The sequence below is a fragment of the Stenotrophomonas sp. MH181796 genome (assembly GCF_009659995.1).
Lineage (GTDB): Bacteria > Pseudomonadota > Gammaproteobacteria > Xanthomonadales > Xanthomonadaceae > Stenotrophomonas > Stenotrophomonas riyadhensis.
The window spans coordinates 514866-568074 of the sequence record NZ_RAHU01000004.1; the positions used below are offsets into that span (position 1 = coordinate 514866).

Here is a 53209-nt window from a genome sequence, read left to right on the forward strand (position 1 = left end):
TCGTCACCATCCTGCCGGGCAAGGACGGTCTGGTCCACGTGTCGCAGATCTCCAGCGATCGCGTCGAGAAGGTCGGCGACGTGCTGAAGGAAGGCGATGTGGTCAAGGTCAAGGTGCTGGAAGTCGACAAGCAGGGCCGTATCCGCCTGTCGATGAAGGCCGTGGAAGAAGGCGACGCCGTCAGCGCCGAGTAATCGACCTCCGGTCGATTACGGTAGGTGTCAACCTTGGTTGACACGCTTCTGGAATCGCTGAAATGAAAAAGCGGGCTTCGGCCCGCTTTTTCTTTGCCTGTAATCCTGTGGATGAGGACCGTTGGTCCTTGCACTTACGCGTCTTCTTCGTCCTCACCCAGCCACCAGACCTGGCCTGGCTCCGGGTCGCTCAGCGGGTGCTCGCGCTGTTCGATGGCCTCCAGCACCCGGCCGGGGGCTGCAGCGACCCACACCGCCATGAGCTTTTCCACCGCAGCCCGGCCCTGTGCGGCCACGCCGAGGTCACGTTCGCGTCTCCATTGGTCTTCATCTGGCGCCTCATCACCATGCTGGTGCGGCGTGCCGTAGCTGCAGCGACGGCACAGCCGGCGCACGGTGGCTGTCCAATCCTCGACCATGCCGATGCCGGGCAGGGTGATGGCCTCCAGGGCAGCGATGTCATCGGCCGAATCGCACTGCACGAACACGGTGAAGGTCGCCATGTCCGATGCCTGCAGGCGCTGCATCGCGTTGAACACCGGCACCTGGCGCTCGCCGTAGGCACGCTGGCCGGTCGAGGCGCCGTCGTGCAGCACGATGTCGCCGAAGCGGAAGCCGCTTTCGGGCAGCGGTACGTTGTCGATGCGTGCACGCACCGGATCAATGCGGCTCATGTACACCACTTCAGCATCCGACCACGGTGCCAGGCGCACGCAGGCCACGCCGAAGTGGCCCTCGATCGGGCCTTCGCCCTCGGGCAGGGTGATGCCGCAGCGGGCCCATTGGCGGCGTGCTTCGGCCCAGTCATCGGCGCCGGTGGCGGCGATGCCGGCATTCCAGGCAGTGGCGACATCGAACTCGCCGCGCAGCTGCTCCGATTGCAGGTTGTCCTGCAGTGAGGCAGCCCAGTCGCGCAGGTACTTGTGCGCCAGCCCGCGCATGTAATGCAGGTACGGCACTTCGGGGGCGAGTGCGATCAGCTCGCCGAACAGCGCCACCGCCTGCTGCAGGTCGCCTTCGTGGAACGCGTCGTAGGCGCGTGCCTCCAGGGCCTGGCCTTCGTCGAGGGTTTCGTCGTCCAGCAGGTCGCTGTCGTCGAGGTTGTCGTGGTCGGTGCTCATGTCCATGCGCGGTTGAAGGTCCGCGGCTACCTTAGCCGATGCGCGAGCCCGCGAACGCGGCGTCGGCGCGTGTCCTGCTGCAGTGCATGAGGGTCGTTGCATGACTGGCGCGTTGTCGTCATTCGGCGGGATGCACCTGTCCACTGGACGACATGCCACGACAACCGTCCCACAGCCCCATCCGTTTGCTAACGTGGCTGCGCCTTCGAACCGGGAGATCCCATGTTCCGCCAGACCGTGGCTGCCCTTGCCGTGCTGATTGCCGGTGCCTTGCCCATTGCCGTGCATGCGGCACCCGCGCAGCCGCCGATCTTCGGTGCCTACTACCCCGGTGGTTCGGCCGAGCGCTACCCGGTGTCGAGCATTCCGGCCGAGCGCCTCACCCACCTGTTCTACGCGTTCTCCACCATCGAGGACGGGCGCTGCACGATCGGCGCGGAAGCGGCGAAGAATTTCGCGGCGCTGGCCGAGCTGAAGAAGGCGCACCCGCATCTGCGCACGCTGATTTCGATCGGTGGCTGGGGGGCAGGTGGATTCTCCGATGCAGCGCTGACCGAGGCCAGCCGCAAGCGCCTGGTCGACTCATGCATGGCGCTGTTCTTCGATCGTCATGCTGGCAGTTTCGATGGCGTGGACATCGACTGGGAGTTCCCGGTCAGTGGCGGGCCGAAGGAGCTGGCACACCGTCCGCAGGACCGCGCCAATCTGACCCGGCTCGCGCAGGCGTTCCGCGTGGCCCTTGATGCGCATGGCCGCAAGGCGGGGCAGCCGATGCTGTTGACCGCCGCACTGGCCGCCGGTCGCCTGCAGACCGATGGCCCCTACGATCCAGCGGCAAGCTATGACCTGCCGGCGCTGGCCAAGGTGTTCGATTTCATCAACCTGATGAGCTACGACATGGGCACCGGCTTCTCATCGGTGTCGACGTTCAATGCGCCCCTGCATGAAGTGCCGACCGATCCGTTGGCGCCGGAGCTGCGGCGCTGGAACAACGTCGCCGGCGCAGTGCAGTACTACCGCGAGCATGGTGTGCCGGCCGACAAGCTGGTGCTGGGCGTGCCGTTCTACGGGCGCGGCTTCAAGGTCACCGGCGATGCACCGGACGGTCTGTATCAGGCCTACAGCGCACCGGCCGATGCCGGCGATTGGCGGGTGATCAAGGCGCGTTATCTCGACCAGCCGGGCTGGACGAAGCACTGGCAACCACAGGCGCAGAGCCCGTGGCTGTACAACGCCGAGCAGAAGGTTTTCATCAGCTATGAAGACCCGCGCTCGATCGGCCTGCGTGCGCAGTTCGCCCGTGAGCAGGGCCTGGCCGGCGTCTTCATGTGGGAGCTGACCGGCGACGACGAACAGGCGAGCCTGCTCAACGCCATGCTGGGTCCCTGGCAGAAGGCACGCATCGGCGATTGAACCTCGCCTGGCTGCGCCGGGTCATGCCCGGCGACGGCTCAGTTGGCCCAGACGCTGTTGGGATCGCCGTTGCGGGCGCGGCGTTGGCTGGCCACTGCCAGGCGGGCGAAGCCGAAGGCCATGGCCAGCGCGATGGCATCGACCCAGAACAGCGGCCAGTGGCCACGCGCAGCAGCACGCCACAGCCAGTCACCATTGAGCGCGCCATGCAGGATCGGCACCAGCGCGGTGCTGATCGCCGCCGCCCACAGCAGTTCGCGTGCCGCCTGCGCCGGGCGTCGCAGCGCGGCCCACAGCGCACAGGCCGCCCAGCTGCCGAAGCAGGCCCAGCGGATGCCGTGGTCGACCGCGGACGGTGCCAGCCGCTCCAGCACCAGTGCGGTGACGAACGCCACCGAAATCGCAACGCACAGCCCGATGCAGACGCCGACCGTGGCCCGTGCCATGTTCACCCCGGCACGCGGTTGCTGCGGCTGGCGACGCTTGCGCCGCGATTCGATCCACAACAGGTTGCCGGAGTAGAACAGGAAGGCACCGCCAAGGCCGAGCAGGAAGTACAGCCAGACCACTACGCCGTTGCCGAACTCGCCGAAGTGCAGGGCATAGGCCGCGCTGAGCGTGGCGTGGTTGGCGTCGCGCTGGCCGGGCAGCTGCGAGGCCAGGACGTTGCCGGTGGCCACGTCCAGTGCCACCGCGCCGAGCGGGCCGAGCGTTCCGGTGGATTCGCCGGTGATCTCGATGGTGGCGTTGGCATCGCCGGCGTTGGCCAGCTTCAGGTAGGCCGGTTCGAAATTGGCCACGCCCTGTGCGCGGGCCACTTCAAGCGCGCGTGCATGCAGCACGCGCAGGCTGCCCGGCGGTGCCGGGATGCCGCTGGCGTCGCGCACGGGCGCGGTGTCCATTGCGGTCGGTACCGCCTGCAGGGCCTTGCCGTCGTAGATCAGCGGGTTGAGCAGGGCCATCTGCACGAACACCAGGCAGAGCAGGGCGCCAGTGACCGCGAACATCAGGTGGAAGGGCAGGCTGAGCACGCCGATCACGTTGTGCGCGTCCTGCCACAGTTGTTTCAGGTTGCGGCCCGGACGCAGTGCGAACAGATCACCGAACAGCTTTGGCAGGTGGATCACCAGGCCACTCAGCAGTGCCATGCCATACAGCAGGCTGACGATGCCCATCACGTAGATGCCGGCCACCGGCAGGCCGAGGCTGTAATGCAGCTCGTTGACCAGTTCGGCCAGCCCGGTCTGTGGCGGCGTCGGGCTGCCGGCGATCTGTCCCGGCCAGGCGTAGCGCCAGCTGCCGTCATCGGCCTGCCAGTAGGCCAGTGGCTGCGGGTGTTCGGTGCCGGGGAAGGTCATGCCGACGTGGCGGCGCGCTTCCGGATGCGCGGCAAGCACGTCTTCCAGCAGGTACTGCGCGTCGTCCAGGCCGGCGGGGAGTGCGGTGGCTGCACCGGGCGTCTGCCACAGCGGCAGGTCGTGGTGGAACAGGGTCAGCGCACCCGCGTAGAAGGCCACGAACAGGCCGAAGCCGGCAACCAGGCCGACCCAGGTGTGCAGGGTGGTGAACGTGCGCAGCGTCTGCGAACTGAACTTCATGGGAAAGGTCTCATTGCACCGCGCCGGTCAGGCGCAGCAGCCCGAGCACGGCAAAGCCGGCGGCGGCGCTGCCGGCCAGCACCAGCCAGGCGCGCAGCGCGCTGCGGAAACTGAACGCCCACAGGGCGGCCAGCATCCATAGCGGGATGAAGGCGATGAGGGTCGGCACCAGCGCCCGTTGCCACGGGCCGGGCGGCAGCCATGCCAGCAGGCCGGTGACGGCGGCGGCCAGGAGGAAGCCGACCACGATGCCGGCGAAGGCGCGCGGCCACATCACGGCGACTCCGTGCCGGGGCGGTGCCAGGCCGCCAGCGCCGGCAGCAGCATGGCGGCCAGCATCCAGGTGCACAGCATCGCCACCAGGCCGGCGGCAAAACCAAGCTCGGCCATCCACAGCCACAGCGCGGCGGCAGCGGCGACCAGGCCGATCTGGCGGCCAAGGCGGCCGGCACGGCGCAGGCGCGGCCAGCGGCAGTGCGGCGAGGCGGCATAGAAGGCCAGCGCCGAGAACATCGCCGCCAGCATGCCCAGGCTGCAGAAGCCGAGCGTGGAAAGGCCGACGGTGATCATCGCGGGCGGCCAGCGTGGCAGCGGGCCGGCGAACGCGGGGCACGGGCGGGGCCGGCGGGAGCCGGTCGGAGCGGGTGGCGCATCACGGGGTCCTGGGGGAAAGCGGGCAGGCTGGCACAGGGCGGCCTGCGCCGACATGGTAATCATTGCAATTTCACGCCGCCAGCGAGACCCATTCAGCGGACCGTACGGTAGGCCTTGGGCTTTCCCCTGCGCTGGTTTAAGATCAGCGTAGAACCCTGACTGGAACAAGGTGGCCCGCGCCCAGCGCCGGCCGAGCGTGCGACATGAGCACTACCACCGCCCACTGTTGACCTGCCCCCGAAGGCCCTGTGTTCCAGGCGCCCTCGCGGCGCTTTTTTGTTGCCCGGGCGCCGCCCCGGGAACGCTTTCCAGCCCGCCCTGCGGGCCCCGCACGAAGCCACTGCGATGATCAACATTACTCTTCCCGACGGCAGCCGCCGCGAATTCGAAAACCCCGTCAGCGTCATGGAGGTCGCCCAGTCGATCGGCGCCGGCCTGGCCAAGGCCACCATCGCCGGTGCCGTGGATGGCGTGCTGGTCGATGCCAGCGACGTCATCGACCACGATGCCAGCCTGCGCATCATCACCGCCAAGGACGAGGAGGGCGTTGAGATCATCCGCCACTCCTGCGCCCACCTGGTCGGCCACGCCGTCAAGCAGCTGTACCCGGACGTGAAGATGGTGATCGGCCCGGTGATCGCCGAGGGCTTCTACTACGACATCTACTCCGAGCGCCCGTTCACCCCGGACGACATGGCCGCGATCGAGAAGCGCATGGGTGAACTGATCGCCCAGGACTACGACGTCATCAAGAAGGTGACGCCGCGCGCCGAAGTGATCGAGATCTTCAAGGCCCGTGGCGAGGACTACAAGCTGCGCCTGATCGAGGACATGTCCGACGACATCCAGGCGATGGGCATGTATTACCACCAGGAATACGTGGACATGTGCCGCGGCCCGCACGTGCCGAACACGCGCTTCCTGAAGGCCTTCAAGCTGACCCGCATCTCCGGCGCCTACTGGCGTGGCGACGCGCAGAACGAACAGCTGCAGCGCATCTACGGCACCGCCTGGGCCGACAAGAAGCAGCTCGAGGCGTACATCAAGCGCATCGAAGAAGCCGAGATGCGCGACCACCGCCGCATCGGCAAGCAGCAGGACCTGTTCCACCTGCAGGAAGAAGCGCCGGGCCTGGTGTTCTGGCACCCGAAGGGCTGGGCACTGTGGCAGGTGGTCGAGCAGTACATGCGCAAGGTGTACCGCAAGACCGGCTACGGCGAAGTGCGCTGCCCGCAGATCCTGGACGTGAGCCTGTGGCAGAAATCCGGCCACTGGGACAACTACCAGGACGCGATGTTCTTCACCGAATCGGAGAAGCGCACCTACGCGCTCAAGCCGATGAACTGCCCGGGCCACGTGCAGGTGTTCAACCAGGGCCTGCACAGCTACCGCGACCTGCCGATCCGCTATGGTGAGTTCGGTGCCTGCCATCGCAACGAGCCGTCCGGCGCGCTGCACGGCATCCTGCGCGTGCGTGGTTTCACCCAGGACGACGGCCACGTGTTCTGCACGGAAAACCAGGTCGAGGCGGAAGTGACCGCGTTCCACCAGCAGGCGCTGGCGGTCTACCAGCACTTCGGCTTCGATGAGATCCAGGTCAAGATCGCGCTGCGTCCGGAATCGCGCCTGGGCGATGACGCCACCTGGGACAAGGCCGAGGGCGCGCTGCGCTCGGCACTGTCCAGCAACGGGGTGGAGTGGCAGGAGCTGCCGGGCGAGGGCGCCTTCTACGGCCCGAAGATCGAGTACCACCTGAAGGACGCGATCGGCCGTACCTGGCAGCTGGGCACGATGCAGGTCGACTTCATGATGCCGGGCCGTCTGGGCGCCGAGTACGTGGACGAGAACAGCCAGAAGAAGCACCCGGTCATGCTGCATCGCGCCATCGTGGGCTCGATGGAGCGCTTCCTGGGCATCCTGATCGAGCACCATGCCGGCCAGTTCCCGACCTGGCTGGCGCCGACCCAGGTGGTGGTGGCCAACATCACCGACGCTCAGGCCGAGTACGTCTCGGGCGTGACCAAAACCCTTGCGGAGCAAGGCTTCCGCGTCAGCTCGGATTTGCGTAACGAGAAGATCGGCTATAAAATCCGCGAGCATACGTTGCAGCGCGTGCCCTACCTGCTGGTCATTGGTGACCGCGAGAAGGAAAATGGGGCTGTGGCGGTGCGTACGCGTTCTGGCGAAGACCTGGGCAGCATGAGCCTGCAGGCCTTCATCGAGCGGCTCGAGGCCGAGGGCGCGTAAGCAAAGGTCCGGTCCGGGGGCACAGGCACCCGGACCGGTTCGATACCCTTGGGAGAACGTAATATCAGCACCCCTGACAACAAACAGAACCGCAAGAATCAGGAAATCCGTGTGCCGCGCGTCCGCGTGATCGGCAGTGACGGAGAAATGATCGGCGTGTTGTCGCGCGACGAAGCGCTGTCCATGGCCGAAGATGAAGGCCTGGACCTGGTCGAAATCCAGCCGCAGGCCGATCCGCCGGTCTGCAAGATCATGGACTTCGGCAAGTTCAAGTTCGAAGCGCAGAAGAAGGCCAGCGAGGCCAAGAAGAAGACCAAGCAGGTCGAGATCAAGGAAGTGAAGTTCCGTCCGGTCACGGACGAGGGCGACTACCAGATCAAGCTGCGCAAGATGCGCGGGTTCCTCGAGGATGGTGACAAGATCAAGGTCAACATCCGTTTCCGTGGCCGTGAAATGAGCCACCAGGAACTGGGCCGCGAAATGGCCAACCGGATCGAGACCGATCTGGGCGAGGACATCGTCATTGAATCCCGTCCGCGCCTGGAAGGGCGTCAGATGGTCATGATGATCGCGCCGAAGAAGAAGACCTGAGGCCTGACGGGCCGCCTTCCGGGGCGCCTGGCTGAATGGTTCAGGGTAGAGGGGCGCCATGGGCGTCCCTTTGCTTTTGCAGGAAGCCGGTGAATTGCCGGCGAAAGGGTTGCAGGGGCTGGTGGCAGGGCGGTTTTGCCTGTATCATGCCCGGCTCGACCCACCCAGGACGGGTCGTACGCCGATCATGGCAGGACGGAAAGAGCGGCCCAGGCCGCCGCCAGATCAGTCAGAAACCAGGGTCATATCCCATCAAGGACATTGCAATGCCCAAGATCAAGACCAACCGGGCAGCGGCCAAGCGTTTCCGCAAGACCGCCTCGGGCAAGTACAAGTGCGGCCACGCCAACCGTAGCCACATCCTCACGAAGAAAGCGACCAAGCGTAAGCGTAATCTGCGTCAGACGGGCCATGTCCGTGCAGAAGACGCAGGCCGTCTGGACCGCATGCTCCCTTACCTCTGAGGAACTGAAAAATGGCACGAGTTAAGCGTGGCGTACAGGCGCGTCGCCGCCACAAGAAGATTCTGGATCTCGCCAAGGGCTATTACAACGCCCGTCGCAAGGTCTTCCGCGTCGCCAAGCAGGCGGTCATCAAGGCACAGCAGTACGCCTACATCGGCCGTAAGCAGAAGAAGCGCAACTTCCGTTCGCTGTGGATCACCCGTATCAATGCGGCTGCCCGCATCAACGGCCTGAGCTACAGCCGCTTCATGAACGGTCTGCTGAAGGCCGGCATCACCCTGGATCGCAAGGTCCTGGCTGACATCGCCGTGCACGACGCAGCCGGCTTTACCGCGCTGGCCGAAAAGGCCAAGGGCGCGCTGGCGGCATAAGTCCTTCCCGATGCCGTAACCGTTCACTCGGAACGGTGTCAGGTCAAGGCAATGCATGGGGAAGGGCGCAAGTCCTTCCCCATTCTTTTTTGGGTCCCGGCGAGGCCACAGCGGCAGCGCGGGGACGGCGGTGGCGACAGGGGTCGGCCCTTCGCGCATCGCGATGGCAGATCGACTGGAGTTCCGGCCCCCCATGAGCGACATCCAATCCCTCACCACCCAGGCGCTGGCCGATGTGGCCGCCGCACAGAGCCCCGACGTGCTGGAACAGCTGCGCGTGGCCCTGCTTGGCAAGAGTGGCAGCATCACCTCGCAGCTCAAGCAGCTCGGCGCCCTGCCGGCCGACGAGCGCAAGGCCGCCGGTGAAGCGATCAACCAGGCCCGCGACGCGCTGACCCGCGCGCTGGGAGAGCGCAAGGCGCTGCTGGAAGACGCTGCACTGGATGCACGCCTGGCCGCCGAAACCATCGACATCACCCTGCCGGGCCGCAATGGCGATCGTGCCGGCCTGCATCCGATCACCCGCACCCTGGAGCGCATCACCGGCATCTTCGCCCGGCTGGGCTACGAGCTGTCGGAAGGTCCGGAGATCGAGGACGACTGGCACAACTTCGAGGCGCTGAACTTCCCGCCGCACCATCCGGCGCGTGCCATGCACGACACCTTCTACTTCGGCGACGGCCGCCTGCTGCGCACGCACACCTCGGGCGTGCAGGTGCGCTACATGGGCGACCACGCGCCGCCGCTGCGCATGATCGCCGCGGGCAAGGTGTACCGCAGCGACAGCGACCAGACCCATTCGCCGATGTTCCACCAGGTGGAAGGCCTGCTGGTGGACGAGCATTCGACCTTCGCCGACCTGAAGGGCACGCTGGCTGAGTTCGTGCGTGCGTTCTTCGAGCGCGACTTCGAGATGCGCTTCCGCCCCAGCTACTTCCCGTTCGTTGAACCGGGTGCGGAAGTGGACATCGCCTGGCAGCAGCCCGATGGCAGCACCCGCTGGCTGGAAGTGCTCGGCTGCGGCATGGTCCATCCGAACGTGCTGCGCAACGTCGGCATCGATCCGGAGCGCTACACCGGCTTTGCCTTCGGCATGGGCGTGGAGCGCTTTGCGATGCTGCGTTACGGCGTCAACGATCTGCGCGCGTTCTTCGAGAACGATGTGCGCTTCCTCAAGCAGTTCGCGTAAGCGCCGGTCCGTAGAGTCGAGCTTGCTCGACTGCTTCTAAATTCGCAGGCCCAGGCGCATGCGCCGGGCCCACCAGGGTGACACCATGAAATTCTCCGAAAACTGGCTGCGCAGCCACGTCCCGACCCGCGCTTCGCGCGATGAACTGAGTGCGGTGCTGACCGCCATCGGCCTGGAAGTGGAAGACGTGACCGCGCTGGGCGAAGGCCTCGAGCACGTGGTCGTGGCGCGCATCGTCGACGCCGTACGCCATCCGGAAGCCGACCGCCTGCAGGTGTGCAAGGTCGATGCCGGGCAGGGCGAGCTGCTGCAGATCGTGTGCGGCGCACCGAACGCACGTCCGGGCCTGGTTGCGCCGCTGGCGATGGTCGGCGCGCAGATTGGCGAGCTGAAGATCAAGCCGGCCAAGCTGCGCGGTGTCGAGTCCAACGGCATGCTGTGCTCGGCCAAGGAGCTGGGCCTGGACAACGATGCCTCCGGCCTGCTGGAGCTGCCGGATGACGCACCGGTCGGCCAGGCTCTGGTCGAGTACCTGGGCCTGCCGGACGCCAGCATCGAGATCAAGCTGACCCCGAACCGCGCCGACTGCTTCAGCCTGCGCGGTATCGCCTATGACGTCGCCGCCGCCACCCGCAGCGACGTGCTGGATTTCACCACCGAGACGATTCCCGCCATCGGCAACCGTGAGCTGGCCATCCAGCTCGACGCCGGCGCCGAAGCACCGCGTTACCTGGGCCGCGTCATCGAAGGTGTCAACGCCGCCGCCGAGACCCCGCTGTGGATGGCCGAGCGCCTGCGCCGCAGTGGCGTGCGCCCGGTCTCGCTGCTGGTCGACATCACCCAGTACGTGATGCTCGAGCTCGGCCAGCCGATGCATGCCTACGACCTGGGCACCCTGCAGGGCAGCATCGCCGTGCGCCGTTCGCGTGCCGGCGAGAGCCTGAAGCTGCTGGACGGCCGCGATGCTGCGCTGGACGACAGCTTCCTGGTGGTCACCGACGCCGATCGTGCGGTCGGCCTGGCCGGCCTGATGGGCGGTTTCGACACCCGTGTCACCGATGCCACCACTGCCGTGTTCCTGGAGGCCGCGCATTTCGCGCCAGCCGCGATCATGGGCCGTGGCCGCAAGCTGGGCTTGCACACGGATGCCGGCCACCGCTTCGAGCGCGGTGTCGACCCGGCACTGCCGCGTACCGCCATCGAGTACGCCACCCGCCTGGTGCTGGACCTGGCCGGCGGCACCCCGGCGCCGGTCACCGAGGCCGTGCGTGAGGCCGATCTGCCGCAGCCGGCAACCATCGTGCTGCGCCGCGCCCGCATCACCCGCGTGCTCGGCATCACCATCGAAGATGCGGAAGTCGAGCGCATCCTGCGCGCGCTGGGCATGGACGTGGTTGCCACCGCCGACGGCTGGCAGGTCACGGCGCCGAGCCGCCGCTTCGACATCGCCATCGAAGAAGACCTGATCGAAGAGCTGGCCCGCATCCACGGTTACGAGCAGATCCCGACCACGCTGCCGGGCGGCGCCTCGCGCGTGGCGATGCCGAGCGAGACCCAGCTGGACGCGCTGAGCGTGCGCCGCCAGCTGATCGCCCGTGACCAGCAGGAAACCGTCAATTTCGCCTTCGTCGACGATGCGCTGCTGAGCCAGTGGCAGCTGCGCGACGGCCTGGTACCGCTGGCCAACCCGCTGTCGGCCGAACTGGCGGTGATGCGCCCGTCGCTGCTGCCAGGCCTGGTCGCCACGTTGGGCCGCAATGCCGCCCGCCAGATCGGCCGCGTGCGCCTGTTCGAGTTGGGCCGTGTGTTCGCCCAGCAGGCCGGCGACGCGTCGCTCGGCGAAAGCCGGCCGGCGCCGCTGGAGACCCCGCGCGTGGCCGCTGCGGTCTGTGGCGATGCACAGGCACTGCAGTGGGGCCTGCCGGCCCGCAAGGTCGATTTCCATGACCTGAAGGGCGACCTGGAGTCGCTGGCCGCTGCCAGTGGTGCGGTACTGGAGTTCCGCCCGTCGGCCCGCCCTTACGGCCACCCGGCCCGTTCGGCCGAGGTGTTCCGCGATGGCGTGGCGATCGGCTGGATCGGCCAGATTCACCCGCGTCTGGCCAAGGCAATGGACATCGAAGCCGACGTCTATGCCTTCGAACTGGACCTGGAGCCGCTGACCGCCCGCCGCCTGCCGCGTGCCGGCGAACTGTCGCGCTTCCCGGCAGTGCGTCGTGACCTGGCATTCCTGGTGCCTGAACAGGTGGCCTGGGCCGATCTCGCGGCCACCGTCCGCCAGGCCGCTGGCCCGCTGCTGCGCGACCTGAACCTGTTCGACCGCTACGTCGGCCAGGGCGTCGAGCCGGGATTCAAGAGTCTCGCTATGGGCTTGATTTTGCAGGACAAGTCGCGCACTCTGACGGACCGCGACGTGGATGCGGTGGTGGCCGAGGCGGTCACTGCCATCGAGCGTGAACATCACGCCCGGATCCGCGGCTGAGCGGGCAGCACTCGGGGGTAGCAGGCAATGGCATTGACCAAGGCGGAGATGGCGGAAAAGCTGTTCGACGAAGTCGGTCTGAACAAGCGGGAAGCCAAGGAATTCGTCGACGCGTTTTTCGATGTGCTGCGTGAAGCATTGGAACAGGGACGTCAGGTGAAGCTGTCGGGCTTCGGCAATTTCGATCTGCGGCGCAAGAACCAGCGCCCGGGTCGCAACCCCAAGACCGGCGAGGAAATTCCGATTTCCGCCCGTACGGTGGTCACCTTCCGTCCGGGCCAGAAGCTCAAGGAGAGGGTGGAAGCTTATGCTGGATCCGGGCAGTAACCGCGAACTACCGCCGATCCCGGCCAAGCGCTACTTCACCATCGGTGAAGTCAGCGAGCTGTGCGACGTCAAGCCGCACGTGCTGCGCTACTGGGAAACCGAGTTTCCCAGCCTTGAGCCGGCCAAGCGCCGAGGCAACCGCCGCTACTACCAGCGCCACGACGTGCTGATGGTGCGGCAGATCCGCAGCCTGCTGTACGAACAGGGCTACACCATCGGTGGTGCACGCCTGCGTCTGGATGGCCCCGATGCCCGCGAGGAATCGGCGCTGAGCAACCAGATCATCAAGCAGGTGCGCATGGAGCTGGAAGAAGTGCTGCAGTTGTTGCGCCGCTGATCCCATTTCCATCGTAATCCGCTATACTTCACGGCCCGCCGCACTGGCGGGCACATCGCAGCATCAGTCGGGGCGTAGCGCAGCCTGGTAGCGCATCTGCCTGGGGGGCAGAGGGTCGTCGGTTCGAATCCGGCCGTCCCGACCAAAAGCTGAGATAGGACAAGGGCTTGCGCCATACGGTGCAGGCCCTTTTTCGTTGTGCACCCTATTACCACCCTATCGCCACCCTATCGAGGCAGCGCGATACCCGTGGTGACCGGCTGCCACGGCGCTTCATGGCCACCCAGGTAATGCTCGGTCATCGACGCGTTGCCGTGTCCCATCAGCGCTTGAATCTGTTCCGTGGTCCAGCCCGCATCGCGCAGCAGCGCGCCACCAAGGCTGCGGATCTCATGGAAGGTTGGCGGCGCTTCGCCATCCACGCCGGCAGCATCGCGCGCCTTCGCGAACGCACGCGACAGCTGCTCGGGCAAAACCTGCGTGTGGTGCGCTCGGTCCTTCGCGCGCTTGTCGCTGGGCCTGGCCTTCTCCGGCAGCCGGTGGATCACGAACGGCGAAACCACGTCATCGCGGCACCGGGTCAGCAGGTCGAGCAGCGGGCCAGCCACGGCGATCTGTAGTCGAACGTTCGTCGAGCCCTCGGTTTTCGACGGCACCACCCACAGGTGGCCGTCGCGCACGTCGGCGAACTTAACCGTCACCACGTCCTCGCGGCGCAGCAGCGTCACCAGCGACAGGTCCATGGCGTTGCGCAGCCAGGGCGCGGCCTGGTCCCATATCGCCCGGTACACGTCGAGTGTCAGGCGCACGCGCTTCCGTTCGTGCTGGAACCGGCGAGTCGCCAGCGCGGGGTTGGTGTCTATCCAGCCCTCTTCCACGGCGCAGGCCAGGATCCAGCCCAGCACCAGCCGGAACTGCTGGCGCGCGCGGTCGGATTCGGTCACTTCGCGGATGAAGGTGGCGCACACCTTCACCGTCACGTCGGCCACCGCCTTCGAACCCAGCCCGGCCTCGATGCGTCGGATCACGCTTTCGTAGACCTCGGCCGTCTTCGGCGCCCATTTCCTGCCGGGCACGTCATCGCGGCGGAACACGACAATCGCATCAGCCACCGTCTCGCCGGGCGTGATGACCCGGGCCACCAGGTCGTCGGTGGGGATCAGCAGCGCGTTGAGCTTCTTGGCCGCGGCGAACGCGCGGGCTTGGTCGGTGCCCATCCACGTCTCTTTCTTCGTGACCGGGTGCCGGTACTTGAACCCGTCCCGGTTGGGGTACAGGTTGGCCGGCCATCCCTGGCGGCTCTTGCTTCGTTGCCTCGGTGCCATCGTCAGGCCGCCTCACCCAATACTCGCGCGACAAGATCATCGCCGCCGGCGAGCCATTCGTGTTCGTCGATGAACCAGGTGCCGCCGACCTTGCGGCCGGGCAGCTTGCCCTCGCGCAGCAGCCGCTGCAGCACCTGCATGGACGGGCGGCTGCCTTCTTCGAAATAGCGGGCCAGCCACCGCTCGGGGGTCATCAGTTGCATGCTGGTCTCCTTCAGTTCGTGGCCAGCGCAGCGCGCAGCTGCTCGGTGGCCTGTTGTGCGGCGTCGCGCAGCGCCAGGTTCTCAGTGCGCAGGCGGATCACTTCATCGGCCGCGACCACCAGCTGCTCGCGCAGCACGTCCTTGGCCGGCTGCTTCATGCGGCGCGGTTCGCGGGGGAAGAGCTGGGCGTTCATCGCGGTTCCCCGAAGTCGTGAAGGCAGCCAAGGCAGCGCTTGCTCGGGTCCGTCTCGCCGCAGCCGCCGCACACCCGGGTTGCCGGCTTGAACGGGCGCATCAGCTTCTCCGCCTCGACCTTGTCGCCGCGCGCCAGAGCCATCAGGGCGAGCGCACGGGCGTCCCACAGGCGAAGCGTCGCGGGAGAGGCGGATTCCAGATTCACGCCCTCGATGCTGGCCAGCTGCCGGCCGACCTCGCGGTGGTCGATTGCCTCAGCCATGAGCGCACCTCCGCCAGCACCAGCGCAGCCCTGCGCGCGCGGCGCGGCATGCGCGGCTGATCGCCCACAGGGTGGTGATGCCGGCCGCAAACCCGGCCAGGGCGAACACGTGGACCATTGCAGCGGTGAGCAGTTGGTCAGCCATGGGCGGTCACCTCGCCGTCATGCTCGGGGCGTACACCGGAGCCATGCTCCAGTGCATTCGCTGCCGCGAGATGTTCGCCGGGTTCGACCAGGTAGAGCCCAACATCGACAGCTTCGGGCTGCACTTCATGTGCCCCACCTGCGGGCGTCGCAACAACTTGCAGGTTGTCGGTCGTGATGAATACGGAGCGCTGATCGAGCAGTGCGAGCCGGAGCCGCTCACCAGCGGCGGTGACAGCATCCCGCGCCGCCGCTGATTGGCAGCGGATAGTCACAGCCGGGTCCGCAACCGTGGCATTGTAGAAGTCCCTTGCGACGGACAGCATTTCGTTAGCCATGGGAGGCGTCCTCTTGGTCATCCAGTGGCATATGCGCGCCGCAACGGCCGCACGCCTCCATTTCGGGCCAATCTCGGCTGTGTCCGAGCCATCGGCAGATCAGGGCCAGCATCGTTTGAACCCCGCATCGCACACGTAAGCCCTGGTCGTGGCGTCGTAGCGAATCTGTCCGCTGCCAGTGCGCTCCTGGTAGTGCTGCAGGTCGAGAGACGCCTGCGGCATGCTGATGCCGAAGTAGTCCATGAGCGCGCCGCGATTGACGCGGCCATATCGCGCCAACAGGAAGTCGATTAAGCGCAGGCGCTGCTCGACGGCATAGGTGAGCTTGCGGTCAGCCATTGCTCACCGCCTTGCTGTCAGTCACAGCCTTCTCGGCGCAGATCGCGCGGCTGTTCGCATACGCCCGGATCTCACTGACGGTTTCGAGGAACTCGGTTCCCTTGGTCGAATCCGCAATGGTCCTGAGCGACCGTGCCGCAGCCTGCAGTGCTTCGCGCACCGGCCCCAGATCCACGGCCTGCGCGGGCGGGGCGGCTAGGTAGACCGCACGCTCATCCAGCTCACCAGCATCGGTATCGTGAGCCGATTCGCTCAGTTCAATCTCGAACACCCCGTCGCGGTCACGGATAGTTCCCACCGGCTCCCCCACCGGCTGGCGGGCGGCGAGGGCTGCGCGCAGTCGGCGTATCTCAGCTAGGCAATCAGCTAGAACCAAGTCAGGATCAGTTTCGTCCGCAGGAACTCTCATGGGAGCGTTGCCCGATGTGATACGCTCGATTGCTGCGGTGATTCTTTGTTCGATGTCGATCACAACTTCTTCCTCCATCGCATGCAATGGTTGCAGAAGACCTTCCCGCCACCGCAGTGGCGACAGGCTGGCTCCTCGAAATAGAACTCAGTGCAGTCACCGCAGAAGCGCGTCCAACACCAAATCAGCCAGTACCAAGTGCCCTCCACGCATCGGGGAAGCCACAGGAACCGCCGTGTGTAATCCGGTCGCGATCTATCCCATTTCATGCCATGCGACTCCGTTCGAGGTCGGCTTCATAGGCGGCAGCGGCAGCCTTTTCGATCTGATCTGCGAACAACAGCGAGTCGTCAAGCGCTCCGCACCACGCCGCCTTGTGTTGCGAATCAGCGAACGCTTGGAGGTTCTTCACGATGGCTGCGGCCAGCCCACGGATTTCCAGCCATTGCCTGCGAGCATCCACCTGACCACCCGGGGATGGCTGGGCGGAGAGGGCGCGCGTATTCCAGTGTTCTGCCATCGAGGTCCGCAGCCAATCGATTCCGTAGCGGAGGGTGCGCTGGTTCCGCTGGATGCATCCCATGCTCTTGCACTTCAGGGTCAGCCCGTTGTCCTTGTACGGCACGAACTCGGCACCGTTTCCGCAGAACGGACAGGGGAGCAGCTCGCGTGCCCACGCCTGAAATTCATGCCGATCCAGCTCGGCCTGATCCCCCAGCCTCACCCTCCCACCGGGCTGCACGTCCGCCAGGGTCTTGTCAGTGCTCATGCTGATTCTCCTTTTACGCGGGCGAGGGCGGACTCACTTCGGCCGATTAGCGCGATAAGACCAATAACGCGGCCATCTGTTGCTGGCAGGCGCTTCACCGCATCGAGCAGGAGCCGGTGCTCTTCGATCAGCTCGGCGACTGCGGCGCGGGCTTCTCGCGCTTCATGGTTCTGCCGGGGCTCGTACTCCGCGTGCCTTTCCTCGAAGTCGATTAGCTCATCCATCACCGCCAGCACATCAACAGCCAGGGTCTTGTTGTCGGTATTCATGCAACCTCCTGCAGTTGGGTGGCCTGCTCGGCCTCGATCAGGGCATAGCCGATGGCGTCGACGCGTTCGCGCAGCTGACGGCGTGCGATCAGCAGCTGCAGCGCGATGTGCCGGCGGTGGTCGTGCAGCTGGAACGTCCGCGTCTCGATGTGCAGCTTTCCGGCCAGGTCGCGGCGGAACAGGCGGTAGGTGAGGACGTGGCCGGCCAGCACCTTGTCGATGGTCCGGCCCCAGGCGAAGCCCTCGGTGCGCTTCGGCAGCCGGCGGTCGTAGCGGTGGTGGGTCATACGGCCTCCGGCTCGGAAGGCTTCGGCATCCATCGGGTCGGCCGCAGATCGTCCTCCAACCAGCCCCACGCCTCGCAGTACCACTCTTCGAAGTCCTCAGGCAGGCAACATTCTTCAATGTCGCTCTGGGACATGACCATGTCGGGCGTTGCAATCATTGCGATGAAGACGCCCTGATCTGGACGCCACACCAGCACTTCCTGCCCCTTCGGCGCCGACTCAATCGGCTGCCACTGCGGCGTCAGTGCGATCATCAGTGTCTCAATGAGCGCCTGATCTTCGAGATCCAAGTCCCCGCCGCACCCAACGTGATAGGCGTACTCCGGCTGGCCGATCTTTCGAGCGCACTCTGCCAGCAGTTCTCGCGCTCGCTGTTTGATTGATTCCTTGCTCATGCGTGGCTCCGAAGCAGCACCGGCCCGACCGGGTAGTGCCACAGGTTGGTGAGGTTGTTGAGGCGCACCTGCAGCGGGTCGCGGCGCAGGGGGCGCAGCGGGTCATGCAGGCGGCGCTCGGTGTTCCGGCAGGGCGCGCACGCGGCGGTGGCCTTGCCGTTGATCAGGGGGAAGAACCGCAGCGGCAGCCGGGCCGCGCACTTCGTGCAGGTCTTCATGCTTCGGTACCCAGGTAGAACGGGTCGATCTTCCAGCCGGCTTCGCGCGCCGCACGCAGCCGCAGCTCGTTGGCGTCGAACTCGTCCAGCTGCAGCGCGGTGATGGCTCCCTCAACGTGGTGCGGCTGCAGCGGCCGGTCGGTGCGCTGGAACACGCGCCACACACTGAAGGGCTTGCAGCCCCATGCGGTGGACAGCGCGCCCAGGCTCTTGCCGTCTTCGTGCACGTAGCGGCGCACGAGGTCGCGGGCGGTTGCGTTCGGCGGGATCGGCTTCCGCATCGCAGCCTTCACCCCTGCGCGCCGGCCGCTCACGCTGCCACCTGCTGGTGATCGCCAGCCCGCAGGCTCTGCTCGAACCCGACCACCATCTGGCGGAACGGTTCCAGGTCGGCGCGCAGCTTGCCGATGAAAGCCTCGTCGCGGTCGAAGCGGCGCCACCACAGCTGCTTGCCCACGGCGGCCAGCGCCGGGCAGTACAGGCCGATGTGCCACCACTGCCGGCCAGTCAGCCACATGCAGCCTTGGGCCTGCTCGAACACCTCGCTCGCATCGTTGTCGATGTGGAAGGCGCGCAGCTTCTCGGGGTTGATGAAGCACTTGTATTCGCTGCCACCGTCTTCGCCGATGAAGCCGTCGGCCGAGCAGCCGTAGTCGCCGCAATCGCTCAGGACGAACCCGGCGCGCTTCACCAGCAGGCCGGACTGCACCTCATGCTCGGCGCGGGCCTGCGGCTCCAGCTCATGGCCGCGGCGCATTGCGAACGTCTCGAAGCCCTCGTCCAGCGGCTCGCCACTGATGCGCTCGATGGCCAGGCGGAAGGCGTAGTTTTTGGACGCCTCGCTGAAGTCGCCGATGGGCTCGCCGGCGATGGCCTTCTCGATGATGGCCGAGCGCGGCACGGCCTTATACCCGGCGCGCTCCATGGCCGTCTTCTCGGCCAGGCCGGACAGCACCGCGTCCACATAGACGCGCTGCTGGTCGGTCAGCTCGCCCACGCGCGAGCGCGCGGTGGCGAACATACTGGCGGTGATGATGCCGGCACGGGCGCGGTGCCACGCCTCGCTGCCTTGGTCGCACCCGATGACGATCACAGCGGCACCTCTTCATCGGCTGCCGGCTGCTGGTCGCCATCCTCCACGTCCGTGGCGCTGGCGCGGTCGGCGATGCCCTTCAGGGTTTCATGGCCGGCCGTGCCGATCAGCTGGCGCTGTTCCTTCGACAGGCGGCCCCATGCACCCTGGTATTCCTCCATGCCGCACTCGGCGAACTCCTGCAGGCTGGCATACAGCGCCTGCCGCTCCGGGGTGTCCTGCGGTTCGGCCGGCTGCTGGCGGGTGATGGCGCCCGCGGTGGAAGAACGGCGGTCTGCGCGCACAGATTCGGCATCGATGATGTCCTTGCCTTCCATTTCCTCGGCAGTGGGCTGGGAGCCGACCGCTTCCGGGAACGCCTTGCGCAGCGCCTGAGCCTCTGCGCACTTCGCCAGCTGGCCGAAGGCGCGCTTTTCCCACATGGCGTTCGGACTGCCATCGCTTTTGGAAGCGTAGTTCTCCAGCCAATATTCCTTGGCGGAGAACTCAACCACCTGGTTGCCGAGCAGCTTGCGGACCGTAACGCGGCACCATTCCGGGTAGTGCAGCTGAATGGCTTTCTGAGTCTTCTGCCTGCGCCCGTTGGGGCCATCGGACCACACGTCCCGCACCGACTCCATGGTGCAGGTCGGTCCGAACTCGGGTTCACTGCAGCCGGCGTACTGGCACGTGCGGGAGGCGTTGATGCGGTACAGGCCAATGCCAGGCATCACCACGTCGCGCATGCCGTTGACGGGGGTGCCGTCGGGGTTCTCGCCGATCTTCACCTTCATGGGCACGATGTGCACCGGCTTGGTCATCGGGTCGAGCCCGGCCGCCTGGCAGTAGCTCAGCACCATGTCGATGGACGCATCGCTGGCGCCCGGATACAGGCTCGACTTCAACGCGCCGCGGATGGCTTCGGCCTGCTCGCTGGTCATCATGGCGCCGGCAGCGGCGCGGGTGGTCATCTGGTTCATGGGTGCCTCAGTAGCGGATGGCCACGGCCGGGACCTTGCCCTGCACGATGGCGGTGATTACGGTGGCGGCATCGTCTTCGCTGATGCCCTGTGCGATCAGCGCGGCCATGGCGGCGCGGTTGATCGAACGGCGGTGTTCGACGTCGGCGGCGCGTGCTTCGTCCGCCTTGCGCTGGGCATCGGCCTGGGCCTGTCGCTCACGCTCGGCGCGCTCAGCTTCTTCCTGGGCGCGGCGCTCGGCGGCGGCGACAGCTTCGGCCTTCTCGCGTTCGGCACGCTCTGCGGCGTCCTTGGCGCGCTGCTCGGCTTCGGCTGCCTCACGGGCCGCGCGCTCGGTGGCTTCGCGGGCCTCGCGTTCGGCGCGTTCTACTGCAGCGGCTGCCTCACGCTTCGCGTTCTCTGCGGCCTCAGCCTGCAGGCGTGCTTCGCGCTCGACGCGCTCACGCTCGGCTTCTTCAGCAGCACGCACAGCTTCCTCGCGTGCGCGAATCTCTTCTTCCTTCCGGGCAAGCTCGGCCAGGCGTGCCTCTTCTGCAGCCGCGCGGGCGCGTTCCTCTGCCTCCACACGTTCGCGTTCGATGCGCTCCTGTTCCGCCTCCCAATCGGTCAGCGGTTTGCGCACCTCGTCGCGCAGCGCGTCCAAGGTGTCGCGTGCCTTCTTGCGGGCCGAGTCAATGTCGCCGGTCTGCTTCTTCAGGTCGGCCACCAGCGCCTTGCCAGCGTCATCGATGGCGGTCTTGGAGCGCGACACCTTGTAGGCGATCGAGGCGATTTCCTTGCGGCCGGCAACCGTCTTAACGTTCGGTACCAGGGTGACGGCCTCAGCGCGGATGCGGGCCAGCAGGTCGTCCAGTCCGCCGCCGGTGAAGACCTCAACGGCGTTTACAGATTCGAGCGGGATCAGGGCTTCGGACATGGCAGTTCCTTTGTCGGGTGGGAATAGGTGCCGGCTTTGTGGAAGGCCTGGCCGGCGCAGGCACCCGCAGGGGGCGGGCGGGGGAATGTGTTACGCGGCCAGGTCTTCCTGCTGCGCGGCAGCGCTCGGCGGCGTGAGGGTCAGACGCACCTCACCCCGGCGCCAGGCGGAGATCAGCTCGGCGTCTTCGTCCTCGTCCAGCAGCACCGAGACGGTGAAGCCCATGGCCACGCTGCCGCCTTCGAGAGGCTTCCAGGTGATCTTCTTCACCTTGGCGTCGGCGAAGAACACCGCCTCGATGTGGTCCATCAGCGAGCCGATCGACAGCTCGTAGCCTTCGAACTTGCCGGTGATGTCCTGCTCGCCCAGCAGCGGCAGGTTGAGCGCCACCAGGTCGGTGCTGCCTTCCATCGGCAGGTTCTGCTGCTGGCCCTTGTCGGCCTTCTTCCAGAACGCCGGCAGGATGGCTGGGTCGATGGTGTTGAGGATGGTGTTCGGGGCGTTCAGCGAGAACTTCAGGTCAGCCGCGGCCGCGTCTTCGTCGCCGTGCTTTTCCTTCCGCAGGTTTAGATGCGAGAACACCGCATCGTGTTGATCGAGTTGGAACATCGGTGGTGCCTCTCGTAGGAGCCGGCCGCGCCGGCGGGAAGTCAGGACCAGGCCAGCGGCCAGCACATGGCAGCGGCCAGCCCGGCGGTGATGGCGTAGCAGGCGAGGGCAGCGGCTAAGTCGCGCCAGCTGCGGCAGCCGATGGCGGTCAGGAAGCGCATCAGACAGACCTGTTGTCGCGGGGGTGAATCTCGGTCTTGCCGCGCAGCAGCCAGTAGGCGATGCGCTCGCGCCACGTCATGTAACGGGCCTCGCCGCGCAGCGTGCGAATCAGCAGGCCGTCCTTCTTCGGGGTCACCTGCACGCAGTTCGTGTCGATGTGATGGCTTGCTTCCAGCAGCGTGGTTTTAAGGCAAGGAACATCGCCTTCAGCGAACGAAATGGCGTTAGCGTGGCCAGCCAAGGCATCCGCAAGGTTGCTGGCATGCTTGATTTCACGATCAGACTTCATGGCACTCTCCTTCTGCGCAGATGCCGTCGATGGCTTCCTGCTGGTGGTTGGAATCGGTGGGTTCGCAGGCGGCCAGAGCGGCGCGCAGGCGGTCGCCCGTGATGACTACGTCGACCAGGTCGCTGGAATCGAGGTAGGCGCGTGCTGCGGCGAAGACCTCTGCGATCAGTTCGCGCGCAAGGCCCAGGTCGTTGTCGGAATCGGCATTCGGCAGGTCGATGGCCAGCACGCATTGGGTGCCATAGATCACCTGCAGCACGTCGATGCGGCGGCTCACGGCTGAACCTGCCTGCAGCGATTTGAGCGCACGGCGCAGCCGCTGGACGGCGTCAGTTCGGACCTCAATGCGGATGGTCGGGTCGCTGCTGTTGAATGCAGCGAACGGCTGTGCTGCCTCGATCAGCTCGGCGACTGCGGCAAGGGCTCCGCTTAGGTCCAGGTCAGATGCGGAACCTCCTTTGACGCGGGCGAGGGCGGACCACAATCGCCCCCAATCTTCATTGCCTGCGGTGGCGTCATGGACCTGACTCGACGCCTCAATCAGCTCGGCGACGGCGTTTATGGAAGCGCTGAGTTCTGGAACTTTTGTATCGATATCAACGCCTGCTGTCTGAGCAGCCATCAAATCGCCAAGAGAAGAGTCCATCACCGCCAGCACATCGACAGGGGCGCTCATGCCGCCACCTGCTGCAGCGCCATTTCCAGCAGCTGCGCGTCGATTGCCGCGGCCTCGTCGCGGGCCAGCCGGTACAGGTCCAGCAGCACGCCCGAGCCCATCAGGTCGGCAGGGTCCGTGTGGTGCAGCCGGTGCAGCGCCAGCGACACCTCGGTGTAGTGGGTACCGCTGAAGGTGCCGGCCGTCAGTTCCTCGGCCTCGCGCAGCTTCGCCGGGTCGGTGCGGTAGGCCTTGGCTAGGTCCGCCGCGCGCTCGGCGCGATGTTCCTGACCGAAACGCGGATCTTCCTGGTTGTCCCAGTTGCGCTGGGCGCTACGTGCCCGGTCGCTGTATGGCTGCAGTGCCATGGTGAACCCCGTCATATGGCCCGGGTGGGCCGACGGGGCTACTTAAACACAGTGTTTATTCTTGTGTCAACATGATGTTTAACGATGGTGGTTGGCAGGCGTCGATCAGACGAAAAAAAACCCGCCTAGGCGGGTTGGTGCGGGCGTCTACTCACCTTGGGAGAGCTGTCCCGGGTCGAAGTGTTTGTCATCGACCGGGTTGTCGGGCGCATCCCGCCTCTCATTGGGCAGGCGTCGGGCAGCTTCCAGATAGGGGTTTGTGTCGGAACTCGCGGAGGTAGCTGCCTTGGGAACAACCTTGTCGATGACTTCTTCAGAGTATCCAGAGTCTCTAAGCCCCTGCCTGCGTTCGTCTTCGATAGCGTTCCAAATGGGATGCCACTGGTCATCTACAACCAGCGGCGAATGGATTTCGGCAGAGCGATTCAGGGCGGAGGCTGCATCGCGCTGGTGCTGGTTGTATGCCAAAACGGAAAGCGTTGCCGCAACTGCCAAGCCAAGGGCAAAGATCCACTTCAAGGCTCGTTTTCCCGAAAGCACAGCCGCGTAGATCACGCTAACGAAAACGACAGGGCCACCGCACAGCAGAAGGCCGAACATCGTGCGGTCGTACAGCTCGACGTCGTTGTCGAACGCGCTCCAAGCCGCAAGCACAACGATTAAGGCGATCCACAGACATACGGCTATCGCGGCCGATCTTCGCCAGCCAGAGGCCATGATCCATGCGTGCAATCTCGTTGAAGCCATTGGAAATTCCCTCTCTCAGTTGAAACGCTCGATCCTGTTGCGCAGATACACCTTCCCCCCGATCAACGTTCCATCTGGCATCGGGAACGGGTCGCCATAGCTCTTGTTGTCGCTGGCGACATGGATCACACCCCGATCCAGCAATCGCTTGATCTGTTGTCCGTTGCCCATGTTGATGAGGTAGATCCCGTCGCCGTCGAAGGAAGTAATTCCGGTATCAACCACCACGGCATCCCCCGGCTGGATCACAGGCTGCATCGAGTCCCCGTTGCCTGTGATAAGCCTCAACCGTCCTGGTGCAGGCACGAAGCCAACGATGCTCCGGATGTAGCCGGGTTCGAAATCGATGGCCCGGATCACTTCCGGGTAATCGACGTTCTCTACTGCGTCGCCCATACCTGCCTCCGCGTCCAATTGCTGAACGCGAACATAGTCACGTTCCGTCGCAGAACCGGAGACCGGACCAGGACCAGGACCAGGACCACCGATAAGCATCGGGGCCTGTGCCTCGAGTATCCAGGTGGCGTTGATGCCCAGCATTTGCTGCGCCTTGTTGGCGCCTGCGGCGGAGACGCCGGTAGAGCGGCTTTCCCAGTTCTTAAGCGTCTGCGGCGACTGGCCCAACGCCCGAGCCACGGCTGACTGGCCGCGGATGGGCGAGTCGAGGTGAGCGGCGGCGGCGTAGAGCCGTTTCATCGAAGGGTGCATTTCAGCCATGCGGCATTGTCCTGCGCCTAAACATGGCGTTGTTACACGTCGTGTTGACTGCGGAATAAACATGACGTTTAATCTGTGGCATGAACCAGCCAACCACGACCATGCACAAGGATTCCGAGCTGATTGACCAGCTCGGTGGCCCCGCCGAAGTGGCCCGACGACTGGGCTTTGCCATGCCCAAGGGCACGCAGCGCGTACAGAACTGGAAGTACCGGGGCATCCCTCCGTACACGCGGGTCACCCGAACCGACGTGTTCGGCCCGGCGCCGCTCGATGTGGAGCAGCAGACCCCGGAAGCCGAGGCCGCCGCCTGACATGGCCGCGCCCGCTCGAACCCACCAGATCCTGGCATCAGGCCAGCGGGTTGTAGATGGCCCCGGCCGGCGCCGCTGCACGATCACCCGCAACGTTTCGACCGACCAGAAGCTCCTTTCCGCAACTGTTGCATACGCGGTAGAGGTCTCCGCCAAAACGAGGGGCGGGCTGGAGAACGCTTCGAGTGCCATCACGGTCCCAACAGACCTGACAGAGATGGTGCTGCGGCTGCGCGATCTCTGGATCGCCTTGCCCGCCAGTCTCGATGTCGCAGCGGTATGCGAGCGCGCCGTTTCCGATGTCGACAAGAGGGTAGCTGTCCTTCTTCGCGATGGCTTCTTTGAGTTTTCGCAGTTCCTCTGTGGTCTGGAAATACTCGCTCTGCAGCTGCAGGAGCATGGTGTTGTGAGCGAGCAGACCCTGCTGGGCTGCCAGCAGCTTCTCGTTGATCTGCGCGATAGCCGCAGCCGACTGATTGAAGTCGCGAACGGACAGGGTGGCGGTGGCCAACTCCTGGGCGCTCTTGAGCAAGGCAATCGCCGTGGCGATTGAACTGAAATCCATGTCCGTCTCCGGTGGTAGTTGGGTTGGGTCGCACCTCCAACTTTACCGGCAGACGGGCGCCTATCCAGCCGGTCACAGGCCGGCCCGGGCGGGGAAGGGGATTACCACCCCGGGCACCCTCCGGCGCCCCCGCGGCCGCATCACCTGGCCGACCGGCCGCACGTCGACCCGTTCGCCGACCCGCTTCAACACGAACCAATTCCCACCCATTCGCATGAGCGTCAGGACGTTGGCTCCGGCCAGTTGATTCGTTTTCGCCACAGGGCTGCACTCCGATTTGGGGATGCGGCCATTTTCAGAACCAGTCAGGGGAACGCAGGGGAAAACGTCTTCCCCCGCATTCCCACCCACGGGATAACTGCATGAAAAGTCAGCAAATTACCTATGAAGACGGGTTGACCCGCAACCCGACGCTCCGTGACCACATGGCGGCGATGGTCCACCGGGGCGCCGGCCTGACGGCTGTGGCCGGTCAGCTGGACATGGCCCCTTCGAAGTTGAGCGAGAAGCTTGCCGGCTGCGACAGCGGCGGCAAGCCGCGTGGCCTGTCCATCGACGACCTCGAGCGCTACATCCAGACCACCAAGGACGTGTCGCCGGTCCACTACCTGATCGAGCGCTACCTGGTCACTCCCGAAGCAGCGACGGCAGAGGCGCTGGCCGAGCTGCACCAGCACCTTTCTGCCCTGAGCGGGACGCTCGCCAAGCTGGGGATCAAGTGGCCATGACCGCCCACACGATCAACCTGGCCGACCAGCAGCGCGAGCGCCGTATCCGCGAGCTGGCGGCTGCCATGAGGGTTGCCCGGTCCTGCGGCGACCGCGCGGCGCTGCGGCGCCTGTGGAGCGAGCTGCGCGCTTCGGTGCTGGCCCGTTCCCCCGAGCAGGTGCGGGTCATGGAGCAGCGCATCGGTGTCGCTACGCAGGGGGCGTGCTGATGGCCAGGATCCGCTCTATCAAGCCCGAGTTCTGGTCCAGTGAGCAGGTGATGGAATGCTCGCCGATGGCTCGGCTGCTCTTCATCGGCCTCTGGAATTTTTGCGATGACGCCGGCAACCACGTGGCCAGCGCCAAGACCGTGAAGGCCGAAATCTTCCCCGGAGACGACATTGGCTCGTCGGATGTGCAGCGAATGCTCGACGAGTTGTCGTCGAATGCGTTGATCGCCTTCTATACCAGCGGTGGCAAGGAATATCTGCACGTCACTGGCTGGCGGAAGCACCAGAAAATTGACCGCCCCACGTTCAAGCATCCGCCGTTCTCGGAAGATGCTCGACGAGCGCTCGACGAGTCCTCACCCCCGGAAGGGAATGGAGTGGAGGGGAGTGGAGAGGAAGGGAAGGGAGAAGATCTATCCTCGCTACGCTCGGATTCGTCCAACGCCGCCGGCGTGGACCTGCTCGGCGACGCCGCAGGCCAGGGCAAAGGGCAGGACGCCAAGGCCGACCTGAAGGCCCGCAAGGCCGACCGCATCCGCGAGATCGCCACCGATGCGCAGGCCGCGTTCAACGCAACCCTGGCCAAGCCGCATGGCCTGCTGTCGAAGTGCACGGTGCTGAACAAGCCGCGGGTGAAGGCTGTCGAGAACGCCCTGCCGACCGTGCGCCAACTCTGCCAGCAGCTGTTCGGCAGCGAGCGGGTGACTCCCCAGTTCTGGAAGCTCTACTTCGAATCCGCGGCCGATGATGATTTCTACTCGGGCCGGGTGAAGGGCGGCCCAGGTCATGAGAACTACGTCCCCGACTTCGAGGTCCTGCTGCGCGAGAAGACGATCGCCAAGCTGGCCGACCGCGCCCTGTCGGAGGCCACATGAGCGCCGTCCGCGACGAGGTGAGCCGCCTGTCGAGCCTGTACGGGGACCAGCAGGCCCTGCGCCTGCCGCCGCACAGCATCGACGCCGAGCAATCCGTGCTGGGTGGGCTGATGCTGGTCAACCGGGCACTGGTCGAGGTGCAGGACGTCCTGGTGGAAGGTGACTTCTACCGTCGGGACCACCAGCTGCTGTGGCGCTGCATCCTGCAGCTGGCCGAGAAGCGCCAGCCGTTCGATGCGGTGACTATCGGCGAGTGGTTCGAGGCTGCCGGGCAGCTGGAGCTGGTGGGCGACGGCGCGTACATCATCGAGCTGGCGAACAACACGCCGTCGGCGGCCAACGTTCGGGCCTATGCCGAGATCGTCGCGGAGAAGGCCAAACTACGTGCGCTGATCGATGCCGGGCACGACCTCATCGACGCGGCCTATAGCCCCGAGGGTCGCAGTGCGCTCGACCTGATCGGGCATGCCCAGTCCCGCATCGGTGGGCTGCTGGACAGCGAGCCGTGCGACCTGGAGCCGGTGGCACCGGTGATGGCGCGTGTTTTCGACCAGCTTTCCCATGCCGCCGAAACGGTCGATGGCATCACCGGCCTGTCCACCAGCATGGAAGACCTCGACCAGATCCTGGACGGCTTGCTGGGTGGGCGCCTGTACGTGCTGGCCGCTCGACCCAAGATGGGCAAGACGACCCTGGCGCAGAACATCGCCGAGCAGGTGGCCCTGCGTGCGGGCAAGTCGGTCGCCTTCTTCAGCTTCGAGATGAAGCCAGAGGAACTGGGCAAGCGCATGCTGGCCAACCTGGCCGGGGTGAGCGGCGGGAAGCTGCGGTCGGGCAAGCTCGACAACGCCGACTGGCAGAACGTCACCCTCTGGACACGCAGGATTGGCGAGGCGGCGATGCGCATCAGCCGGCCGCGCATCGCCAAGGTGCAGCACGTCTGCGCCCAGGTGCGCCGCATGAAGGCGCAGGACGACAACCTGGTTCTGGTGGTGATCGACTACCTGCAGCTGATGCACGTCTCGGGGGACAACCGTGCCGCCGGCATCGGCGACATCACCCGTGCGCTGAAGCTCCTGGCCAGCGAGCTGGACATCGCGGTGCTGCTACTGAGTCAGCTCAACCGCGACCTGGAGAAGCGCACCGGCGACAAGCGCCCGATCGTGGCCGACCTCCGTGACTCCGGTTCCATCGAGCAGGACGCCGACGCGGTGATTTTCATCTACCGCGACGAGATCTATCACCCCGACAGCCGTTGGGCTGGCACGGCTGAATTGATCGTGGCCATCCAGCGCGACGGTGCGCCTGGCATGGCACGCGTCGCCTATGCGCCGGAGTATTTCCGGTTCTCCAACCTGCCCGAATGGTGGGAGCCGAAGCAGACCAGTGCCTCGGCGCCGGCTGCTGGGGCCGCGCCGAGGGCTCGCCGAGGACTCGCCGCTGCATTGCCGATGGGGGATCGAGAATGAAGCCATCCACTTTCATCCTGCGGGCCGAGAACGCGCGCGATCGCATGGCCGCCGCATGGAAATTCGCTTGCCAGTTCCTAGAGCTGGGGCAGGACGTGCGCCTGACCGTGCAGGAACACAAGCCGAGCCGCAGCCTGGAGCAGAACGCCATGTTCCACGCCATCTGCGGAGAGATCGCGAATCAGCGGAAATGGGCAGGGCGCTGGATCGACGGCGAGGGATGGAAGCGTCTGCTGGTCGATGCCTGGGCCCGTGAGAGCAACCGGCAGCAGGGCGACGTCGTGCCGTCCCTCGACGGCGCCAGCATCGTGAACCTGGCCATTCAGACGCGGCGCATGACCGTGGCCGACATGGCCGACCTGATCACCTTTGCGCAGGCCTGGGCCGTGGAGAACAACGTGCGCCTGAGCGACCAGGCGCCGAAGCGACTGCAGAGGTATGCGGCATGAAGCGCGGACGCAGCACCAGCAAACCCACGATCGAGCAACAGCAGCGCATGGACGCCATCAAGGAGATCGGCTGCGTCATCGCGCAGGCACTGGGCCTGGGCTTCGTGCCTTGCGAGGTCCACCACCTGACCGTGGGCGGAAAGCACGGCCAGAAGCGGCGCGGCCATGACTTCACCATCGGCCTGAACCCGTGGTCGCACCGCGGCGAGCCGTTCGGCGGCATGGATGCGGACACCTGCGAGCGCCTGTTCGGCCCGTCCTATGCGAAGCAGCCGCGCCAGTTCCGCCAGGAGATCGGCAACGACGATTACTTGCTGGACCTGCAGAACACTGCGCTGGAAATCTACTGGGGGAGGGTAAAACCATGGCGAGCCGCCTGATCATCAGCATTGACCCAGGCCTGACGGGCGCCATCGCAACATTGGTGGACGGCGCGCCTGGCCCGGTGATCGATATGCCGTTGCAGGCCGTCGGCGAGAGCCAGGAAGTGGACGCCCGGGCGATTGCTCTGTTCATCCGTGCGGCGCGCGAGATGAACCCTGGTGCGGCTGTGTCTGGCGTCATCGAGCGGGTTCGCGCCATGCCCCCGAAGCGCGGTCCTGACGGCAAGGAAGAGCGGAAGGCGGGGCCGCAGTCGTCGTTCAACTTCGGCGACCACTATGGCAAAGCCAAGGCCGTGTTCGAGTTGCTGGGCGTGCCGTACCTGCGTGCTGAGCCGGCCAGCTGGAAGCGCTGGTTTGGGCTGACCAACCAGGGTAAGGATGCGGCGCGCCTGCTCGCCATCCAGCGGTTCCCATCCGCCGTCGGCCAGCTGCAGCGGAAGAAGGACAACGGCCGCGCTGACGCCCTGCTGATTGGCCTGTACGGCGACAGTCTGCTGCGGGGCGGTGCATGACCACGCCAGAGGCCCGCACGCGGAAGCGATACAACGCCTACCTGCGCCGGCATGGCGTCTGCTCCGTCTGCACCATGCGCGAGCGCGGCAGCAGCCCGGCGCACTGCCAGCGCCGGCCGGACCGGCAGGGCGGCTGCGACACCGACGGCCTGCTGCCGGTGTTCCGATTCGACGAGAACGTGCTGAAGGGGATGCGCGATGCAGACTGACCTGATGAGCGATTACATCCGGCGCCGCATGGAGCATTGGGGCGAGGAATTCGCGCTGCATAAGGACTGCGAATATCTCGGCCACGCGTCGAAGAACCTGCTGGCGGTGCTGATGGAGCACCACGAAATGCCGGGCAGGGCGACGGGCTACAAGCCGCTGGAGATCAACCCGGAGGCGCAGCAGATCGAGGACGCGGTGTTCGAGATCAGCAGGCATGCGCCGGCCATCGGCTGGGTGCTACGCGCCTACTACTGCGGGCAGGGCCGTCGGAAGATCGAGCGCTGGCACACGGCCAACTCGCTGCTGCAGATGTCGGGGCTACCGACCGTCAGCCAGGCCAGCTACGTGGATATGGCCAGGCGCGGCACCGAGCGTGTTCATGGCATGCTTCTGGCCGTAGCCACTGCTGCCTGACTGGAGCATCAGAATGGAAGAGATAGAACTGAAGCCGTGCCCGTTCTGTGGAACCGACGGGGAAATGTTGACCATCGAGCATATGGAAGGGACGATCCGCCATCCGGCCTACCGCGTTAGATGCGAGCGCTGCGGCGCATCCAGCAGGTACACCGACCATGACTGCCGCGAGGCATGGAACACCCGCGCCGCTCTCTCGCCTGCCGAGGGCTACGTTGAAGCGCCAGAAGATCCCAGCCTTGCCATGACCGCCGCAGGCCGGCTGTTCGGCCTCACGCCGAACCAAGCCTGTGCCGTCTACCAGGCCATGCTGGCTGCTCGCCCGAAGGCGGACACGCCTTGACAGGTTAATCCTGAGGGCGTAGAAATCCCGCAAGCTGAAATAGCTACCTCTTTCAACGGCTCGCCCTCACCGGCGGGCCGTTTTTCGTTTCTGCGGGCGTAGGCCAGAGGTCCAGGCCACCGGGCTCATAACCCGGCCGTCGCCGGTTCGAATCCGGCCCCCGCAACCATCCACGCCCGTCCACCCTCACCGGACCAATTCGCCGAGCCTGCCGGGCTGCGGTGACGGGCACCTATCGACCAATCGGGGAGGGCGTCATGCCGAACCGGATCAACCATGGAACCGACATGCGGGGAGAAATCATTGACGCGGTGGGGACCGCAGCCCTGAAGGTCACGCCGCCGGTAACGGTGGCCACGGCCGTCGCATCGGGGTTCACCCTGGACAAAGCGGTGCTGGTGCTGACGGCCATCTACCTGGTGGGCCAGATCGGCTACCTGGTGTGGAAGTGGATCCGCGAATGGCGCCAGGCGCGCCGCGGCGGGGTGATCGGATGAAGGGCAAGGTGATCGGCGGCAGCGCCGCAGCCGTCATCGCCCTGGCCGCGGCCGCGCTGGTGAAGCCGTGGGAGGGCTACTCGCCGACGCCGTACATCGACATGGTCGGTGTGGCCACCTACTGCTACGGCGACACCAGCCGCCCGGACAAGGCGGTCTACACCGAGCAGGAGTGTGCCGAAAAGCTCAACAGCCGCCTGGGCAGCTACCTGACCGGCATCAGCCAGTGCATCAAGGTGCCGCTACGCGAACGCGAGTGGGCTGCGGTGCTGAGCTGGACCTACAACGTGGGCGTGGGTGCTGCCTGCCGCTCGACCCTGGTGGGCCGCATCAACGCTGGCCAGCCCGCCGCGAGCTGGTGCCCGGAGTTGGACCGATGGGTGTACGCCGGTGGCAAGCGCGTGCAGGGCCTGGTGAACCGTCGGGCGGCTGAGCGCCGGATGTGCGAGGGCCGGTCGTGAACCGCATCGCCGTCGCAGTCGTCGCGTTCGCCCTGTGGTCCGCAGCCATGTTCGGTGCTGGCTGGGCCTGGCGCGGCGACCGGGCAGAGGGCAGGGAAGCCGATCAGCGCGCCGCCGGCGCTGTGGCGGTCGCCACCCAGGTGAACCAGACCCGTGCCACCGAGCACGCCCAGGCCGAGGCACTGGCCACCATCGGAGCGAAGCATGAAGAAGACCGCACTGCGGCCGCGACCGTCCCTGCTGCTGTTGTGGCTGACCTGCATGCTGGGCGTCTCCAGCTGCGCGACGACCTCGCCACCTGCAGCACCAGCCTCCTGTCCCAAGCCGTCGCCGGCGCCGTCGAACGTGATGCGCACGCCGAACTACGAGCAGAGGTTGCGGGAGCTGCTGTTCAAATCGGCCGCGACGCCGACGACCACGTCCGCGCCAGCCAAGCCGTGATCCGGGCGGACAGGGAACAGTAATGGCACGGCCGAGCAAGTACAGCCAGCAGCTGGCCGACGCGATCTGCGACCTGCTGGTGGATGGTAAGAGCCTGCGCACGATCTGTTCCACGGCAAAGATGCCGTGCCGTTCCACGGTCATTCGTTGGTTGGCTGAGAACGAGGCATTTCGCAACCAGTACGCGCGTGCACGCGAGCTGCAGGCGGACACGCTGGCCGAAGAGATCCTCGACATCGCCGACAAGGCGGTGCTGGGCGAGCGGCTGAAGAAGGACGGGAAGGGCAAGGTGCTGGAGCGACAGACAGGCGACATGGTCGAGCGCTCCAAGCTGATGATTGATGCCCGGAAGTGGTACGCCGGCAAGCTGCAGCCCAAGAAGTACGGCGAGCGCGTTGCTCTGGACCACGGCGTACAGGACAACCTGGCCGACCAACTGAGGGCCGCCCGTGAGCGCGCAGCCGGCCGCGAGTCCTGAGCAGCAGCTGGTCGAGGCGATCGGCTCGTTCCAGCACGACCCGCTGGGCTATGTGCTGTTCAACTTCCCTTGGGGCGTCAAGGGCGGCCCACTGGACGGCAAGAAGCTGCGCGCTTGGCAGCGCCGGCAGCTGGAGAAGATCGGCGGGAAGCTGCAGGCCGGGGCTGCTGATGCTGGCGAGGTGATCCGCCAGGCTGTCGGCTCTGGCCATGGCATCGGCAAGTCCGCGCTGGTGGCGATGCTGATCAAGTGGGCCTTCGACACGTTCGAAGATACCCGCGGCGTTGTCACGGCCAACACCGACAACCAGCTGCGCACGAAGACCTGGGCCGAGCTGTCGAAGTGGCACGGGATCAGCCTCACCAAGGACTGGGCCACGCTGACCGCCACGGCGCTGATCAGCAACGCCCCGGGCCACGACAAGACCTGGCGCATTGACGCGGTGCCGTGGTCACAGAACAACACCGAGGCGTTCGCGGGCCTGCACAACGAGGGCCGGCGCATCCTGCTGGTGTTCGACGAGGCTTCGGCCATCGCCGACAAGGTGTGGGAAGTTGCCGAGGGCGCGCTGACCGACCAGGGCACCGAGATCATCTGGGCCGCGTTCGGCAACACCACCCGCAACACCGGCCGCTTCCGTGAGTGTTTCCGCCGATTCAAGGCCAGCTGGGACACCGAGCAGATCGACAGCCGCACCGTTGAGGGTGTGAACCTGGTCGAGGCCGAGCGCATGGTGCGCGACTACGGCGAGGACAGCGACGTGGTGAAGGTCCGTATCCGCGGCCTTTTTCCCTCGATGTCAGCCCGCCAGTTCATCGCCGAGGCGGACGTGGCTGCAGCCTACGGGCGGCACCTGCGGCCCGAGCAGTACAGCTGGGCGCCGAAGATCCTCACTCTGGACCCGGCGTGGGAAGGCGACGACGAGCTAGTGATCGGCCTGCGTCAGGGACTGGCCTATCGGCAGCTGCGCACGCTGGCCAAGAACGACAACGACATGGCGGTGGCGGCCATCCTCGCCCAGCTGGAGGACGAGCATAAGGCCGACGCTGTGTTCGTAGATGGCGGTTTCGGCACTGGCATCGTGTCCGCAGGCCGAACCATGAGCCGCGACTGGCGCCTGGTGTGGTTCTCGGGCGAGTCGGGCGACCAGGGCTGCCTCAACAAACGCGCCGAGATGTGGAAAGCCTGCCGCGACTGGCTGAAGGAAGGCGGGGCAATCCCTGAAGACCCGCAGCTGCGCGACGAGCTGCAAGCACCCGAAACAGTGCCGCGCCTCGACGGCAAGCTGCAGATGGAATCGAAGAAGGACATGAAGCGCCGCGGACTGCCGAGCCCCAACCGGGCCGACGCCCTGGTGCTGTCGTTCGCATACCCCGTGATGCCCCGGCCGCGTTTCCCCGATGGGTCGCCGATGGAGCATCGCGACCACGCCGACCAGCAGGCCGGTGAACCCTACAACCCGTTGTCCTGAAGGAATCCCCATGTGCAACTCCGCCCCGAAGGTGAAGCCGGTGGCCGCAGCGCCCGAAGTGGCGCCCGAGTCCATCGACGATGCCGCCGTGAACGAGCGTGACCGCGAGCGCCAGCGGCAGCGCCTGCGCTTCGGCGCCAGGTCGACCATCCTGGCCGGTGACACCAGCTCGGCGATGCCGACCGCGTCGGTCAAGACGGCGCTGGGTGCCTGACGCCATGTGCACCTCGCGCCAGATCATCGATCCGGGTGGCGTCCTGTTCGGCGACAAGACCGGCAAGTACGCCGACCCTCTCGGCATCACCAAGACCGCCGTGGGTGATCCGACCGGCCGCGTGCGCCGCGCTCGCAAGGAGGCCGAGGACGAGCGCCGCACCTACGCCAGCAGCGGCGCGTCCTCTGTGGCGTATCGATCGCTGGCGCCGACGACAACCGCGCTGGGTGGAACAGCTCCGCGCAACACCGTGCTGGGGGGAGGCTGATGGACATGATGGAACTGCGCGGGCACTGCCGGCGCCGAAAGAAGGCCATGAAGGACAACCAGACGGACTGGAACACCGACTGGCGCCAGGTGTCGGAGTACGTGGACCCAACCCGCGGTCGCTTCTACGGCGAGACCGACACGAAGCCCAGGAAGCGCAACCGGGCCAAGGTCATCAACAGCACCGCCACCGAGGTCCTGCGCACGATGTCGGCCGGCATGATGTCCCACATGACGCCGAAGGCGCAGCCATGGTTCCTGGTCAAGACGCCGGACCCGTCGCTGTCTGAGCAGTTTGGCGTCCGGGTATGGCTGGACGACGTAGCGCAGCGCATCCGCGACGCCTTGGCCAGCAGCAACTTCTACAAGGCCATGCCGGTCGTCTACACGGAAGACGGGTTGTTCGGCACTGCGCCAATGCTGATCCTCGAAGATCCGCGCGAGGTGGTCCGGTTCTACTCGCTGACCGCAGGTACCTACGCGGTGGGGCTGGACGACCAGCAGCGTGTCGACTCGCTGTGGCGTCGGTACACGAAGACTGCCCGGCAGCTGGAGCAGCGCTACGGTGCAGACCAGCTGCCGAGAACCGTTCGGGACTGCCTGGCCAACAATGGCGACCGCGAATTCATCGTGGAGTCGCTGATCGAGCCGAATCCCAACGAGCGCCCCGGTATCGGGCCGCTGGGGCTGCAGGCGCCGCAGTTCCGACCCTACCGCGAGGTAGTCTGGATCGATGGTGTGGGCACCGCCGATCACGGGATTCTGGACATCGGCGGACACTACGAAGCGCCTTTCGTGGTGGCTCGCTGGAATCCCGTGGCGGAGGACGTCTACTCCACCAGCCCGGCGGTCGACTGCTTGGGAGACATCAAGCAGCTGCAGTATCTGGAAGGCGAAAAGCTGCGTCTGATGGAGCAACTCTCCGATCCCACACTCGGGGGGCCGGAATCGCTGAAGCGGTCCGGAGGCGCGCGCCTGCGGAAGGGCGGCATGGTTTACCTGCCGCAGGACTCGGTCAACGCCACCGTCGCGCCGGTCTACACCCCCGACGCCAGGGCGTTGCAGCAGATCCGCGAAGAGATCGCCACCATCGAGGCCCGCATCGAGCGGGCCTTCTTCTATCAGCTCTTCCTGATGCTGGAAGCGCTGGGCGACAAGACTGACCGCACGGCCACCGAGATCGCCACCCGCAAAGAAGAAAAGGCTGCCGTGCTGGCGCCCACGCTGGAGTCGATCACGGACGAAGTTCTCGACCCGGTGATCGTCCGCGTGTTCCGCCTTCTGGAACGCGCCGGCCGCATCCCGGACCCACCGCAGGTGCTGGCCGACCTGCCTCTGAAGATCGAGTACACCAGCATCCTGGCGCAGGCGGCCAAGGCCGCAGCAGTCGGCTCCATCGAGCGCACGGTGCAGTTCGTTGCCGGCGTCGCCCAGGCAACCGGCGATCCATCGGTGATGGACAAGCTGGACGCGGACCAGGTAGTCGACGAATACACCACTGCGGTCGGTGGTCCTGCTTCGATCATCCGCAGCGACGATGCGGTGGCCAGTATTCGTGCCGATCGCGCCCAGCAGCAGCGCCAGCAGCAGCTCGCGGCGGCCGCGCAGCCGCTGAAGGACGCAACCCAAGCACTGAAGACCGCTAGCGATACGGTGCCCGAGGAAGGCTCGGCGGCCCAGGCGCTGATTGACGCCATGCAGGGTGCAGCATGAGCCGGCCGGGTCGCAGCCAGGAGGACATCGACCAAGAGCGACGCGAGCGACAGCTGGCCGTGCTGGAGCTTCGCCAGCTGCGTGAGGACATCCGCAGCGTACTGGCGGAGCCCGTAGGCCGACGTGTGGTCTGGGCGTTCCTGCAGGCAATGGGCGTGGACGCCAGCGCCTTCAACACCAATGCGATGGCCCAGTCCCGCGCCATCGGCCGGCAGGAGGCCGCCCTGTGGTGGCTGCTGGCAATCCGTGACAACTGCCCGGAGCGCGAAGCTCAAATGCGCGCCGAGGCCAACAGTGCACTGAAGCGGCTGCAGTCGCAGCTGCAGCAACCCGAGGAAAGTGAACATGTCGACTGAAACCGCCACCGAGACCAGCACCCAAAATTCTGGCGAAGGCGAGGGCAAGACCACCACCAGCACCACGGAACAGCAGGGCACCGGCGGCAGTGGCCAGCCGGCAACCGAGGGTACGGGGGACGGAGGTGATGCGAAGGGCACCACCAGCACGGACACCAAGGACGAAGGCGGCGAGGCCGGCAAGTCCAAGGGCGACACCAGCGATGGCGCACCGGAGCAGTACGAGGCGTTCAAGGTGCCGGAGGGATTCACCCTTGAAGGCGACCGCCTCGGGCAGGCCACCGAGTTCTTCAAGGCCAAGGGCTGGACGCAGGAACAGGCCCAGGAGGCCGTGGACCTGTATACCCAGATGGCCGGGCAGGACGCGGCGGCACTGCAGCAAGCCGTGGAGGCTCAGCGCCTGCAGCAGCTGGAGCAGTGGGGCGCTGATGCCAAGCAGCAGTTGGGCGCCAAGTACGACGAAACCGTCGGCCTGGCCACCACCGCGGTGAAGGCCATCAACGATCCCGAGCTGACCAAGGCGTTCAACGACCTGGGTTGGGGCAACCACCCGACCATGATCAAGGCGTTTGCCTTCTTCGGTGGCTTCCTTCGCGACAGCAAGGTGGACGGTCTCGGCGGCACCACGACCAGTGGCACGCAGAGCACCGGTGACCGCATGTACCAGTACGCCGACCGCCCGGCGGCACGCCAGCGCGACTGATCCGCCACAACAACCCATCCGACGGCCGCCGATTGGCGGCTCTTTCGTATCCAGAGGACTGAACAATGGCAACTCTCACCCGTGATGTTCCGAACATCACCGACATCTCCACCCGCTACACCCAGGACGGCAAGCCGCTGCCGATCGCGGAGATCCTGACCAAGCGCAAGCCGGTCTTCCAGGACATCCCGTGGGTTGAAGCCAACACCACGAACGGTCACCGCATCGGCGTGGAAACGCAGCTGCCCGAGGCCGTTCTGCGCAAGCTCAACGCTGGTGTGAAGCCATCGACCGGCAAGGCCGCCGACATCACCGAGGCCACCGCCGAGTTCGCGTCCTTGGGCCAGGTCGACAAGGTGCTGGCTGAGCTGTCGACCAACGTCTCCGACTTCCGCGTGAAGAAGAACGGCCGCCACATCGAGGCGATCGGCCAGAGCTTAGAGTCGCAGTTCTTCAACGGCTCCAAGATCCAGTCGGCCGGATTCGTGGGCCTGAAGGAGCGCTACGCCGACGCCACCGGCGACCTGTCGCGCCAGATCATCAAGCTGTCGGGCACTGGCAGCAATCTGACCTCGATCTGGGTCGTTGGCTGGGGCGACGACTCGGTGTATGGCATCTACGCCAAGGGCACCAAGGCCGGCATCCAGCACACCGACTACGGCGACGAACTGGTCGACGATGGCAACGGCGGCAAGTACCCGGCCTACCGCGACTGGTTTGCGCTTCAGGCAGGCCTGGCAGTCGAAGACCCGCGTTGCATCGCCCGCGTGGCGAACATCAAGGTCAGCAATCTGAAGGTCGACCCCGAGCCGAACACCGAGCTGGTGCTGATCAACGAGCTGATCAAGGCGACGCACCGCATCGAGCGCCTGGAGAGCTTGAACACGGTGATCTACGTCAACCGCGACATTTACGAGTGGCTGGACATCCAGGCCAACAACCGCCGCATCCTGGCGCTGAAGCAGACCGAACTGAACGGTCAGCCGGTGAACACCTTCCGTGGCATCCCGATCCGCGTCAGCGACGCGCTCGCCTGGGATGAAGGCGCCGTTGCGTAACTGACCGAGCCCGCTTCGGCGGGTGTTGAAAGAAAACCCACACAACTGGAGCAAGATCCATGTCCCACATTGACGCACGCGCCGAGTTCTCCTCGGCGCAGGCGGTCACCGCGACCGCCATTTCGACCAACGTGATGAACCTGAAGGGCACCGGCCTTGCGCCGAATGCCACCGAAAACTTGGGCGCTCCGGCGATTACCTATCTGGTGATCGTCGCCACCCAGGCTGCAGCAGCGGCAGGCGCTGCCACCGTCGTCGCGTCCCTGGAGTCGGCCGACAACGCCGCACTGTCCACCAACCCGAGGGTGCACTACGCCACCGGCGCCCTGGCACTGGCCGACATGACTGCCGGTGCGGTCCTGGCGGTCGTGCCGCTGCCGGCGGGCGACTACAAGCAGTACCTGGGTGTGCGCTACACGGTGGCGACCGGGCCGCTGACTGCGGGCGCCTTCAACGCGTATCTGACGCTCGACCCGAGCATCTGGCGCGTGTACGCAGACGGCAAGCCGGCCACCCCGGCGTCCTGATCGCACCACTGGCAACACGAGGCCGCCTTCGGGCGGCCTTCTTCTTTCTGGGTGAGCCATGACCTCCCAAGTTGAAATCTGCAACCTGGCCTTGGGCAAGCTGGCCCAGGACATCACGATCACCTCGCTGACCGAGCGCTCCAAAGAGGCGCGCGTTTTCTCGCGCCTGTGGGAGCCTATGCGCGACCTGGTGCTGGCCGACCGGCTGTGGCCTTGGGCGATGAAGGCCCAGCGCCTGGCCGTCGCCGCTGAGGCGCCGATGCCCGGCTGGGAGATCCGCTACGCACGTCCGGCGGACTGCATCACCGTGCTGGCCATCACCGACGACCAGGGCATGCGCGCCGGCCGCCGCCTGTCGCGCTGGTGTGAGCCGCAGTTCCGCCAGTGCCACGGCATCCAGTTCGAGCAGGCGATGGGCACGGACGGCACGTCGCTGCTGTGCGATCGGGCCAAGGCCTATCTGATCTATGTCGCGCGCGTGGAAGACCCGGAGCGCTACCCAGCGCACTTCGTCGATGCGCTGGCCTGCAAGCTGGCCGAGGAAGGCGCGCCGACGATCATCGGTGCCAATGGGTTCTCCAACAAATCCGGCCTGAAGCAGCTCTACCAGCTCGCGCTCAGCCAGGCCGCGGCGCATGACTTCAACGAGGCCGACGAGGACGAGCGGCAGCCGTCCATGGCCCAGATGGCGAGGGCCTGACCATGGCGCGTCTGCTGCAACCGAGCATGTCCGGCGGCGAGCTGTCGCCCGGACTCCAGGGGCGCGTCGACATGGTTCGCTACGCCATCAGCCTGAAGACCTGCCGCAACGTGATCACCAAGCCCACCGGCGGCGGCGAGAAGCGGCCGGGCTACCTGTTCCGCGGTGGTGCCAAGCACAACGATCGTGCCACCCGCTTCATCCCGTTCATCTACTCGACCACGGTCAAGTACGCGATCGAGATGGGCGACGGCTACATGCGGTTCTGGGTAGGCGGCGCGCTGCTGCGCAACGGGGCAGGGGAGATCGTCGAGGTGGCCACGCCATACACCGGCGAGGACATCTACAAGGTGCGACACACGCAGTCGGCTGACGTGCTGTTTCTGGTGCACCCGTGGATCCCGCCGAAGGAGCTGCGCCGCGTTGCCGTCGACCAGTTCGAACTGCGCGACTTCGAATACCGGCGTGGACCGTTCCGCCCGTTCAACAACGACGAGGCCGCGCTGCTGGCCGTGTCCGGCACCCAGGGCGTGGTGACGGTGACGACCAACGTTCCGACCTTTACCGCGGAGATGGTCGGCTCGCTGCTGTACGCCGAGGAAAAGGAACTGCGCTCGGTGAAGCCCTGGGTGGCGGCGGAGAAGAATGTGCCGCTGGGGGCCCTCCGCCGGAGCGACCAGAAGGTCTACCGCTGCGTGAGCGTCCCGGTGGTGACCGGCCTGGAAGGAACGCCGTACTACGTCTGCGGCAGTGTGCGCCCCGTGCACGACAGCGGCCGTGCGTTCGATGGGCCGCAGGACGTGAAGTTCGACAACGTCAACGACTACGCCGTCGGGGTCGAATGGGAATACGTGCACGGCGGGTTCGGGATCATGAAGATCACCGCGTTCACCAGCCCGTTCGAGGTCACCGCCACGGTGATCGAGCGGATCCCCGACAGCATCGTGGGCAACGTTCCACCACCGGTGGCCGGTCCGTGGACGTTCAACGGCGACGGCACCACGAAACAGTTCTCCATCCCTGGCGCGACCAGCAGCAGCTACCTGGACTACCAGGTCAAGATCGACGGCGTGCCGGTTCAATCCAATCCGTACTACCCGGGTGGCAGCGGCACTGGCGGCACCAGTGGTGGCGGTATCGGTCGCGGCGGCAACGTCGCGCAGGAGGCGCAGTAATGGCACAGGGCTGGACGATCGATCCCGGCGCGGACCTGATCAACTTCTACGAGGCGCCGCCGACCGGCGCCAACAACATCGTGGTGACCCAGTACGCGGCCGGTGCCGTCGGTGGCACTGATGTCTGGGCCGTCGGCGCCTGGTCCTATCGCTATGGCTACCCCGGTGAGGTCGAGTTCTTCGGCGATCGCCTGTGGTTCGCCGGCAGCCCTGGCGATCCGCAGACCGTGTGGGCATCGAACATCGGCGACTACCCCAACTTCGGGCGCAGCTCGCCGATCGTCGACAGCGACGCGGTGTCGTTCACGATCAATGCGCGCCAGGTAAATGCGATCCGCGACCTGGTGCCACTGGACAGCCTGCTGGTGCTGACCACCGGCGGCGAGTGGAAGGTCACCGGCGGGCAGGACGCGGTGGTGACGCCCAGCACCATCGGCATCAAGCCGCAGTCCGCCTACGGCACCGGCGACCTGCAGGCCCGCGTGCTGGGCGAGTCGGCGGTGTTCCTGCAGGCACAGGGCCAGCGCGTGCGCGATCTGGCCTATCAGTTCGAAAAGGACGGCTTCCGCGGCAACGAGATCAGCATCTGGGCCGACCACCTGGTGCAGGGCTACACGTTCCGCGGCATCGAATACAGCACGGCGCCCTGGCCGATCCTGTGGATGCCACGCACGGACGGTGTGCTGATCGGCTGCACGTACATGCCCGAGCAGGAGGTCACCGGCTGGCACCCGCATGAAACCGACGGCGAGGTGTTGGACGTCTGCTGCTTGCCCGGTGAGATCGAAACCGAGGTCTACCTGCTGGTGCGCCGCTTCATCAACGGCGAATGGGTCCAGTACGTGGAGCAGATGGCCCCGACCCGGTACGACGATCCGCTCGACTGGAAGTACGCCGACAGCCTGCTGACCTACGACGGCCGGCGGCCGAACGGCTCGACCATGACGCTGACCAGCACCGATGGGTGGAACGAGGGCGCCGTGATCACCGCCACCACTGGCGCCGCGATCTTCAGCGGGGCTGGCGACGTGGGCAACATCCTGCGGCTGGCCATTGGCGACGAACACGTCCGCGTGCGGGTCATGGCCTATGTGTCGCCCACGGTCGCGACGGTGGAATCGATCGGTGCGGTGCCGCTGGCGCTGCGCGGCGTCGCTGTGCAGGACTGGACCTATCAGCGCTCGACGATCGCCGGAATGGGCCACCTGGAGGGCAAGACCGTGGTGGCCTTGGTCGATGGCAACGTGCAGAAGGACCTGCAGGTGGTCGACGGCAAGGTGCAGCTGCAGCGCCCGGGCGGCGTGGTGCACATCGGCCTGCCGTACACCGCCCACATCGAGACGCTGGAGGTCAACGCCAATGGCGGCGACCCGCTGCGGCCCATGAAGAAGCTCGCCTTCGAGGTCGCGCTGCTGGTGCGCAACACCCGCGGCGTCTACGTCGGCACCACGCTGGATACGCTGGACCCTATCGCGCAACGCGATTTTGAGGACTACGACGAGCCCACGGCCCCGTACACGGGCGTCCTGCGCAAGAACATGTCCTGCCGGTGGGGCGTGGACAGCGGTCATTTCCACATCGTGAGCGACGACCCGCTGCCGATGGAGATCCTTTCTCTGATGCCCCAGGTGGTGGCGTCCGAATGAAGGTCACCGCAGAACTGGTACCGGCCGAGGCTGGACACATCGAAGTGATCGCGGCTGCGGCACGGCCCGCAGACGTAGTCGAGCTGTGGGCATGCGCCCGCACCACGCCGGCGGAGGCCCTGCAGCGTGGCCTGGCGGGCAGCGCTGAGGCATGGACTGCGATGGTGCGCGACGTGCCGGTTTGCATGTTCGGGGCCACCCCTTACTCGATCCTCGGCGGCATCGGCACGCCCTGGATGGTCGGCTCGACGGGGCTTAACCCTCTGTCGGTCCAGAAGGAACTGCTGCGCCTGTCCCGTCCCGCCCTGGCTCGGATGCAGCAGGCATTCCCTTCGATGCTGTTCAACGTCGTCGACCAGCGCAACGAGGCCGCGCAGCGCTGGCTGCATTGGCTGGGCTTCCACTTCCTCGCGCCGGTGCCGGTCGGACCGGACAGCGCCCCTTTCCTTCCGTTCTACTGGAGCGCATAACGTGTGCAATCCCGCAATCGCCCTTCTGGCGGCCACCGTTGTAACCGGTGCATACCAGGCCGACCAGCAGCAGAAGCAGGGCAAGGCCAACGCTCAGATCGCCGAGAACAATGCGATGCTGGCGCAGCAGGACGCCGACGCCAGCAACGCCCTGGCTACCCGCGAGATGGAGCAGCAGTCCTGGCGCACGCGCATTGCGCTAGGCCAACAGCGCGCCGCGATCGCTGCCAACAACATCGACCCGACGCTCGGCACGCCGGCGGAGATCCTCGGCGAGACCGCGATGTTCGGTGAGGTCGATCAGCAGACCATCCGCATGAACGCTGCGCGGCAGGCCTGGGGCTTCAACGCGCAGGCCCAGAACCAGCGGACGCAGGGCGAGCTGGCCCGCTGGAGCGGCAACGCTCAGGCGACCGGCACGATCCTGGGCTCGCTCGCCAGCGCCGCGAGCATGGGCATTGGAGGCATGAGCCGCGGCGGCGTGGCTGGCGGCGGTGGGAACCTGTCGTCTCAGGCCAACAGCATCACCATGCGCAACAACGCGCGCATCTCGCGCGGCTGGGGGCTATGACATGGCGACCCTGATCCCCCGCACCAACGGGCCGCAGGTCGAGGCCCAGCTGGGTCCGCAGGTCCGCAACACCGCACAGGTCGACCTGTCGCCGCTCAGCCGTACCGCAGGTGCCGTTGGCCAAGCGGCGGCCGACCTGTTCCAGCGGCAGAAGGACAGCGCAGACCTGACGGCAGTCATGGAGGCACGCCGCGAGCTTTCGGACTGGGAGGGCGCCACATTCAACCCGGCCAATGCCGACGGCATCGCGAAGTACCAGGGCAAGAACGCGCTGCAGGCGCACGACGCACTGCTGGGTGATCTCGACCAGCGTGTGTCGGCAATCCGCAGCCGGCTGTCGCCGGAGCAGCAGCAGCGATTCGACCAAGTGTCGTTCTCGTTCCGCGACTCTGTGCAGGGTCGGCTCAATAACTACGCCGACCGCGAGTACAGCGCCTACGAGGCCACCGAGCGCAAGGCCACGATCGACAACATCGGCCAGGATGCCGTCAGCGCCGGCATGTCCGGCGACTTCGGCCTGGCTGACGTGCGGCTGCAGGAGGCCGTTGGCATCGCCAGCGCCGCCTACCAGACGCAGGGCATGGGGGCCGAGGCGATCAAGGCCAGCGAGCGCGGCATCGTATCGTCCGTGCGCAAGCAGACGGCCGCGGCGATGGCCACCCGTGACCCGTTCGCGGCGGAGGACTACTACCACCGTTACGCCGACCAGATGACGCCAGAGGACCGGGCGCAGGTCGAGCGCACGCTGTACCCGGTGGTGAAGGACCGCGCGGCCTATGAGCTGGCCCAGTCGCTGGCCGATGGCCGTGGTGCGATCGAGCCGCTTCCGGCGCCGGCTTCGCGGGGCGTGCCTTCGCCTGCGGTGGCCAAGGCGATCGACGATGCGGCGAAGGCCGAGGGGCTGGATGCGGCCGGCCGCGCGGATCTGTATGCGCTGGCCGAACAGGAATCGGGATTCCGCGCCGACGCCGTCAACCCTGAAGTGCTGGACGACGGCGACCAGGCCACCGGCCTGTTCCAGTACCGCGCCACCAGCGCTGGCGGCATCGACCGAAAGGACGCTGCGGCGTCTGCCCGGCGCGCGGCTCGTGAGTACAAGGAACGGCTGGCCAAGGGCGGCCGGGCCTTCGCCATTGCCGCTCATTTCGCTGGAGAGGGTGGGGCCGATGCGGTGGTGAACCGTGGCCGCTCAGCGCAGAACCCCAAGACGGCGCTGTACGTGCGGCAGGTGATGGGCCGCTCCGCGCGGTGGGCGTCGTCTGCGGGGCCTGGCGCGACATCGGGAACGTCGGCCGCTGCCGCCGCAACGGCCGCACCGTCGACGCTGGCCGATGCCATCGCCGCGATCCCTCGCAGCATGCCTCCGGATCAGCGTGCGGCCACTGAAGGCTACCTGCGCGACATCTACGCGCAGCGCAAGGACCGACTGGAGCAGGCGAAGAAGGCGGCGGCAATGTCGATCTACGACAAGGTTGCTGCCGCCGGCGCGAGCGTGCCGCTGTCGCAGGTGCTGGCGCCGGCCGAGCTGGCTCTGATGGGACAGGATCCGGCTCTGTATGAGTCGGTGAATCGCTATCGCAAGATCGTTTCTGAAGGTGCCACCGTGCAGGACGATCCCGCGACGCTGGAGAGCATCCAGCGCATGCAGGCGCTGCAGCCTAATGAGTTCGCCAAGCTGCCGCTCGGCCAGTACGCCGACAAGCTCAGTGGCAAGACGCTGAAGTCGCTGGCGGAGGACCAGACGAAGGCCAACGACCCAGCGAAACGTGCTGACTGGATGACCGACAACCAGCGCCTGGAGCGTGGTTTCCAGATGCTTGGTTTCGGGAAGGACACGGATGTGTCGGGCAGCGGTTCTCAGGCCAAGAACGCGCCACGCGACGCACTGCGAGGCGAGTTCCGCATCGCCTACCAGAACGCACAGACCGAGTTTGTGCAGTCCACTGGCAAGAAGCCGACCCCTGAGCAGGCGGACGTGCTGCTATCGGCCACGGCCAGGCAATTTGCCCAGAACTTGCAGGCTGGCCGACTCGGCGCGATCCAGGAGAAGGACGGGAAGTTCAAGAACAACCCGAAGGTGAAGGTGGGTCTCTACAACAGCGCAGCGCAGTTCGACCTGAGCGTTACGCAGGAAGAACGAGACGAAGCGCGACAGACCTACATCGCGAAGTATGGGCGGAACCCGACCGACGCCGACATTACCCGCGGCATCATCAAGCAGAGGGGCAGCAACAAATGAAGGACTGGGACACCGTTTGGGACGAGGTGGAGGTCGAGCGCAAGACTGCCCTACGGGCCGCCTACACCGGCACCAGCCAGAAGCCGGAAGAAGCCGCGCGCGCGAACCAGCTGTCGGACCAGCTTGGCCAGCCATTCGGCGTGGTGGCGGCGAACCTGGGCGACTACGAGCAGGACGCCCGGCGGCAGGAGATCGACGACGCCGGCCGCGCATCGCCGCACGTGGGCGATTTCCTGAGCGACCCGCGGCGCATGGCGCTGGCCAGTGACGAGGCCCCGAGGCTGGCCACCTATGCCAACTCGCTGGTGACCGGTGAGGCACGGGCCACTGCCGAGCCGAACATCCTGGAGCAGGTGATCGGCGGCATCGTCAGTGGCTGGCAGCGGGGCAAGGCAAATGCGCTGTCGCTGCTGCCCGATGGCCCAGCGGTGATGGACCCGGCGACCGGCCGCCTGACCACTGACCGCTCGGCGGAGGAAGCGGCGTTGCGCGCAGACCAGGAGCGCCGGGCACAGGCCGCAGACGTGACCAGCGCCAGCACCGAACGCGGCTTCCAGGCCTTCGACCGGGCGAACAAGGCCGGTAGCTTCAGCGGCGCGGTGCGCGAGCTGGCCGGCGGCGGCACCGACACCTTGGGCGCTATCGCCGTCACCTTGGGGCAGTCGATCGGCATAGGCGCCCCGGGCCTGGCACTGACCGCAGCCACCGGCGGTGGTAGCCGCGTGGTGACGGCTGCCTCGGCCGGTACCGGCTCGGGCCTGACCGAGTTTGGCGCCAGCATCGCCGACGCCATGCAGGACGCGAAGGTCGACCCAACCGACGCCTACGCGGTTGGCCAGTTCCTGCGCGATCCGCAGAAGATGGCCGCCGCGCGCGACAAGGCGGCCAAGCGCGGCGTGGCTATTGGTGTGTTCGACGCGCTGACTGCCGGCGTGGCTGGCCATTTCATCAACAACGCTCGGCGCAGCGCGTCCTCGGCGATCCTGCGCACCGGCGCAGAGGCTGGCGTGCAGCTGGGTGGCGGCGCTGCAGGCGAGGCCACGGCGCAGCTGCTGACCGAGGAACGCCTGAAATGGGGCGACATCATCATGGAGGGCCTCGCCGAGGTTCCCACCGGTGCGGTCGAGGTGCATGCAAACTATCGTGCTGCGCGCGCGTCCGGGCAGGTCCGGTGGATCAACGAGCGCCTGGACCAGGTGATGCAGTCGGGCCAGAGCAACGACAGGCTGCGCGCTGCCACCGAGTTTGCCGGCGAGCTCAAGCTGGGCGAACGCTCGCCGGAGGACATGAAGGCGCTGACGGCCCAGGTGGCCGGTGAAGACGCGCGCGTGTACCTGGACGCGGAGCAGGCACAGACGCTGTTCCAGTCCGCACCGCAGGTACTGCAGGACATGGTCGGCGGCGAGTCGGCGCTGGCCGAGCAGCTGGCCACCGGCCAGGTCGTGATTCCGATGGCCGAGTGGATGGCCACCGTGCCGCGGCTGCCGAACCGAGACGAGATCCTGCGCAATGCCCGCACGAGCGCTGACGGGCTGTCGCCGGCGGAGCTGGAATCGCTGGACATCGATGCGATGGCCCGCGAGCTGGGCGTGCCGCTGGATGCGCCGGCACCAGACCAGACTGCGGCGAACGCGCGCGCGCAGGTGCAGCAGTCGGTGATGGCCCAGCTGATCGGCACCGATCGCTACACGCCCGCGCAGGCCGAGAGTCAGGCGCAGCTGTGGGGTGCCATGTTCGGCCGGTTGGGCGAGGTCACCGGGCAGGATCCGGTGGCGCTGTACGAGCGCTACGCGGCCGGCATCGATGCAGCGGAGGCTCCGGCCGAGGGCGCAGACGCCCAACCGCGCACGCTGATGCAGCGTGGAATTGATGCCCTGCGCAGCCTGTTCGGCTGGCCGCAGGTGACCACCGATGGCCGTGGCCAGCAGACCATCGAGCGCGATGGCAGCGCCTACGTGCAGCGGGCCGGGCAGTGGCTGCTGGCTGACGATCAGGGCCAGGCCCGCGACTTCCTGACCCTGGACCAGGCGCGCACGGAGGCGGAGCGCACCGGCGGCGAGATCGTGCAGGATGATCCCATCGAGGGGCAGCGGCAGACCTGGAGCGTGGCGCTGCCGGATACAGCTGCGCGCGAGGTGCTGGCCGGCGACATCCTGTTCCAAGGTGGTGCAGCGCCGCGCGGCCAGATTCAGATCGGCACCGACCGAGCGATGCAGATCAGCCTGTTCAAGGGCGCGGACCTGTCCACGTTCCTCCACGAATCCGGGCACTTCTTCCTGGAGGTCTACCGCGACCTGGCCACGGCCGAGGATGCAGCACCGCAGATCCGCTCGGACCTGGACGCCCTGCTGAAGTGGTTCGGCGTCGACTCGGCAGACCAGATTGGGATCGACCAGCACGAACAGTTCGCCCGGGGCTTCGAGGCTTACCTGGGCGAGGGCAGGGCGCCGACGCCTGAGCTGCAGTCCGTTTTCAGCCAGTTCAAGCAGTGGATCCTGGGCGTCTACCGCAGCCTGCGGAATCTGGACGTGGAGCTGACCGACGAAGTGCGCGGCGTGTTCGACCGCATGCTGGCCAGCCAGGAAGAGATCGATGCGGCGCAGGCCCGGGTCGGCTTCGAGCCCATCGCGCGCGACCTGGCCGAAGCGCAGGCGCTGGGCATGACCGAACGCCAGTTTGCGGACTATCAGGCGCAGGTTGCTGCGGCACGGGAGCAGGCCGAGGCCGACCTGATGGCGCAGCTGCAGGAAGCCGATGCGCGCGCTCGGGAGCGCTGGTGGAAGGACGAGCTGGCCACCATCCGCGGTGAGGTCGAGGCGGAAGTCGAGGCCACGCCGATCGTGCGGGCCTACCGTGTGCTCACTGGGCGGAAAGATGCGGGCGGCGAGCCGGTGCCCGCGCAGCTGCATGGCCTGAAGCTGGATCGCGCCGTGCTGGCGGCGACCTACGGCGACAGTTTGCTGGAAAAGATGGGCCGGGTGCACGCCCGCAAGGGCGGCACCCACCCGGAAGAGGTTGCCACGTTGCTGGGCTTCAGCTCCGCCGACGAACTGGTCCAAGGTCTCTGGACGGTGCGGCAGACGCTGGATAGTGTTGAGGCCGAGGCTGAAGCGCGCATGCAGGCCCGGCATGGCGAGCCCATGACCGACGGCACGCTGCCGCAGCGCGCCCTGGATGCGGTCCACAGCAGCCGCAAGATCCAGCTGCTGGAGCGCGAGCTAGGCGTGCTGGCCGATCTGGCCAAGGAGCCGCGGCCGAACCGACGTGAACTGAAGGCAGTGGCGCGGGCCGTGCTGGCCGAGAAGACCGCGCGGCAGATCCGTCCGAATGACTATCTGGTCGCCGAGCGCAAGGCTGCTCGCGCGGCGGCGCAGGCGGCGGCCAAGGGGAAGTTTGCCGATGCCCTGCAGGCGAAGCGGCAGCAGGCCCTGAACGCTGTTCTGTTCGCCGAGGCCCGCAATGCACAGGAAGAATTCGGAAAGATCGAGCGCTACTTGAAGCAGATGACCGGCGACAAGGCTCGGTCGAAGCTGGGGAAAGCTGGAGCCGACTATCTGGAGCAGGTGGACGCCCTGCTTGAAGGGCTTGAGGTCAAGCCAGTATCAGGCGCGCAAGTTCGCCGTCGGCAGAGCCTCGCCCAATGGGTAGATGCCCAGCACGCCGCTCGCAAAGCGATCAACGTCCCGCAGCGACTGCTGGAGGAGATGCGGCTGACCAACATCAGCGACATGGCCATGACCGACCTCAAGGACATCGTGGATACGGTCAAGCAGATCGCTCACTTGGCCAATACCAAGAACACCTTGAGGCTTGGAAAAGAAGAGCGAGATGCCGTCAAGATCGATGATTCGATGGCTGCCTCAGTGAGGGCCGGAAGCCGCCAGAGAAACTCGACAACTGGAATCCCATCCGTTGGAGATCGCGCGTTCGGTGGGCTTATGCAGTTCCGAGCAATTCAGGGAGCGGCTACCGACATAGCCCGAGAGCTCGACGGGTTCGTTGATGGCGGCCCAGTCTGGGATAACACCATTCGAGTTCTGCGTGACGCTCAGGCTCAGACTGACTTGAAGCTGCGCGAGGCACAGGAATCGCTGGCAGACCTCTATCGTACTCACTACAGCCGAGAGGAGCTGTCTCGGATGGCGCGGGCTCGGCCGATGGAGGCCGTCAACGGCGATCTCTGGAGCCATGAGCGGCTGTTGGCTCTGGCGATGAACTGGGGCAATGAGGGAAATCGACAGGCAATCTTGACCCAGGTACGGGGACGTCTCAGCGCCCAGCAGGTGGGAACTCTACTGGGGCAGCTGGACGCGAGAGATTGGGCGTTCGTCCAACGCGCGTGGGACATGATCGATTCCTACTGGCCGCAGATCGCCGAAACGGAACGCCGCCGCACGGGCCTTTCTCCGGAGAAGGTTGAGCGATCATCGTTTGCGGTCACCACGCGCGACGGAAGCACCATCGTTGTGCAGGGAGGCTACTACCCGCTGAAGTTCCAATCTGATTCGGTGCGAACGGTTCGAGAAGAGGCCGAAGACTATTTCAATGCGATCGGCGTTGGCGCGAACCTTCGTGCGCAGACGCGAGATGGCCACACCATTGAGCGTGTGGGCAGTGGCGGGCGTACCGTAAAGTTGGAACTCAACGTGCTGGATACACACCTGCGGGATGTGATTCGCGACCTCTACCTTGGCGATGGCGTGAACTATGTTCACAGTGTTCTGAATGGGCAAAAGTTCTCTGAAGCGCTTGCCGATACTGGGATGCTCGAACTTCGCAAGGCTCTGGACTACTGGCTGCAGGATGCTGCAGCTGGTGAAATGGCTCCAAGGATGTGGGCGGAGCAGGCCGCGAGATTCTTCCGCTCGAACTTCACGGCGGCGGTCCTGACTTGGCGTGTGTCGTCGGCGATGCTGCAGCTCACGGGTGTGTCTCAGTCCACAGTCATCTTGGGCGCCAAGCCGATGTGGCAGGCGCTGCAGAACATGCTTCGTCATCCGCGCAAGTCCTATCAGTACGTTGATGAGGCATCCACGAAAATGCGGCTACGGGCACAGACGCATGCGGACGCGGTGCAGGAAGTAATGGACGCGAAGGCGGGCAGAATTGCCGCCGGCCGAGCAGCGGCGATCCGCTGGGGCTACGCGATGATGGGGCAGGTACAGCGCATCGTGGACGTACAGACCTGGTTGGCTGCAGAGCAGGTGGGGCTGGAGAAATTCGGTGGAGATTCCTCCAAGGCGCGCGCCTACGCTGACGACGTTGTCACACGGGCGCAGGGTTCGCAGGACTTTGTCGACAAGACGCCGCTTCAGCGAGGCACGCTGAATGACTCGACGCGTCAATCCGAATGGGTGAAGAGCACGACGATGCTGGCTGGCTACATGCTGGCAAAGGGCAACCTCATTTATGAGCGCACCCGCACGACCAACTTCCGCAGTCCTCGGCAGGCACTGAAGTGGGGCACCCACATGTTCATGCTGCTCGTCTTGGAGAACCTGATCACCGCAGCATTGCGCGGAAAGCTGCCCAATGACGAAGACGACGACGGTATCGCTGACGATCTTGCTGCGTGGGTGCTTAAGGAAGGCGCATTCGGCTTGCTCGGCACTATCCCGGGGCTCAATCAGCTTTCAGCCAATCTGAGGGGATACGACGGCGGCGGTGCCGTGGCGACACTGTTCTCCACCATTTACGACGCCTATGAGCAGGCTGGACAGGGAGAGTTGGATCGCGCGGCGGTGCGTGTAGGTATTGACCTCACAGGTCAAGCAACCGGCATCCCGTCGACGCAGATCAACAAGACGATCGACTTGATCCAGGCCGAACGAGATGGGCGCGATGTGTCTGCCCTGAACTGGGCAATGCAGGAGCCGCCGAAGAAGGAATAGGGTGGGGTTGCGTCGCCAGTTGATCAATTTGTCAAAACGTAGCCCCGCACGCCGCGGGGCTTTTCATTTGGAGCCACCAGTCCCATGACCATCTCAGCAAACGACCGCCGCAAGACCTACGTGGGGAACGGCGTCGCCATCGCGTTCAACGGGCCGAGGGCGTTCCTGTCCAGCCACATCCAGGTGTTCACCGGCACGCACCCGGTCTACAACCTGGTGCCGCCGGCGCAATACACGGTGACCGGGCTGCGTCAGCCGGCCAGCAAGGTCACCTTCAACGTCGCGCCCGCGCTGAACGCCGACATCCTGATCCTGCGCACGGTCCCAATGGACCAGCCGGCCGACATCACCAATCAGGGGGCGTTCCTGCCGGAGATCCACGAAGACGCCTTCGACTACCGTGTGATGCAGCTTCAGCAGCTGCTCGACAACGGCATGCAGCTGGTGCAGGACCCGGAGAGCGGTGAGTTCGTGTGGGACGCCAAGGGCAGCCGCATCGTCAGGGTGGGCGATGCGAAGGGCGATGCCGACGCGGTGAACTTCCGTACCGTGCTGGTGCTGATCGAGCAGATCCAGAACGGCGGCGGCTCGGTAGGCATCGCGCCTAAGTTCTGGTCGTTCGAAGGCGACGGCGAGGTGACCGACTTCCCCCTGGCCGGCGCCGACGTGCTGGATCCCCTGTTCTATGACACGGCGCTGGAGAAGACGGTGGGAGCTGGGGACTACCTGGTCTCGAAACCTGGCGACTACCAGATTCTGCCTGGCAGTGAGGGGGTGGCTCCGGCCATGCGCTTCAAGACTGCCCCGGCCGATGGCCAGCGAGGGTTTACCACCCTCCGCGGTTATGCCCGGCCTTGGATCGGTGAAACCCCGATCTACACCGTCGCGCCGCGCATCGTGAGCGTCACCGGCAACACGACCCTGGCCGGTGACATGCACAACACGCTGATCCTGGCCAACTCGCCGAACCCGATCACTATTACGATCCGCGCCAACACCGGCAGCACGATCGACTGGAAGGAGGGCCAGTCCTTCTCGGTGCAGCAGGTTGGGGTGGGGCAGGTAACGCTGGCTATCGAGGGTGGCGGCCAGCTGACAGTGCCGGATCTCTTCGAGCCGAAGTCACGCGCCAAGGGCTGCATCTTCAGCGCAACCTGCACTGCGCCCGATGCGGACGGGTGGTCGGCTGCTGGGGATCTGCTGC

69 protein-coding genes and 2 tRNA genes (2 of these 71 only partly in view) are annotated in these 53209 nt (G+C 66.0%); 43 read left to right on the forward strand and 28 right to left on the reverse strand.

Going from position 1 to position 53209, the window contains the following annotated elements; all coding sequences use genetic code 11:
* Nucleotides 1-194 carry the end of a polyribonucleotide nucleotidyltransferase gene (gene pnp / locus D5301_RS12560; RefSeq protein WP_032128652.1) on the forward strand. 1915 nt of this gene lie to the left of the window's left edge, so only the last 194 of its 2109 coding nucleotides appear in the window; its start codon lies off the left edge, out of view; it ends in the stop codon at nt 192-194.
* 134 nt (nt 195-328) lie between these two features.
* On the opposite strand, the gene D5301_RS12565 is transcribed toward pnp, so the two are convergent.
* Nucleotides 329-1315, reverse strand: coding sequence for a hypothetical protein (locus D5301_RS12565; RefSeq protein WP_228756389.1), 987 nt, complete (start codon nt 1313-1315; stop codon nt 329-331).
* Nucleotides 1316-1537: 222 nt separating this feature from the next.
* Between D5301_RS12565 and D5301_RS12570 the strand changes: the two genes are divergently transcribed.
* Nucleotides 1538-2728, forward strand: coding sequence for a glycoside hydrolase family 18 protein (locus D5301_RS12570; protein ID WP_153855821.1), 1191 nt, complete (start codon nt 1538-1540; stop codon nt 2726-2728).
* Between the two features lie 38 nt (nt 2729-2766).
* Here the strand turns inward: D5301_RS12570 and D5301_RS12575 are convergent, their stop codons facing one another.
* From D5301_RS12575 to D5301_RS12585, 3 genes are read right to left on the reverse strand one after another with little or no spacing between them, the layout of a single operon-like run.
* Nucleotides 2767-4326 carry a PepSY-associated TM helix domain-containing protein gene (locus D5301_RS12575; protein WP_049401220.1) on the reverse strand — a complete coding sequence of 520 codons (1560 nt, stop codon included), beginning with the start codon at nt 4324-4326 and terminating at the stop codon, nt 2767-2769.
* A gap of 10 nt (nt 4327-4336) precedes the next feature.
* The gene (locus D5301_RS12580; protein WP_153855896.1) at nt 4337-4600 is read right to left on the reverse strand and encodes a hypothetical protein; all 264 of its coding nucleotides are present in this window, start codon (nt 4598-4600) and stop codon (nt 4337-4339) included.
* Entirely contained in the window at nt 4600-4896 is a 297-nt protein-coding gene (locus D5301_RS12585) for a hypothetical protein (protein WP_005410439.1), read from the reverse strand. Before D5301_RS12585 ends, D5301_RS12580 begins: the two co-directional genes overlap by 1 nt.
* A gap of 429 nt (nt 4897-5325) precedes the next feature.
* Between D5301_RS12585 and thrS the strand changes: the two genes are divergently transcribed.
* The 9 genes from thrS to D5301_RS12630 all read left to right on the forward strand — a co-directional run bounded on the left by thrS (nt 5326) and on the right by D5301_RS12630 (nt 13133).
* Nucleotides 5326-7227 carry a threonine--tRNA ligase gene (gene thrS / locus D5301_RS12590; protein ID WP_153855822.1) on the forward strand — a complete coding sequence of 634 codons (1902 nt, stop codon included), beginning with the start codon at nt 5326-5328 and terminating at the stop codon, nt 7225-7227.
* 63 nt (nt 7228-7290) lie between these two features.
* Nucleotides 7291-7818, forward strand: a complete 528-nt coding sequence (gene infC / locus D5301_RS12595; protein ID WP_074725076.1) for a translation initiation factor IF-3 — start codon at nt 7291-7293, stop codon at nt 7816-7818.
* A 266-nt stretch (nt 7819-8084) separates the two neighbouring features.
* Nucleotides 8085-8282, forward strand: a complete 198-nt coding sequence (gene rpmI, locus D5301_RS12600) for a 50S ribosomal protein L35 (RefSeq protein ID WP_005410436.1) — start codon at nt 8085-8087, stop codon at nt 8280-8282.
* Between the two features lie 11 nt (nt 8283-8293).
* Nucleotides 8294-8653: a 50S ribosomal protein L20 gene (rplT, locus tag D5301_RS12605; RefSeq protein ID WP_006380762.1), complete on the forward strand. Its 360-nt coding sequence runs from the start codon at nt 8294-8296 to the stop codon at nt 8651-8653.
* 193 nt (nt 8654-8846) lie between these two features.
* Nucleotides 8847-9842, forward strand: a complete 996-nt coding sequence (locus D5301_RS12610; protein ID WP_153855823.1) for a phenylalanine--tRNA ligase subunit alpha — start codon at nt 8847-8849, stop codon at nt 9840-9842.
* An 85-nt stretch (nt 9843-9927) separates the two neighbouring features.
* On the forward strand, nt 9928-12324 hold the full coding sequence (pheT, locus tag D5301_RS12615) for a phenylalanine--tRNA ligase subunit beta (RefSeq protein WP_153855824.1): 2397 nt from the start codon (nt 9928-9930) through the stop codon (nt 12322-12324).
* A 27-nt stretch (nt 12325-12351) separates the two neighbouring features.
* Entirely contained in the window at nt 12352-12651 is a 300-nt protein-coding gene (locus tag D5301_RS12620; protein ID WP_005410432.1) for an integration host factor subunit alpha, read from the forward strand.
* Nucleotides 12632-12988 carry a MerR family transcriptional regulator gene (locus D5301_RS12625; RefSeq protein ID WP_005410431.1) on the forward strand — a complete coding sequence of 119 codons (357 nt, stop codon included), beginning with the start codon at nt 12632-12634 and terminating at the stop codon, nt 12986-12988. The genes D5301_RS12620 and D5301_RS12625 overlap by 20 nt, the downstream gene beginning before the upstream one ends.
* Nucleotides 12989-13056: 68 nt before the next feature.
* Nucleotides 13057-13133, forward strand: a tRNA-Pro gene (locus tag D5301_RS12630).
* An 82-nt stretch (nt 13134-13215) separates the two neighbouring features.
* Here D5301_RS12630 and D5301_RS12635 read toward each other — a convergent pair.
* The 23 genes from D5301_RS12635 to D5301_RS12740 form a co-directional block, all read right to left on the reverse strand.
* Nucleotides 13216-14313 (reverse strand): tyrosine-type recombinase/integrase, encoded by a 1098-nt coding sequence (locus tag D5301_RS12635; RefSeq protein ID WP_153855825.1) that lies wholly within the window; start codon nt 14311-14313, stop codon nt 13216-13218.
* Nucleotides 14314-14315: 2 nt separating this feature from the next.
* Nucleotides 14316-14516: a hypothetical protein gene (locus D5301_RS12640; RefSeq protein WP_049441206.1), complete on the reverse strand. Its 201-nt coding sequence runs from the start codon at nt 14514-14516 to the stop codon at nt 14316-14318.
* 11 nt (nt 14517-14527) lie between these two features.
* Nucleotides 14528-14710, reverse strand: coding sequence for a hypothetical protein (locus D5301_RS12645; protein WP_153855826.1), 183 nt, complete (start codon nt 14708-14710; stop codon nt 14528-14530).
* Nucleotides 14707-14973 (reverse strand): hypothetical protein, encoded by a 267-nt coding sequence (locus tag D5301_RS12650; protein ID WP_153855827.1) that lies wholly within the window; start codon nt 14971-14973, stop codon nt 14707-14709. The genes D5301_RS12645 and D5301_RS12650 overlap by 4 nt, the downstream gene beginning before the upstream one ends.
* Nucleotides 14966-15118 (reverse strand): hypothetical protein, encoded by a 153-nt coding sequence (locus D5301_RS24035; RefSeq protein ID WP_194936633.1) that lies wholly within the window; start codon nt 15116-15118, stop codon nt 14966-14968. The genes D5301_RS12650 and D5301_RS24035 overlap by 8 nt, the downstream gene beginning before the upstream one ends.
* Nucleotides 15111-15455, reverse strand: coding sequence for a hypothetical protein (locus D5301_RS12655; protein ID WP_153855828.1), 345 nt, complete (start codon nt 15453-15455; stop codon nt 15111-15113). The genes D5301_RS24035 and D5301_RS12655 overlap by 8 nt, the downstream gene beginning before the upstream one ends.
* A gap of 99 nt (nt 15456-15554) precedes the next feature.
* On the reverse strand, nt 15555-15794 hold the full coding sequence (locus D5301_RS12660) for a hypothetical protein (protein WP_153855829.1): 240 nt from the start codon (nt 15792-15794) through the stop codon (nt 15555-15557).
* Nucleotides 15787-16266 carry a hypothetical protein gene (locus D5301_RS12665; RefSeq protein ID WP_153855830.1) on the reverse strand — a complete coding sequence of 160 codons (480 nt, stop codon included), beginning with the start codon at nt 16264-16266 and terminating at the stop codon, nt 15787-15789. The genes D5301_RS12660 and D5301_RS12665 overlap by 8 nt, the downstream gene beginning before the upstream one ends.
* Before the next feature lie 202 nt (nt 16267-16468).
* Nucleotides 16469-16972 carry a hypothetical protein gene (locus D5301_RS12670; protein ID WP_153855831.1) on the reverse strand — a complete coding sequence of 168 codons (504 nt, stop codon included), beginning with the start codon at nt 16970-16972 and terminating at the stop codon, nt 16469-16471.
* Nucleotides 16969-17241, reverse strand: a complete 273-nt coding sequence (locus D5301_RS12675; protein WP_153855832.1) for a hypothetical protein — start codon at nt 17239-17241, stop codon at nt 16969-16971. The genes D5301_RS12670 and D5301_RS12675 overlap by 4 nt, the downstream gene beginning before the upstream one ends.
* A complete protein-coding gene (locus D5301_RS12680; RefSeq protein ID WP_153855833.1) occupies nt 17238-17528 on the reverse strand; it encodes a hypothetical protein in 291 nt (96 codons plus the stop codon). The genes D5301_RS12675 and D5301_RS12680 overlap by 4 nt, the downstream gene beginning before the upstream one ends.
* Nucleotides 17525-17923: a hypothetical protein gene (locus D5301_RS12685; protein ID WP_153855834.1), complete on the reverse strand. Its 399-nt coding sequence runs from the start codon at nt 17921-17923 to the stop codon at nt 17525-17527. Before D5301_RS12685 ends, D5301_RS12680 begins: the two co-directional genes overlap by 4 nt.
* Complete coding sequence (locus D5301_RS12690) at nt 17920-18141, reverse strand: hypothetical protein (RefSeq protein ID WP_111172942.1); 222 nt, start codon at nt 18139-18141, stop codon at nt 17920-17922. The genes D5301_RS12685 and D5301_RS12690 overlap by 4 nt, the downstream gene beginning before the upstream one ends.
* Nucleotides 18138-18422 carry a hypothetical protein gene (locus D5301_RS12695; protein WP_228756390.1) on the reverse strand — a complete coding sequence of 95 codons (285 nt, stop codon included), beginning with the start codon at nt 18420-18422 and terminating at the stop codon, nt 18138-18140. The genes D5301_RS12690 and D5301_RS12695 overlap by 4 nt, the downstream gene beginning before the upstream one ends.
* 29 nt (nt 18423-18451) lie before the next feature.
* Nucleotides 18452-19234, reverse strand: a complete 783-nt coding sequence (locus D5301_RS12700; RefSeq protein ID WP_324187318.1) for a YqaJ viral recombinase family protein — start codon at nt 19232-19234, stop codon at nt 18452-18454.
* Nucleotides 19231-20193, reverse strand: a complete 963-nt coding sequence (bet, locus tag D5301_RS12705; protein ID WP_228756391.1) for a phage recombination protein Bet — start codon at nt 20191-20193, stop codon at nt 19231-19233. The genes D5301_RS12700 and bet overlap by 4 nt, the downstream gene beginning before the upstream one ends.
* Before the next feature lie 7 nt (nt 20194-20200).
* A complete protein-coding gene (locus D5301_RS12710; RefSeq protein ID WP_153855835.1) occupies nt 20201-21109 on the reverse strand; it encodes a hypothetical protein in 909 nt (302 codons plus the stop codon).
* Nucleotides 21110-21199: 90 nt separating this feature from the next.
* Nucleotides 21200-21718, reverse strand: coding sequence for a hypothetical protein (locus D5301_RS12715; RefSeq protein WP_153855836.1), 519 nt, complete (start codon nt 21716-21718; stop codon nt 21200-21202).
* 160 nt (nt 21719-21878) lie between these two features.
* On the reverse strand, nt 21879-22169 hold the full coding sequence (locus D5301_RS12720) for a hypothetical protein (RefSeq protein ID WP_153855837.1): 291 nt from the start codon (nt 22167-22169) through the stop codon (nt 21879-21881).
* Entirely contained in the window at nt 22159-22845 is a 687-nt protein-coding gene (locus D5301_RS12725; protein ID WP_153855838.1) for a hypothetical protein, read from the reverse strand. Before D5301_RS12725 ends, D5301_RS12720 begins: the two co-directional genes overlap by 11 nt.
* Nucleotides 22842-23192 (reverse strand): hypothetical protein, encoded by a 351-nt coding sequence (locus tag D5301_RS12730; protein WP_153855839.1) that lies wholly within the window; start codon nt 23190-23192, stop codon nt 22842-22844. Before D5301_RS12730 ends, D5301_RS12725 begins: the two co-directional genes overlap by 4 nt.
* Nucleotides 23193-23339: 147 nt before the next feature.
* Nucleotides 23340-23909 (reverse strand): hypothetical protein, encoded by a 570-nt coding sequence (locus tag D5301_RS12735; RefSeq protein ID WP_153855840.1) that lies wholly within the window; start codon nt 23907-23909, stop codon nt 23340-23342.
* 45 nt (nt 23910-23954) lie between these two features.
* Complete coding sequence (locus D5301_RS12740) at nt 23955-24656, reverse strand: helix-turn-helix transcriptional regulator (protein ID WP_228756392.1); 702 nt, start codon at nt 24654-24656, stop codon at nt 23955-23957.
* Between the two features lie 80 nt (nt 24657-24736).
* Between D5301_RS12740 and D5301_RS12745 the strand changes: the two genes are divergently transcribed.
* Nucleotides 24737-24970, forward strand: a complete 234-nt coding sequence (locus D5301_RS12745; RefSeq protein ID WP_153855841.1) for a hypothetical protein — start codon at nt 24737-24739, stop codon at nt 24968-24970.
* A gap of 37 nt (nt 24971-25007) precedes the next feature.
* Here the strand turns inward: D5301_RS12745 and D5301_RS12750 are convergent, their stop codons facing one another.
* Nucleotides 25008-25535: a hypothetical protein gene (locus D5301_RS12750; RefSeq protein WP_153855842.1), complete on the reverse strand. Its 528-nt coding sequence runs from the start codon at nt 25533-25535 to the stop codon at nt 25008-25010.
* Nucleotides 25536-25897: 362 nt separating this feature from the next.
* On the opposite strand from D5301_RS12750, the gene D5301_RS12755 reads away from it, so the two are divergent.
* The 31 genes from D5301_RS12755 to D5301_RS12905 form a co-directional block, all read left to right on the forward strand.
* Nucleotides 25898-26263, forward strand: coding sequence for a hypothetical protein (locus D5301_RS12755; RefSeq protein ID WP_153855843.1), 366 nt, complete (start codon nt 25898-25900; stop codon nt 26261-26263).
* On the forward strand, nt 26260-26472 hold the full coding sequence (locus tag D5301_RS12760) for a hypothetical protein (RefSeq protein WP_153855844.1): 213 nt from the start codon (nt 26260-26262) through the stop codon (nt 26470-26472). The genes D5301_RS12755 and D5301_RS12760 overlap by 4 nt, the downstream gene beginning before the upstream one ends.
* Nucleotides 26472-27347, forward strand: coding sequence for a hypothetical protein (locus tag D5301_RS24250; protein WP_228756393.1), 876 nt, complete (start codon nt 26472-26474; stop codon nt 27345-27347). Before D5301_RS12760 ends, D5301_RS24250 begins: the two co-directional genes overlap by 1 nt.
* Complete coding sequence (dnaB, locus tag D5301_RS12770; RefSeq protein ID WP_153855845.1) at nt 27344-28816, forward strand: replicative DNA helicase; 1473 nt, start codon at nt 27344-27346, stop codon at nt 28814-28816. Before D5301_RS24250 ends, dnaB begins: the two co-directional genes overlap by 4 nt.
* Nucleotides 28813-29265: a recombination protein NinB gene (locus tag D5301_RS12775; RefSeq protein WP_228756394.1), complete on the forward strand. Its 453-nt coding sequence runs from the start codon at nt 28813-28815 to the stop codon at nt 29263-29265. Before dnaB ends, D5301_RS12775 begins: the two co-directional genes overlap by 4 nt.
* On the forward strand, nt 29262-29645 hold the full coding sequence (locus tag D5301_RS12780) for a Ref family recombination enhancement nuclease (RefSeq protein WP_153855847.1): 384 nt from the start codon (nt 29262-29264) through the stop codon (nt 29643-29645). The genes D5301_RS12775 and D5301_RS12780 overlap by 4 nt, the downstream gene beginning before the upstream one ends.
* Nucleotides 29630-30160: a hypothetical protein gene (locus D5301_RS12785; protein WP_153855848.1), complete on the forward strand. Its 531-nt coding sequence runs from the start codon at nt 29630-29632 to the stop codon at nt 30158-30160. Before D5301_RS12780 ends, D5301_RS12785 begins: the two co-directional genes overlap by 16 nt.
* Nucleotides 30157-30369, forward strand: coding sequence for a hypothetical protein (locus tag D5301_RS12790; protein ID WP_153855849.1), 213 nt, complete (start codon nt 30157-30159; stop codon nt 30367-30369). The genes D5301_RS12785 and D5301_RS12790 overlap by 4 nt, the downstream gene beginning before the upstream one ends.
* Nucleotides 30370-30373: 4 nt before the next feature.
* Nucleotides 30374-30784, forward strand: a complete 411-nt coding sequence (locus D5301_RS12795) for a hypothetical protein (protein WP_228756395.1) — start codon at nt 30374-30376, stop codon at nt 30782-30784.
* A gap of 13 nt (nt 30785-30797) precedes the next feature.
* A complete protein-coding gene (locus D5301_RS12800; protein WP_153855851.1) occupies nt 30798-31127 on the forward strand; it encodes a Lar family restriction alleviation protein in 330 nt (109 codons plus the stop codon).
* 91 nt (nt 31128-31218) lie between these two features.
* Nucleotides 31219-31296: transfer RNA gene (locus tag D5301_RS12805), tRNA-Met, on the forward strand.
* 88 nt (nt 31297-31384) lie between these two features.
* A complete protein-coding gene (locus tag D5301_RS12810; protein ID WP_225792042.1) occupies nt 31385-31624 on the forward strand; it encodes a hypothetical protein in 240 nt (79 codons plus the stop codon).
* Nucleotides 31621-32085, forward strand: coding sequence for a lysozyme (locus D5301_RS12815; RefSeq protein ID WP_153855852.1), 465 nt, complete (start codon nt 31621-31623; stop codon nt 32083-32085). Before D5301_RS12810 ends, D5301_RS12815 begins: the two co-directional genes overlap by 4 nt.
* Complete coding sequence (locus D5301_RS12820) at nt 32082-32549, forward strand: lysis system i-spanin subunit Rz (RefSeq protein WP_324187319.1); 468 nt, start codon at nt 32082-32084, stop codon at nt 32547-32549. The genes D5301_RS12815 and D5301_RS12820 overlap by 4 nt, the downstream gene beginning before the upstream one ends.
* The gene (locus tag D5301_RS12825; protein WP_194936634.1) at nt 32549-33004 is read left to right on the forward strand and encodes a terminase small subunit protein; all 456 of its coding nucleotides are present in this window, start codon (nt 32549-32551) and stop codon (nt 33002-33004) included. The genes D5301_RS12820 and D5301_RS12825 overlap by 1 nt, the downstream gene beginning before the upstream one ends.
* Nucleotides 32976-34475: a terminase gene (locus D5301_RS12830; RefSeq protein ID WP_228756396.1), complete on the forward strand. Its 1500-nt coding sequence runs from the start codon at nt 32976-32978 to the stop codon at nt 34473-34475. The genes D5301_RS12825 and D5301_RS12830 overlap by 29 nt, the downstream gene beginning before the upstream one ends.
* Nucleotides 34476-34485: 10 nt before the next feature.
* A complete protein-coding gene (locus D5301_RS12835; protein ID WP_049438775.1) occupies nt 34486-34689 on the forward strand; it encodes a hypothetical protein in 204 nt (67 codons plus the stop codon).
* Between the two features lie 4 nt (nt 34690-34693).
* On the forward strand, nt 34694-34957 hold the full coding sequence (locus tag D5301_RS12840; RefSeq protein ID WP_153855853.1) for a hypothetical protein: 264 nt from the start codon (nt 34694-34696) through the stop codon (nt 34955-34957).
* A 5-nt stretch (nt 34958-34962) separates the two neighbouring features.
* Entirely contained in the window at nt 34963-36669 is a 1707-nt protein-coding gene (locus tag D5301_RS12845; RefSeq protein WP_194936635.1) for a portal protein, read from the forward strand.
* Nucleotides 36666-37025, forward strand: coding sequence for a hypothetical protein (locus tag D5301_RS12850; protein WP_153855855.1), 360 nt, complete (start codon nt 36666-36668; stop codon nt 37023-37025). The genes D5301_RS12845 and D5301_RS12850 overlap by 4 nt, the downstream gene beginning before the upstream one ends.
* Nucleotides 37015-37728: a hypothetical protein gene (locus tag D5301_RS12855; protein WP_153855856.1), complete on the forward strand. Its 714-nt coding sequence runs from the start codon at nt 37015-37017 to the stop codon at nt 37726-37728. Before D5301_RS12850 ends, D5301_RS12855 begins: the two co-directional genes overlap by 11 nt.
* Before the next feature lie 65 nt (nt 37729-37793).
* A complete protein-coding gene (locus D5301_RS12860; protein ID WP_153855857.1) occupies nt 37794-38786 on the forward strand; it encodes a major capsid protein in 993 nt (330 codons plus the stop codon).
* A 59-nt stretch (nt 38787-38845) separates the two neighbouring features.
* The gene (locus tag D5301_RS12865) at nt 38846-39313 is read left to right on the forward strand and encodes a Bbp16 family capsid cement protein (protein WP_153855858.1); all 468 of its coding nucleotides are present in this window, start codon (nt 38846-38848) and stop codon (nt 39311-39313) included.
* A gap of 58 nt (nt 39314-39371) precedes the next feature.
* Entirely contained in the window at nt 39372-40013 is a 642-nt protein-coding gene (locus D5301_RS12870) for a hypothetical protein (protein WP_153855859.1), read from the forward strand.
* A 2-nt stretch (nt 40014-40015) separates the two neighbouring features.
* A complete protein-coding gene (locus tag D5301_RS12875; protein ID WP_153855860.1) occupies nt 40016-41188 on the forward strand; it encodes a hypothetical protein in 1173 nt (390 codons plus the stop codon).
* Nucleotides 41188-42834, forward strand: coding sequence for a hypothetical protein (locus D5301_RS12880; RefSeq protein WP_153855861.1), 1647 nt, complete (start codon nt 41188-41190; stop codon nt 42832-42834). The genes D5301_RS12875 and D5301_RS12880 overlap by 1 nt, the downstream gene beginning before the upstream one ends.
* Complete coding sequence (locus D5301_RS12885; RefSeq protein ID WP_153855862.1) at nt 42831-43304, forward strand: hypothetical protein; 474 nt, start codon at nt 42831-42833, stop codon at nt 43302-43304. The genes D5301_RS12880 and D5301_RS12885 overlap by 4 nt, the downstream gene beginning before the upstream one ends.
* Nucleotide 43305: 1 nt before the next feature.
* Entirely contained in the window at nt 43306-43875 is a 570-nt protein-coding gene (locus tag D5301_RS12890; RefSeq protein WP_153855863.1) for a hypothetical protein, read from the forward strand.
* A 1-nt stretch (nt 43876) separates the two neighbouring features.
* A complete protein-coding gene (locus tag D5301_RS12895) occupies nt 43877-46114 on the forward strand; it encodes a hypothetical protein (RefSeq protein ID WP_153855864.1) in 2238 nt (745 codons plus the stop codon).
* Nucleotides 46111-52005: a hypothetical protein gene (locus tag D5301_RS12900; protein ID WP_153855865.1), complete on the forward strand. Its 5895-nt coding sequence runs from the start codon at nt 46111-46113 to the stop codon at nt 52003-52005. The genes D5301_RS12895 and D5301_RS12900 overlap by 4 nt, the downstream gene beginning before the upstream one ends.
* A 183-nt stretch (nt 52006-52188) precedes the next feature.
* Nucleotides 52189-53209 carry the 5' portion of a hypothetical protein gene (locus D5301_RS12905; RefSeq protein ID WP_153855866.1) on the forward strand. Its footprint extends 407 nt past the window's final position, so 1021 of the gene's 1428 nt are visible here — the first part of the coding sequence; the start codon lies at nt 52189-52191; its stop codon lies off the right edge, out of view.

Excerpts from the sequence above, each read along its gene's own strand:
- D5301_RS12565 (WP_228756389.1), bottom strand. The coding sequence starts at position 1,315 with ATGAGCACCGACCACGACAACCTCGACGACAGCGACCTGCTGGACGAC.
- D5301_RS12570 (WP_153855821.1), top strand. The coding sequence starts at position 1,538 with ATGTTCCGCCAGACCGTGGCTGCCCTTGCCGTGCTGATTGCCGGTGCC.
- D5301_RS12575 (WP_049401220.1), bottom strand. The coding sequence starts at position 4,326 with ATGAAGTTCAGTTCGCAGACGCTGCGCACGTTCACCACCCTGCACACC.
- D5301_RS12580 (WP_153855896.1), bottom strand. The coding sequence starts at position 4,600 with ATGTGGCCGCGCGCCTTCGCCGGCATCGTGGTCGGCTTCCTCCTGGCC.
- D5301_RS12585 (WP_005410439.1), bottom strand. The coding sequence starts at position 4,896 with ATGATCACCGTCGGCCTTTCCACGCTCGGCTTCTGCAGCCTGGGCATG.
- thrS (WP_153855822.1), top strand. The coding sequence starts at position 5,326 with ATGATCAACATTACTCTTCCCGACGGCAGCCGCCGCGAATTCGAAAAC.
- rpmI (WP_005410436.1), top strand. The coding sequence starts at position 8,085 with ATGCCCAAGATCAAGACCAACCGGGCAGCGGCCAAGCGTTTCCGCAAG.
- rplT (WP_006380762.1), top strand. The coding sequence starts at position 8,294 with ATGGCACGAGTTAAGCGTGGCGTACAGGCGCGTCGCCGCCACAAGAAG.
- D5301_RS12610 (WP_153855823.1), top strand. The coding sequence starts at position 8,847 with ATGAGCGACATCCAATCCCTCACCACCCAGGCGCTGGCCGATGTGGCC.
- pheT (WP_153855824.1), top strand. The coding sequence starts at position 9,928 with ATGAAATTCTCCGAAAACTGGCTGCGCAGCCACGTCCCGACCCGCGCT.
- D5301_RS12620 (WP_005410432.1), top strand. The coding sequence starts at position 12,352 with ATGGCATTGACCAAGGCGGAGATGGCGGAAAAGCTGTTCGACGAAGTC.
- D5301_RS12625 (WP_005410431.1), top strand. The coding sequence starts at position 12,632 with ATGCTGGATCCGGGCAGTAACCGCGAACTACCGCCGATCCCGGCCAAG.
- D5301_RS12635 (WP_153855825.1), bottom strand. The coding sequence starts at position 14,313 with ATGGCACCGAGGCAACGAAGCAAGAGCCGCCAGGGATGGCCGGCCAAC.
- D5301_RS12640 (WP_049441206.1), bottom strand. The coding sequence starts at position 14,516 with ATGCAACTGATGACCCCCGAGCGGTGGCTGGCCCGCTATTTCGAAGAA.
- D5301_RS12645 (WP_153855826.1), bottom strand. The coding sequence starts at position 14,710 with ATGAACGCCCAGCTCTTCCCCCGCGAACCGCGCCGCATGAAGCAGCCG.
- D5301_RS12650 (WP_153855827.1), bottom strand. The coding sequence starts at position 14,973 with ATGGCTGAGGCAATCGACCACCGCGAGGTCGGCCGGCAGCTGGCCAGC.
- D5301_RS24035 (WP_194936633.1), bottom strand. The coding sequence starts at position 15,118 with ATGGCTGACCAACTGCTCACCGCTGCAATGGTCCACGTGTTCGCCCTG.
- D5301_RS12655 (WP_153855828.1), bottom strand. The coding sequence starts at position 15,455 with ATGGCTAACGAAATGCTGTCCGTCGCAAGGGACTTCTACAATGCCACG.
- D5301_RS12660 (WP_153855829.1), bottom strand. The coding sequence starts at position 15,794 with ATGGCTGACCGCAAGCTCACCTATGCCGTCGAGCAGCGCCTGCGCTTA.
- D5301_RS12670 (WP_153855831.1), bottom strand. The coding sequence starts at position 16,972 with ATGAGCACTGACAAGACCCTGGCGGACGTGCAGCCCGGTGGGAGGGTG.
- D5301_RS12675 (WP_153855832.1), bottom strand. The coding sequence starts at position 17,241 with ATGAATACCGACAACAAGACCCTGGCTGTTGATGTGCTGGCGGTGATG.
- D5301_RS12680 (WP_153855833.1), bottom strand. The coding sequence starts at position 17,528 with ATGACCCACCACCGCTACGACCGCCGGCTGCCGAAGCGCACCGAGGGC.
- D5301_RS12685 (WP_153855834.1), bottom strand. The coding sequence starts at position 17,923 with ATGAGCAAGGAATCAATCAAACAGCGAGCGCGAGAACTGCTGGCAGAG.
- D5301_RS12690 (WP_111172942.1), bottom strand. The coding sequence starts at position 18,141 with ATGAAGACCTGCACGAAGTGCGCGGCCCGGCTGCCGCTGCGGTTCTTC.
- D5301_RS12695 (WP_228756390.1), bottom strand. The coding sequence starts at position 18,422 with ATGCGGAAGCCGATCCCGCCGAACGCAACCGCCCGCGACCTCGTGCGC.
- bet (WP_228756391.1), bottom strand. The coding sequence starts at position 20,193 with ATGAACCAGATGACCACCCGCGCCGCTGCCGGCGCCATGATGACCAGC.
- D5301_RS12710 (WP_153855835.1), bottom strand. The coding sequence starts at position 21,109 with ATGTCCGAAGCCCTGATCCCGCTCGAATCTGTAAACGCCGTTGAGGTC.
- D5301_RS12715 (WP_153855836.1), bottom strand. The coding sequence starts at position 21,718 with ATGTTCCAACTCGATCAACACGATGCGGTGTTCTCGCATCTAAACCTG.
- D5301_RS12720 (WP_153855837.1), bottom strand. The coding sequence starts at position 22,169 with ATGAAGTCTGATCGTGAAATCAAGCATGCCAGCAACCTTGCGGATGCC.
- D5301_RS12725 (WP_153855838.1), bottom strand. The coding sequence starts at position 22,845 with ATGAGCGCCCCTGTCGATGTGCTGGCGGTGATGGACTCTTCTCTTGGC.
- D5301_RS12730 (WP_153855839.1), bottom strand. The coding sequence starts at position 23,192 with ATGGCACTGCAGCCATACAGCGACCGGGCACGTAGCGCCCAGCGCAAC.
- D5301_RS12735 (WP_153855840.1), bottom strand. The coding sequence starts at position 23,909 with ATGGCCTCTGGCTGGCGAAGATCGGCCGCGATAGCCGTATGTCTGTGG.
- D5301_RS12740 (WP_228756392.1), bottom strand. The coding sequence starts at position 24,656 with ATGGCTGAAATGCACCCTTCGATGAAACGGCTCTACGCCGCCGCCGCT.
- D5301_RS12745 (WP_153855841.1), top strand. The coding sequence starts at position 24,737 with ATGAACCAGCCAACCACGACCATGCACAAGGATTCCGAGCTGATTGAC.
- D5301_RS12750 (WP_153855842.1), bottom strand. The coding sequence starts at position 25,535 with ATGGATTTCAGTTCAATCGCCACGGCGATTGCCTTGCTCAAGAGCGCC.
- D5301_RS12755 (WP_153855843.1), top strand. The coding sequence starts at position 25,898 with ATGAAAAGTCAGCAAATTACCTATGAAGACGGGTTGACCCGCAACCCG.
- D5301_RS12760 (WP_153855844.1), top strand. The coding sequence starts at position 26,260 with ATGACCGCCCACACGATCAACCTGGCCGACCAGCAGCGCGAGCGCCGT.
- D5301_RS24250 (WP_228756393.1), top strand. The coding sequence starts at position 26,472 with ATGGCCAGGATCCGCTCTATCAAGCCCGAGTTCTGGTCCAGTGAGCAG.
- dnaB (WP_153855845.1), top strand. The coding sequence starts at position 27,344 with ATGAGCGCCGTCCGCGACGAGGTGAGCCGCCTGTCGAGCCTGTACGGG.
- D5301_RS12775 (WP_228756394.1), top strand. The coding sequence starts at position 28,813 with ATGAAGCCATCCACTTTCATCCTGCGGGCCGAGAACGCGCGCGATCGC.
- D5301_RS12780 (WP_153855847.1), top strand. The coding sequence starts at position 29,262 with ATGAAGCGCGGACGCAGCACCAGCAAACCCACGATCGAGCAACAGCAG.
- D5301_RS12785 (WP_153855848.1), top strand. The coding sequence starts at position 29,630 with ATGGCGAGCCGCCTGATCATCAGCATTGACCCAGGCCTGACGGGCGCC.
- D5301_RS12790 (WP_153855849.1), top strand. The coding sequence starts at position 30,157 with ATGACCACGCCAGAGGCCCGCACGCGGAAGCGATACAACGCCTACCTG.
- D5301_RS12795 (WP_228756395.1), top strand. The coding sequence starts at position 30,374 with ATGAGCGATTACATCCGGCGCCGCATGGAGCATTGGGGCGAGGAATTC.
- D5301_RS12800 (WP_153855851.1), top strand. The coding sequence starts at position 30,798 with ATGGAAGAGATAGAACTGAAGCCGTGCCCGTTCTGTGGAACCGACGGG.
- D5301_RS12810 (WP_225792042.1), top strand. The coding sequence starts at position 31,385 with ATGCCGAACCGGATCAACCATGGAACCGACATGCGGGGAGAAATCATT.
- D5301_RS12815 (WP_153855852.1), top strand. The coding sequence starts at position 31,621 with ATGAAGGGCAAGGTGATCGGCGGCAGCGCCGCAGCCGTCATCGCCCTG.
- D5301_RS12825 (WP_194936634.1), top strand. The coding sequence starts at position 32,549 with ATGGCACGGCCGAGCAAGTACAGCCAGCAGCTGGCCGACGCGATCTGC.
- D5301_RS12835 (WP_049438775.1), top strand. The coding sequence starts at position 34,486 with ATGTGCAACTCCGCCCCGAAGGTGAAGCCGGTGGCCGCAGCGCCCGAA.
- D5301_RS12840 (WP_153855853.1), top strand. The coding sequence starts at position 34,694 with ATGTGCACCTCGCGCCAGATCATCGATCCGGGTGGCGTCCTGTTCGGC.
- D5301_RS12845 (WP_194936635.1), top strand. The coding sequence starts at position 34,963 with ATGATGGAACTGCGCGGGCACTGCCGGCGCCGAAAGAAGGCCATGAAG.
- D5301_RS12850 (WP_153855855.1), top strand. The coding sequence starts at position 36,666 with ATGAGCCGGCCGGGTCGCAGCCAGGAGGACATCGACCAAGAGCGACGC.
- D5301_RS12855 (WP_153855856.1), top strand. The coding sequence starts at position 37,015 with ATGTCGACTGAAACCGCCACCGAGACCAGCACCCAAAATTCTGGCGAA.
- D5301_RS12860 (WP_153855857.1), top strand. The coding sequence starts at position 37,794 with ATGGCAACTCTCACCCGTGATGTTCCGAACATCACCGACATCTCCACC.
- D5301_RS12865 (WP_153855858.1), top strand. The coding sequence starts at position 38,846 with ATGTCCCACATTGACGCACGCGCCGAGTTCTCCTCGGCGCAGGCGGTC.
- D5301_RS12870 (WP_153855859.1), top strand. The coding sequence starts at position 39,372 with ATGACCTCCCAAGTTGAAATCTGCAACCTGGCCTTGGGCAAGCTGGCC.
- D5301_RS12875 (WP_153855860.1), top strand. The coding sequence starts at position 40,016 with ATGGCGCGTCTGCTGCAACCGAGCATGTCCGGCGGCGAGCTGTCGCCC.
- D5301_RS12880 (WP_153855861.1), top strand. The coding sequence starts at position 41,188 with ATGGCACAGGGCTGGACGATCGATCCCGGCGCGGACCTGATCAACTTC.
- D5301_RS12885 (WP_153855862.1), top strand. The coding sequence starts at position 42,831 with ATGAAGGTCACCGCAGAACTGGTACCGGCCGAGGCTGGACACATCGAA.
- D5301_RS12895 (WP_153855864.1), top strand. The coding sequence starts at position 43,877 with ATGGCGACCCTGATCCCCCGCACCAACGGGCCGCAGGTCGAGGCCCAG.
- D5301_RS12900 (WP_153855865.1), top strand. The coding sequence starts at position 46,111 with ATGAAGGACTGGGACACCGTTTGGGACGAGGTGGAGGTCGAGCGCAAG.